Raw genomic sequence first — 55,974 nt, forward strand, 5'->3', positions numbered from 1 at the left:
CATCGTCTTCCACTTTTGTTACTTTCAGGTCAAGCTCGTCGTCAACTTTTACGACATCCGATGCTTTCTCTACATGAAGACTTGATAATTCACTGATTGGAATGATTCCGGACTGTTTGACATTGACAATTTCGACATCTACATGCTTGTCCTCTACCTTTGTCACAATCCCTTTTACTACATCTCCAACCTCTGGCACTTGAACATCAATTTGATTCATTTCCTCTGTCATTTGAATAACCTCCTTGGTCCAAACCTACACAGCTTAATTAATACGGTTTGAAAGCTGAACATGTGAATGTCCGCTTTTCAGCCGAATATGTATTAAAGAATCATCCAAAAAAGATTTTGAATGATCAATAAAAAGTTTTATTAGTATTAACTTCTAATAAATGGACTGGTTTGTCAAGCAATAACATCTTGTCTTTCGAAAAAAATTATAAAGCGCTCCGCCCGAAGTTAACGTGATTTCTGTTCGACGATCTCCAGAATTTTTCCTGCGACTTCGGCAATGCTGAGTGACGTCGTATCGATTTCAATCGCGTCTTCCGCTTTGCGCAGCGGGGAAACTTCCCTCTCTGAATCGAGTTTGTCGCGTCTGGCAATTTCTTCAATGAGCGTCTCGTAATTCACGTCATAGCCTTTTTTCTTATTCTCTTCATATCGGCGCTTCGCTCTTTCCTCTACGGACGCGAGCAGAAAAATTTTCACTTCGGCATCAGGCAACACGTGAGTACCGATATCACGGCCGTCCATGACGACACCGCCTTTTTCTCCGAGCTGCTGCTGTCTTTTGACCATTTCTTCTCTGACGCCTTTATGCTTGGCGGCGATTGATACTTGGTTGCTGACTTCGTCTTTTCGGATTTCTTCTGTCACATCTTCTCCGTTTACCAGAACGATTTGTCCTTCCGGAGCGGATACAAGCTCAATTTCCGTATGCTTCAGCAGCTCTGTAAGCGCGGCTTCATCGGTTAAATCGGCATTCTGCTTGAGCGCCGTATATGTAATGGCACGATACATCGCTCCTGTATCAATGTACACATATGATTTTTTCTCAGCCACTATTTTAGCAACGGTGCTTTTTCCGGCAGCGGCCGGCCCGTCGATCGCAATTGATAATTTCTTGTCCATAATCTCTCTCCTTGCTCTTTACTCCTCTATGGATTGTATCATGAACTGCCGGAAAAGGGGCGAAAAAATTGAGCTGATTTACCGCTTTACCGTTTCAATCCATTCTTTTTTCTCCATTTTATCAACTCCCTCATATTTCACAGCTTTCGAAATATAAGGTTCAATAGGCTGATAATGAAGCAAAAACTGCACCGCGCCCAAAATGATAAGCTGAATGCAGACCAATTTGACCAGCAGACGTTCAAACGTTTTCATACACGCGCACCTCCATTAGGATTAGTATGGAAAAGTGCGCTGCTGTTTATTCCGACAGACTGTTTCTTCTCTGCTGCAGCTGTGCGCGCATACAATATTGGAGTAAAAGCTGCTGTGAAGCGGGAGCGATTTCTGCAAATTCAAGCGTCATTTTTTGTTTATCCGCCTTTTCATCATAAAAAATCCGCTGGATAACAGCCTCGGCCGTAATATCCGCCGTATTTCCCTTGCCGGGAAGAGAAAATGAGACATACAGCTTTTCACCTGGTTCCGCGGAAATATGCTCAGGCATCACAACAGCGATTCCGCCGGCGCTGATATTAGAGGAAACCGTTTGGAAAGCGGTTTTTTTCGCTTCCATTTTGACGGATACATCCAATACTGCGTCTGCACGGACGTATCGGCGTCTTTGAATCCGCTTCATTTCCTCCTGAGGGGGGATGTCCAATCCGATCATCGGGATGGGGTCTTTTTTCTTTCCTTTGATTATGCTTTTAAATTGATACGGCACTTGGCCATTCCCCATAAATTCCGCTGTTATTTCCAATCCTTTATGCAAAAAGACCGTCCGTCCCGAATCCAGATCGACGGGATATGAGATGTGCAGTTCGCCGTTTTCAACGCTTACTGCTTTGCTCCTCGCTTTTTTGGGCTCATTGTTCTCTATGTATTCAATCCAAATATAATCTCCGACAGCTATCATGGGCCTTCACTCTTTCATTATTTATGCTTTTATTAAAGCATGTAACGAAAAAAAGGAAAAGACTTTTAGTCCTTTCCTCCTTTATTTTTATAGGTCTTTATATATAGGTTCTGCACTTTTTAACTTTTCTATTTTTTCCTCTTTTCCGTCGTCCGCATTAATGAACATTTGATACGTGTCTTTCCCGATCGTTCCGAGCATTTCATAGCAAAGCACTTCCTGACCGAGTTCATTCGTGATCAGCGCCTGCCGGGTCTCCCGCACTTCAACATTTTTATTCAGCTTCGCTTTCGCTTCATCAGCTGACAAAGCGGGAGCCGGAATCGTTCTCGTGCGGTGCGCCGCCAGGTAATCACGCGCGGAAAAACCGACGACTTCACCATCATCCAGCGCCACTTTCATTCGGATGGCTTCCGGATAAATGCGGACATTTTTCTCCACGGGGATAAAAGAAAAGACGCCGATGTTATTATATTGCGCGCTTTCATCAATTTCGAGGCCTTTTGTTTCATATCCATTTTTCTTTAAAAACGCGACGGCCCGGTTAGATGCTTCATTGAGGCTGATCTTTTGTTTCTTCACGGCCCGTTTTTGAATCAAATAGACCGGATGTCCGCCTTTTTGGGTAATATCCATATAGATAAAAGACTTGTTGTCGGCGTCTTTCATGCGGATGCTGTATACGTCCCGATTCGTCTTCCTGCCGCTTTTGACCACTTTAATTGAATAATTATGATCAGGCGCAAACCGTTGTGCGATTTTGACCGCTTCTTTTTCCGTAATTTGTTTTCCTTTCAGATGCGTAAAACCTTTTCGTTCTGTATTTGCTCCCGTAAATGTGGGGCTGATGCTGTCTTCAGAAAAAGCGCCTACATTTTTTTCGACTGTTTTAAAGCTGTCGACGATCGTATTATCGCTTTGTTTTTTGTCAGAAGCGAGCGCCATCTCAACATCCATCCACCGTAAATTTTTGCTCATGACGAGATGCTGAACGCTGCGGAGCTGGTTTTGAATGTTCTCCGCCTGTTTGTACAGGCTGTTCAGCGTTGTATATTCTTTCTTATCAAGCGGTTTTTGGTCTAAATCCCGGACGGATGTTTTATAGCTGAAATCTCCTATGTTGGATAAAAACTCCTCCGTCTTATTAAAAGGCATGAGAGTCAGCGGCAGCTGGCTCACATTGTTATGAGCTTCAGATGTTATTCTCCATACATCAATGAGCGCCGGAGACAGAGATTTTTTACTGTTCATCGCAAGCGTCGTCCCGATTTTGTCGTGAAGCTGATCTACATGGTACGTCAATTCATGAAAAGCCCTCTGATAATTATTTTCCGCATGCAGAAGGACCGCATCTTTTTCCTGATGCTCTTTATATCCCCAGTATCCGGTTGCGGCGATCGCGACACCGAGAACAGCGATAATGATTCCTCTAATCATGTTAACACCTCATTTTGCGTACTTTTACTCACAGAAAATGTGTTTTCCGATTCTTTTTATCTGCGGACGTCCCCAAATCCATTTGCTTGTCGCCGTATCAGGATTGAAATAATAAATTGCGTTTTCAGAAGGATCCCAGCCGTTGATCGCATCAAGAACCGCTTCTTTTGCTCTTTCATTCGGCTGCATATATATTTGGCCGTCGGCAACGGCGGTAAACGCGAGCGGTTCGAAAATGACGCCGGCCACCGTATTCGGAAATAACGGGCTTTTAATACGGTTTAAAATAACCGCGGCGATGGCAACCTGCCCTTCAAACGGCTCACCGCGCGCTTCCCCGTACACAGCCTGTGCCAGAAGATTGATGTCGTTGTTTGAGAAACCGCCAGGCATATTGGCCGCTGTCGTATTTTGCTTTTGATTTGACTGACCGCCTTTATTGTTTTGTGGCTTTTGAGCAGGCTTATTCGTTCCCGCCGGCTTCTGCGTTCCAGCTCTCGGTTTTGTTTGGTTTTCCAATGGGACGTTGCCATAATGAGTGAACGTATTCCCTTTTTGGATCTGCTCCATTACATATTCACGGTAATATTTTGATTTAGAAATCAGCACCTGTTTGGTTTTCGCGCCGACGAGGCCGTCAACCGGTTTCATGCCGAATTTCTCCTGAAAATTTCTCACGGCCCAGTATGTGGTCCAGCCGTAAACACCATCGATTTTCCCGTTATAAAATCCGTTATATTGAAGACGGGCCTGCAATTCTATAACATCATCACCCGTCGCGCCTCTTTGAATCACTTGATTTGAAAACGCATGAACCGTTTCATGATGATCGAAGAAAGCAGCGGCGAAAGAAAATAGAATGAGACATGCCATAAAGGCTCCTTTGCACTTCATCTCTTCAAGCCTCCTACTGCAAAATTTAAAGTGTACCCGTATTGTCTGTCACGAGGTTATTTTTATGCACGTTTCCTTCTTATCCCCTGTCAAGGCATAAAAAAGAAACCGCACGCGACGCGCGGTTTCTTCACACTTGGATCATATTGACGGAGCGTGCTTTTTTTGCCTTTCGCAGCCCGAACCACCATAAAAACAGCATAAACGGCAGCATATAATATACCCAATGATTGAGGGCGGTAAGAATAAAATCGTAAGAACCGTGCAGACATGAAGGCACGGCCAGCGAAATCACAAGCCATTTGACACGGGCTTTTTTCTGCGAAAAGCGGGCTTTTCCGAGATAAAATCCCATAATCACTCCGATCAGCGCATGGCAGGAGACCGGCAGAAGCGCCCTGATGAAAGCATGCTCAACACCGTGGCCGAATAAATACAGAATATTTTCAAGCGTGGCAAATCCTAAAGACACACTGGCCCCGTAAACGATTCCGTCATAATGCTCATCAAAATGAGCATGCGGATACACACTGATCATCAGAACGAACCATTTCACCGATTCTTCCAGAAATCCCGAAGACAAAAACGAAACGAAAAAGCTTCCTCCCCCCACATGCTCTTTTTCAAGAACATATTGGATAAACATGGTCGGAAACACAAGGACAACCCCGAGAAAAAAAGACCTCAGCACCATATGTACGGGTTCATTGTCATACTGATCTTTTAAATAAAAATAGCTTAACAGCGCAATGCCGGGAGCAATTCCTGCAGAGATGATTGCAAACATCAGGCAACCTCTTTCCTTTATATTCCTATATCTATCGTACCATGTTGTTCACATTTTTACATCTTTCAATTTTTTTAAAAAAGAGCATATGAATGATCATATGCTCTCTGCACCCAGCCGTTTTGATATTTCATTTGCGATCAAGCCGCCGTGAAAACGGCCGTTCTCGATAAAAATTTCGTTGGCGTTATTTCCAGCCGCAATGACTCCGGCGATAAAAACACCGTCAACATTTGTTTCCATCGTTTCTTCCCGGAAAAACGGCCGGCCTGATTCCGCATCAATCCGCACACCGATTTTTTCGAGGAAACCGTGATCGGGATGGTATCCCGTCATGGCAAATACGAAATCGTTTTTCAGCCGGACCGTCTCATTTCGGCTGGAGCGGAAAATGATTTCATCTTCCGTCACTTCTTCAAGACAAGCGCCGAATTCCATCCGGATTGTGCCGTTTCTGACGAGGGCCTCAAACTCAGGCAGAATCCACGGCTTGATGCTCGGGGAGTACTCATGTCCTCTGTAGAGCACCGTGACGCGCGCACCGGACTTCACCAGTTCCAAAGCCGCGTCCACACTTGAGTTTTTCCCGCCGATCACAGCAACATCTTTATCAAAATAAGGATGGCCTTCTTTAAAGTAATGAAATACCTTAGGAAGCCCTTCACCCGGTATGTTCATATAATTCGGATGATCATAATATCCTGTCGCAATGATACAAAACGGAGTGAGGTAGCGGTCTTTTGATGTTTCTACAAGAAAACGGCCGTCTTCCTGTTTCGTTACGCGTTCCACCGTTTCAAAGGCGTTTACGCGCAGCTCTTTTCTTCTGACAACCTCTCTGTAGTAAGAGAGAGCCTGTATTCGGACCGGTTTTCTGTTTTCCGTAATAAAGGCGACATCGCCGATCTCCAATTTTTCACTTGAACTGAAAAAAGTTTGGTGGGTCGGATAGTTATAAATGCTGTTTACGACATTCCCTTTTTCGATTACAAGCGCGTTCACGCCAATTTGCTTCAGATGTATAGCCGCCGATAATCCGCAAGGACCTCCGCCTATTATAATTGCTTTTTCTTCTGTCATGTCCTTCAACTCCTGCGATTGGCATTTCCATCATAAGTTTCCACTCATATAAAAAATCTCCTATATTATCATAGGAGATTTTTTTTGTTTATGCAAACGATTGGTTTATATCCAGCCTCTGAAACGCGAAGCCTCCGCCATTTTCCGCACGCCGACCATGTAAGCCGCAAGCCTCATGTCAATCCGGCGGTTTTGGGACATTTCATAAATATTATTAAACGATTTTATCATCATATTTTCCAGTTTTTCCTCGACTTCTTCTTCACTCCAGTAGAAGCCTTGGTTGTTTTGAACCCATTCAAAATAAGAAACCGTTACACCGCCGGCGCTCGCCAGAACATCGGGAACCAGCAGCGTTCCTTTGTCTGTCAGGATTTTCGTTCCTTCCAGTGTCGTCGGTCCGTTTGCCGCTTCTACAACGATTTTCGCTTTGATGCGGTCAGCATTTTCTTCTGTAATTTGGTTTTCGATCGCCGCCGGGACAAGTATATCACAGTCCAGCTCAAGCAGCTCCTGATTCGTAATGGTGTCATTGAAAAGCTTCGTCACCGTTCCGAAGCTGTCTCTGCGGTCAAGCAGATAATCAATATCAAGACCGTCCGGATCGTAAAGGCCTCCGTACGCGTCAGAAATTCCGACAACTTTCGCGCCGGCGTCATGCATAAACTTGGCCAGATAGCTGCCCGCATTTCCGAAACCTTGTACGACGACGCGCGCGTTCTGAATATCGAGACCTTTTTTCTTGGCCGCTTCTTTTATGCAGATGGTGACGCCTTTTGCCGTCGCTGATTCCCTGCCGTGGGACCCGCCGAGTACAAGCGGTTTTCCCGTAATAAAGCCGGGTGAGTTAAATTCATCAATTCTTGAATATTCATCCATCATCCAAGCCATAATCTGCGAGTTTGTAAATACGTCAGGTGCCGGGACGTCTTTAGTCGGTCCGACAATCTGACTGATTGCTCTGACATATCCCCTGCTCAGCCTTTCAAGCTCTCTGAATGACATATTTCTCGGATCACAAACAATTCCGCCTTTACCACCGCCATAAGGAAGATCAATAATTCCGCATTTTAAACTCATCCAGATGGAAAGTGCTTTCACCTCTTTTTCAGTTACATTCGGGTGAAAACGAATGCCGCCTTTTGTCGGACCTACGGAGTCATTGTGCTGCGCACGATAGCCTGTAAATATTTTCACAGACCCGTCATCCATCCGAACAGGAATTTTAACCGTTAATAATCTGAGCGGCTCTTTCAGCAGTTCATACACTTCTTCTGGATACCCCAATTTTTCCAGAGCTTTATGTATTACGGTTTGGGTTGATTTTAATACATCATGTTTGTCTTCTTCATTATGACCGGTGAATCGATCGGCTGCCATTTGAGTTAACCTCCTAAAATCTTCTGTTTCTCTCATGCTCCCTTTCAGTGACTAGTATACACCTTCAATATCTCCGTGCATAGAAGAAAGACAATGATTTTTCCATTATTTCGCTTAAAAAAAGACGGCCGCTGAAAACAGCTGCCGTTTCAAATCTTTTTTATGAAAAATGTTTCTGGATGGTCTCCACAGCATTGCCGTCCATGATGAGTTTTCCGTACTCATGGAGCCTGTAAATCGTAATCGTCGCCGGGTGTCCGTATTCAGCCAGCACCGCGATGACGCCTTCGGCGGAACGGGAGCCGAGGTCTTCAAGGCTTACATAGTATTGGTTCTCATAGTGGTAGACGGTGCCGCCGGTAATCCCGATTCGGTGAAGGCTTCCGGCAAGCTGAATGATATCTTCAAACGAATGGAACTGATAAATAATATCCGGGCTTTCGTCAAGTTTGACCTGCATCTCGATATAATCATCGTCATATTCGTCATCTTCTGCGTCCGCGTCATGATTTTTCGTTACAATCACAACCATGCCTTGTGCCTGAAGAGAATATACTTCCACCGCGATCGGACCATTCGCTTCAAAGCCGAGCTCTGTATTTGCTTCATTCATCATATCTTTAAATAACTGGTGGACTTTAAACGAGTCCTTCCAGAGGTCTTCTTTTGTCAGTCCCCGATCAGTCAGATCGTCGAGGGTTAAAAAGATTTTAATCTTATTATAGTTCAGACGCTCAAGCCGCATAATGTTCCCTCCTGCCTCTTCTTGCACACAAATCATATAACACAGTATATGAATAAATGAATCATAGGTTCTTAATTTGTTATCAGTTTACACCGTGTACAGCGGGAAGACAAGCAGAATGCCGTTTTTTATCACCGCGGCCGGGTTTGTTTCAGGAAGACGGCTCATCCGGTCCGCACAGCGTAATCATATGCGTCTCCGGTTTCGCCCCGAGCCTCAGCGGAACTTTTGTCGTCCCGTAGCCGTTGCTGATCAGGTAATGCGCTTTTTTTACCGTTCCCGTCCCGCCCAATTCGTACGGCCCGAACCGTCCGAAACGGATTTGGCCGCCATGCGTATGGCCGCTGAACACAGCGTCAATTCCGTCTGACTCCCTCATCTGCTCATGGATGTCGGGGTTATGGCAAAGCAGGAGGTTTACTTTGTCAGCATCCGTATATCTGATTGCAGAATCATAATCATCCATCATCATCCTGATATCATCCACGCCGCAGATCGTAACGGTTTCCCCTTTATAAGTAAACTGAACCGATTCATTTCTCAGCGGGATCACTTTGTATGCCCGTAAAAGAGAGAGCAGTTTTTGCTGGCTGACCTCGTAATCGTTATTCCCCCACACATACATGACAGGCGCAAGAGCCGTCAGACGTTTGATGTTTTCTTCAATTCTGGCGTAAGGAACTCCGCCCTCCGCCAAATCACCGCCGAGCAAAACGGCATCCGGCTTATAACCTGCCGCTTCGCGGAGAAGCTTTTCATTAATTAAACGGCGGTGCACGTCAGATATAAAAAAGATGGTGAGCGGCTTCATCCCCTTCATTTTATCAAGCGTAAATGTATGTGTTTTCAGATGGCTGCCGTTTGCCGTTTTGTACATAACGGCCGCCATAACCGCAGCCGCTCCCGCCAATGAGCCGAGAATTCCCGCTGTAAGCTTCATAAACGCACTCTCCATTCTGTCATTGTCTTATATTAGACGGACAAACAAAAAAAGACGTTTCTATCCTTTCCGGAAAACGCCTCATTTTATTTGCTTTCAAAATAAAGATTGATATCATACCGATGTTTCATCAAGTGAAAAACAGATTCTCTCGCCCTCCATTTTTCAGGCTGGGGCCATAAATCCGTGCTTTTTTGGATAATTTCACATCTCAGTTTATGAAATTCACCCTCAGCTTTTTCTTCCTTTTTTTTAAAATAATAAGAAGTGCAATACGCAAAAGCGGAAGCCATAATCCAGCACAAGTAAACCGTATGGCCTAATATTTCCTGCAGAATCAGCTGCGGAGAGGCTTGGGGGGCATTAAAGCTTTTAAACATCAGCAGTATGCACATCAGGGAAAAACAAACGAGGGACGCCCACTGCCATCTTCGGCATTGTGCGGCATAATTTTCGTATTTTAATTTCCGTTTCACCAGCGCCTGAAGCATCTGTTTCGTCGGTCCGTCAGCAAATCGGTCTAATTGCTTCCATAAAGAATCCATGCGCTTCACACCTTGTCCGTTTTCATTGGTACACTATATGAAAAACGCGGTGAAAACATGCATTTATTTTAATCAGACAGCGGAATGTTCAGAACCTGGCCGGTGTACACGTCGTTTCCGTTTAATCCGTTGTAGCTGCGGATTTTTTCTTCGCCCGCCCGGCTTTTATAGTATTTCATTGAAATACGGTAAAGCGTTTCTTTCGGCTGTACAGTATGCTGTACGGTCCGCACTTTTTTTGGGACAGTCCCGGCTTGATCACTCGCCTCAGCCGGAGCCGCTTTTTCACGGACAGCCGGCGGAGACTGCTGTTTTGTCTCCGCGTATTCGGTGTCTGTCGGCTTTACTTGTTTTTCTGAGGGCGTTTCCGTTTTTTTAGGTGTTTTTTCACTTGGTTTTTCACTTGGTTTTTCTTTCGTTTTTTCAGGTGCAGCCGCTTCTTTCTTATCTTTGTCGTCAGACTTTTTTTTCGGTTGTTCTAAAAGAGCGGTTTCTGACGTTTTTTTCTGAGCGCCTTTCGGAATAACGGCAGGCGCGCTTTCACTGTGGTCTATGAAGACATCTTCATAGTCCTTCGGGTCAAATCTGCTGCTGTTCGTCATATAAAGAAGACCGAAAAAGACACCGATTGTTACGATAATGAACAGGACGGTCAGAAAAGTGAACAGCGGCGTTTTTGTTTTGGTTTTTTCCTTCACCTGCTCTTCCTTTTTTTTACGCTCCTCTTTTACAGATTGTCTTGTCGGGAGGCTGTCTTCAAGATATTCAATTTGTTCATCCGCGGCCGCGGCAACCTGCTGCTCGGCACGCAGCTGAGCTTTTCTTCTTTCAACTCTTGACATTTCCGTCATGCAAACCCCTCCTAACATATTGAAAACGGATCTGACAGGCAAATACCGCATCAATAATAAAATGCGCTGTAACCGGAACGAATAAATTGCCGGTCCATTCATAGATAAGCCCCAGCAAAAGACTGATACCCGCAACCATCATAAACAGAAGCCACTTCGCCAAGTATCTGAAATGAAGCACGGTAAAAATGAAGCTGGCGGCCCATAAGCCGATATGTGTCTGCAGAACGCCTCTGAACAAAATCTCTTCGCTGAACGAAATGAGGAGCGTCAAAAACAAAATGTGCAGCACCGGCCTGTTCTTAAAAAGCAATACATTAATGCCGCCGTCATCATATAAATGCGAAGGACACCATTTCATCACCGCCAGATCGGCAAAAATGACAAGGACGGCAAGAGTTACACCGTACCATATGATATTATCGTCACGTATATGCCACAGCTTTAAAAAATCGTGAATGTCGGTAAAAAAGAAAAAGCCGATAACAGCTGAAACCGCCAATATGAGCAATTGGGTGGCATACAGCTGCATCACAATCTCCCGGTCTGAGAGCTGCCGGATCAATTCGCTTTGCCGTCTCAGCTGAACTCACCCGCAGACTCTGATCCGAAAATCCGGCCTAATTCCAGCTTCCAATCTTCAAACCGTTCCATATTTTTACGTTCTCCTTTTTGCTCGTACGGAGCCAGATCAAGTCCGCAGCTGCTGCAGCATTGTCCGGTTTGACCATCAGGCTCATACGGTTCATCAAAATAAGACAGCAGCGCTTCTCTTATACATTCTTTCCGCTCTAATAACGCCGAAAAACGATTCATTTTACGCAGCTTCTTTTCCACGCGGTATGTCAGTTCTTCCTGCAGCTGGTCTTTTGTGGTTTTTCCTTGCAGAAACAGATGGACGGCCGTTCGCGCCTGTGTTTCCTGGACGCCCTTATTGATCAGAACGTCCCGAAGCTTTCGTTCATCACTCGTACCGGCATCCCGTATGACGGCCAGAATGCCTTCCAGGTCATAATCAGACAGGCTTTCTGTCTGAATAATCTGCTGCTGAAGCTCGGTATCGCCGGGCGCCCTCAGCAAAATACTGACACTCGGGCTGCCGTCGCGTCCCGCTCTGCCGATTTCCTGCATAAAGGCCTCGGCCGTTTGGGGAGGATAAAAGTGAATGACAAAGCGGATATCTGACTTATCCACACCCATGCCGAACGCATTGGTGCAGCAGATGCAATCAAGCTGGTTATGGATAAATTGCTGCTGGATTAAAATCCTGTCGCCTGTATCCATTCCGCCGTGATAATAATCCGTCCGCTTTCCCGTTTTTTCGTTCAGCTCAGCCGCAAGCTCTTCCGCCCATTTTCTGGTCGGACAATATATGATACCCGGGCCTTCAAGCTTTTCGGCAAGCTCCGTGAGCCTGCTTATTTTTTCGGTATTATCAGCCAAATGTTCTGCCGCCAGGAGAATGTTCGGCCGGTTGACTGAATAAAGATGACGCACCGCATGCTCAAGTCCGAGCACATCCGTCACGTCTCTGAGCGTTTCTTTTGTCGCTGTTGCGGTCAGCGCCAATACAGGCGGCTTTCCGAGTGCCTGCCTGAAAGGCCCGAGCTTCGAGTAATCAGGCCTGAAATCATGTCCCCATTCTGATATGCAATGAGCCTCATCAATAACAAATAAACTGACCGGGACATTTTTCAAACGGTTCAGCACATAAGGTGAAGAAAGGGCTTCAGGAGACATATAGAGAAATTTATACCGGCTGATGTTGCTGAGGATAAAATGCCGCTCTGCGGAATTCAGCATGCTGTTTAATGCAGCAACCCGCTTTTCTCCTTTCGCTTTCAGCTGCTGCACCTGATCTTCCATTAATGAAAGGAGCGGCGAAATAATCAGCACCAGCCCGTCCATCATGTAACCCGGGAGCTGATAGCATAATGATTTTCCCCCGCCGGTCGGAAGCATGGCGATCGTATCTTTTTTTTGGAGCACGCTAGTCATAATCTCTTCCTGCCCTTTTTTAAAGGAATGCAAACCAAAATACCTGGATAAAGCTTTATGCAGCTCAGTCATGCTGATTCACCGTCTTTGCCAGCGCCAGCCTGATCTGAAAATAGCTGAAGCGCATCTGCATTCCTTCGCGAATCCGTTTAATTTTATTCGTTTGATGCTGTTTTGCAAATGCCGTTATCATACGCTGTTCCTCTTCAGAAAGATACTGTTCTGTAAAAAATGCAGGCTGATGCAATGATATTTCTACGATATGATCTTCGATTGTGGCGGTTTTTAAATTTCTGACCGCGGCGATCCGTTCAATCGGAAACCCTTTTTCCAACAGCTCAAAGGTTTTTCTGGCAGACTGTGTCAGCGCGCTTTCCGCCTGCAGATCGGACAACAGCTCGCGCAGAGCGGGATATGCACATTGCGGAAGCGATTGAATAACATAATGTACCGCTCCCCAAAACTGGACGGACACATACCATTCATCTTCGTTCAGCTGGAGAGCCAGCTGCTTATTCGTTTTGCCGATTCTGTTGAATGAAGTTAAAGAATAGACAAAAATAAGCGCCTGCCGTTCACTTACGCCTTGCAGAAGGTGAAACAGCGTCTCATGCATTTGGACGGAGAGCTCTTTAGCGTCTATGTTTTTCCGCATGAACCGTTTGACCCATCTCAGCGTCTGCACATCGTTGGTAACCGGGATATATTGATTACATTGATGCTCTTTGTTTGACAGGACTTGAATGAGCAGGGAAAGCCGCCTCCACAGGGTAACAGCAGGCGTTTGATAATTCGCGCCGTGGCAGTGCTTCGGCCAAGGCCGCTCGGCAAACGCCCGTTCAAGCTTTTGAACGCCGCGCGCAGTCACTTTCCACGTTCCCTCTTCTTTTCCGGCTGTAATGTATGAGTTCTCGGTGAGTTTATGCAAAGAAGCCGCAATATCGCCGCGTTCACAATGTGAAGCCATGCCGAAATATTTAGCGATCTGAAATAAGCCGGCATCCTGAATGGTTTGAGACGACTTTTTTCCTTTTAATAAATGAAACACAGCACTCGGAGTCCGTTCGCCGTCTATTTTGTCCAGACAGTCGAGAACCACGGTATCAAAGTAGTTTATCGCCAATCTAAACACACCTACATTTCTTCTGTGACAAGTTTCGTTTTTTGGTTCTTTTTATTTTAACAGATTTTCATATAAATTTGACGTTTAAAGTCATCTTTTAGGGGGAAGTGCTAAAGAGAATCCCTTATGTGATAAGCATTCTCAATCATTTTTCTGTTGAAATTTGACACTAACATCATTACAATAAGTAAGAGGAATAGGTGTTATATTTAAAAATATATAAGGTAAACCATTTGTTCCAACACGAACAATCTGGGAGGTTTTATTCATGGCAAAGTACACAATTGTAGATAAAGATACGTGTATTGCATGCGGCGCCTGCGGAGCTGCGGCACCAGACATTTATGATTATGATGATGAAGGCATTGCGTTCGTTACGCTTGACGAAAATAAAGGCGTCGTCGAAGTTCCGGAAGTTCTGGAAGAAGATATGATTGACGCATTTGAAGGATGCCCTACTGATTCAATCAAAGTTGCGGATGAACCATTCGAAGGCGACCCGCTGAAATACGAATAAAAAAGCCCTCCCCGTGAGAGGAGCTTTTTCGTCCTGAATAAGACTCCGGCTGTTATCGGCCGGAGTCTTATTTTTTTTGCGTGATCAAACAATCAAAAAAGCGCCCGGTCTGTGTTTTACAGAGCGGGCGCTTTGGAGTGGTTATTGTGTCTGAATGCTGCGTTTTTGTTCAATCCAAGGTTTCAGCTTCGTAAAGATGAACGTAAAGACGATGGTGATGATAACGCCTTTTACAATGTTAAACGGCAGGATTCCTGCCACAACCGCCGTTTTTAACTGGCTGTTTGACAGTGCCGGTGAATGTAAAAACCAAGTATACGCGGGCAGGATAAGAATATAGTTCAAAATGCTCATCAATACGGTCATCGCCGCGGTTCCGGCCAGCAGGCTCACTGCAAGCCCTTTTGTCGAATTGAGCTTTTTAAACATAAACGCCGTCGGCAGAATAAACAGCGTTCCCGCGATAAAATTGGCTGCCTGCCCGACAGGCACGCCGGCCATGCTTCCTTGAATGATATACTGCAGAATATTTTTAATCGCTTCAACCGCAATTCCCGCCGCAGGCCCGTAAACCAAAATGGCGATAATTGCAGGAACGTCACTGAAATCAATTTTCAAATAATCCGGCAGACCCGGAAACGGGAAATTTAACAGCATAAGCACAAAAGCAATACTGCTAAGCATACTGATGACAACTAATTTTTTTACTTTCACAATGCTCTCTCCTTTTCGATCAAATCTCTCGAAAAGAGGAAAGGTTCTTTTGCGCCCCAATAAAAAAACCGCTTTTGTTAAAAAGCGGGAGCTTACTAAGGCTTGGCAAAGAAACGTTTGATATAAGCATCAAAACGTCTGCTGAACCTCCATCTTCTCCCATCCAGACTATACTGTCGGCTCCGGAATTTCACCGGATCCTGCCGCCGAAGCAGCTCGCGGGCTTAGAGCATGATGCTCATCACCGCCGGTAGGGAATTTCACCCTGCCCCGAAGATTGATCTTATGAATTTATTCACATTATATATGATCAAGTTGCAATTGTATAGAGAACTGCTCAAATTTAAATAAAATATTGGGGAAGCCCAATTTAAGCTGATTCAGCGGTTTCCTTTTCTCCTTTACTGCGTCAATACACATTGACACTCTATTGAGAATATGATAAATTATCAGATATTTAGTCAGCTAAACTAGGAGGAAATCTAACAATGTTTCGAGTTTTGGTCTCAGATAAGATGAGCAATGACGGCTTAAAGCCGCTGATGGAATCAGACTTTATAGAAATTGTTCAAAAAAACGTCGCGGATGCAGAAGATGAATTACATACCTTTGATGCCCTGTTAGTCCGCAGTGCCACGAAAGTAACCGAAGAATTGTTTAAAAAAATGACCTCTTTAAAAATCGTCGGCAGAGCCGGTGTCGGCGTAGACAACATCGACATCGATGAGGCCACAAAACATGGGGTTATCGTGATAAACGCGCCGAATGGAAACACCATTTCAACGGCAGAGCATACATTCGCGATGATTTCTTCATTAATGAGACACATTCCGCAAGCCAATATCTCAGTAAAATCAAGAGAATGGAACCGGACGGCTTTTGTCGGGGCGGAGCTCTACGGAAAGACTTTAGGCATTGTCGGTCTGGGCCGGATCGGAAGCGAGATTGCCCAGCGCGCCAGAGCGTTCGGTATGACGGTTCATGTATTCGATCCTTTCTTAACCGAAGAGAGAGCCGGCAAAATCGGCGTAAACAGCCGGACATTCGAAGAAGTGCTTGAAAGCGCGGATATCATTACCGTCCACACGCCTTTAACAAAGGAAACAAAAGGTCTGCTTAACAGAGAAACCATTGCCAAAACGAAAAAAGGCGTCCGTCTTATCAACTGCGCAAGAGGCGGCATTATTGATGAAGCGGCGCTTTTGGAAGCGCTGGAAAGCGGCCATGTCGCAGGCGCTGCCCTTGACGTATTTGAAGTGGAACCGCCAGTTGAATCAAAGCTTCCCGACCATCCGCTGGTGATCGCCACACCTCACTTAGGCGCTTCAACGAAAGAAGCACAGCTGAATGTCGCGGCACAGGTTTCTGAAGAAGTGCTGCAGTTTGCAAAAGGTCTGCCTGTCATGTCAGCGATCAACCTGCCTGCGATGACGAAAGATGAATTCAAAAAAATCCAGCCTTATCACCAAATTGCCGATAAAATCGGAAGTCTCGTGTCACAATGTATGAAGGAACCCGTCAAAGATGTTGCGATTCAATATGAAGGCACCATCGCCAAACTTGAAACATCATTTATTACAAAAAGCCTGCTGTCCGGTTTCTTAAAACCGCGTGTAGACTCAACGGTCAATGAAGTGAACGCCGGCGGTGTAGCAAAAGAACGCGGAATCAGCTTCAGCGAGAAGATTTCCTCCAATGAATCAGGATATGATAACTGCATCAGCGTAAAAGTAACCGGAGACCGGAGCACATTTACGTTAACGGCTACGTATATCCCTCACTTCGGTGAACGAATCGTTGAACTGAACGGCTTTAATATTGACTTAAATCCTGCCGGCCACCTCGTTTATATCCAGCACCAGGATACGACCGGTGTAATCGGACGCGTAGGACGCATCCTCGGCGATAACGATATCAATATCGCTACCATGCAGGTAGGCCGTAAAGAAAAAGGCGGAGAAGCCATTATGATGCTTTCTTTTGATAAACATTTAGATGATAAAGTCGTCAATGAGCTGACTTCAATTCAGGATATTGTTTCCGTTAAACTGATTGACCTTCCGTAACCAACAAAAAACCCAAAACATTCATATGTTTTGGGTTTTTTTACGTTTAATGGCTTGGAAGCGGATTAGGCGCGGCAGGCACAGCGATAGGTTTTGTCACATCATAATTACCGATTTTCTTTGTATGCGCATGTGTGAACAGCACCTCAGAATAACCGAATTCCTTCGCAGTTAACAGAAGCCCTTCGATCATTAAAATCCCTTCCAGCGAATCTTCAACCTTATGTTTTTCGGACAATTGAATCCGCAGCTGCTCGCCGTCTTCCCTTTCCGATACCGATGCAATCGCATCGGCTTCTATAATGCTCGCGGTCTGTGAGCCTCCGTCTGTTGTCTTCATCCCGTCAATAGCCTGATATACTGAATAATAGGTTTGTTCAGACGGGATGAGGTACTCTTGTCCCAGACTGTCGCTGTAAGAAAAATACGCCCGGTTTGTCTGTTTATGTACGGACATCTCAGCGGAAATGCCGTAAGATTTATAAAAATCCTGTCCGGCTCCGTTTTGAACCTTTTTCAATTTAATCCGCTCGTAAGGACTCCATGTCAAAGTCTCTTTCAGCATCTTTTTCAATAAGTCAGCATCGGCAACTGATTCGATAGAAAGCCGTCCGTTTACCTGCACAAGCAAATCCTTCTTATCCGCCGTTACCTGCACACCTTCCAAAAGGTTCGGCACAGACAGGAAGGATTCGGGCACTTCTAGGTTTTCTGCTTCGGATAAAGCCTCTGATACCGATTCATCCGGCTTCTTTTTTTCAAAACTGACCGGTATGACGGCGGATGTATCTGAATCGGCAAACGCCAAAGTAATGTAATTGTTTTTGTTTTCGTTAGAAACGACAAACGTCTTCTGATCCGGCGGCTTGACAGAAGCTGACTGACTGGCTTTTTCAGTCTGGCGGCTGTCAGCGGTAAGATCACCGAAAGATTTGTTTGTCATCAGGTGAGGAGATATAATCAGAGCGATGCACAATGCGCAGACGCCGGCTGCGGCGGGGCCGATCCAGCTTCGGGCCGGTTTTTTCCTGTACGGTTTACCCGTTTCAATATTCCGGTAAATGGCCTCGGGTGAACGATGATCTCTAACCGCCGGAAGTTGTCTTAACAACTCCTCTACTCTTTCTTCGTTCCAATATGACTTCATCATCCATTAGCTCCTCCCTCAAAAGCTCCATCTGTTTCCGAAGTATTTTGAGCCCTCTGTGTTGGGTCGTTTTGACTTTGCTTTCCGAGAAGCGGAGAGCGGCGGCTGTTTCCTGAATGGAATATCCCTGAATAAATCTCAAGATAATAACAGCTCTTTGATCAATAGTGCAATGATCAAGCGCGGTATATATTTCCCGGACGTTTTCATGCTGTACGGCGAGTTCGTCCGGAAGCAAATGCTGATCTCTGACATCTTGTGTATCCCAATCAAACGTACCCATAATACGCTGTCTGATCGTCTGCTGCTTGCGGAACCAGTCAATCGCCACATGGCGTGCGATGGATAACAGCCATGTTTTTTCACTGCTTCTTCCTTCAAATGTATGATAGGAATTCAAGACGCGGATATACACTTCCTGCGTCAAATCTTCAGCCTGCGACTTATCTTTTACCATATAAAATAAAAATTGATATAAATCTTGATGGTATGCATCATATAATATCTGAAAGGTTTCTTCCATGGGAAACCCCTCCGTTCACTTTTTTGTCGTAAAAATGCGTTGAAAAGTTACATTACAACTATATTACGAGAAACTGGAATTTGGAAGGGAATTTATATTAACATATTCTTAAATTTTTAAAGGAGAAACAAATAAAAAACACCCGCAGAACATGCGGGTGTTTCGTATGGAACAAGATTGTTCGTCAATTTCAGACGTCATCCTGCACTTTTGTCGGAATATAAAATGTAAACGTCGTCCCTTTGTCGATGCTGCTGTGAACCGCAATTGAGCCGCCGTGGGCTTCCACGATATTTTTTACGATGGCGAGCCCGAGTCCGGTTCCCGCCCTGCCTCTTGTTCTTGCTTTGTCCGCTTTATAAAAACGTTCAAAAATAAAAGGCAGGTCCTCTTCCGGTATACCAGAGCCGGAATCTTTGATATCGATCTTCAGTCCGTCTTTTACGGTCTGAGCCGCGATATGAACGCTTCCGCCTGACTCCGTATGGCGCAGCGCATTATCTATAAGGTTGGTAAACACCTGTTCCATTTTGTCTTCATCAAAGACACACTCCGGCTGAGACACTGAGATGTCCTCTGTGAGCGAAACGCCTTTTTCCTTCGCTACCCCGGAAAATTTGCGGGAGATCTTCTCCAGAAATTCATGCAGGTTTACCGTTTCATAGTGCAGGCCCGTATGTCCGGATTCCATTCTGGCCAAATCCAGCAAATCATTAACGAGCCGGCCCATGCGAAGAGATTCATCATAAATGATCTGTGCGATTTCTTTTTTCTCCTCTTCGGTGCTTGCAATGTCGTCCACTATTGCTTCGCTGTATCCCTGCAGCATAGAAATCGGGGTTCTGAGCTCATGACTGACATTGGCAATGAAGTCTTCACGCAATTTATCCAGCCTGCGCTCTTCGGTCATATCACGGAGCACGGCCACGGCGCCGCGGACGTGTGATTCCGCATAAAGAGGCGACATCAATAAAACCCATGACCTTCCTTGAAGCGTCATTTCAATCATTTGCTCTTTTTCCGTGTTCACTGCATTTTGAAATAGCTCTTTTGCTTCAGGGGGAAGGTTGTCTCCTTCTTTAATGTTCATGTTCTGCTCATAATACCATGCCTGCAGAAAACGTTCGGCCGGCGGGTTGGTCACCAAAATGGTGCCGTCGATATTAATGGTGATGACCCCGTCTGCCATACTGCTTAAAATATTGGACAGCTGTTCTTTTTCCTGATTCAGCGCGTTAATATGGAAATTGAGCTGCCGTCCCATCTGATTAAAGGCAATGGCCAGTTCCCCGATTTCATCTTGGGTCAGAATCGGAATTTTTGTATCAAACTTTCCTTTCGCCAAGTCTTGGGCGCCTTCCCGCATTTTCCGAAGGGGATATGTCACCCTGCTGGATAAAAAGAACGCGAAAAACGTTGTCAAGACGATGGCAATGCCCGCCGCAAGAAAAATATAGCGTGTCGTATGTTTCGTCGTATCTTTGACGGCAAGCAGCGATTGGGATAAAAAGACCATGCCTTTTTTGCCGTCTTTTTCATACGGCACTCCGACGATCAGCCGTTCGTTATCCGAACCGGCATTGTTGGGGACCGCGCGTTTGCTTACTTTTTTGCGGTCTGTCAGCGCCTTGTGCAGATCCCGGTCATGTTTGATCTGCTCTAATGTAATAGAGGATAAATGATTATCGTCATTGGGCGAATACCAGACATGCTTATCATCCTGAATGATCGCGATGCTCGTTAAATTGTCCGCCAGTTCCCACGTGATGGATCTGGCAAGCGGCTGGTCTTCATGATTTTCTATTATGACCGCAATTTTGTCGGCAAGCTGCGTTAAATCTTTTTCCGCTTCTTCAACGTGGTAATTTTCTATAAATTCCAGAAGCAGCACCGTTAATATAAATAAAACAATTAACACGAGTGAAAGAATGGTAAACCAAAGCTTACCTACTACGCTTTTCCAAAACTTCATTCAGCGCCTACCTCAAATTTGTATCCGACTCCCCATACGGTAACGATTTTTTTCGCCGCTCCCGGGGACACTTTATTTAATTTTTCACGGAGCCGTTTGACATGGGTGTCCACCGTTCTGAGGTCTCCGAAAAATTCATACTGCCACACTTCTTTTAAAAGCTTTTCCCTGTCGTACACTTTGTCCGGTGTTTTCGCCAGAAAGTACAGCAGTTCATATTCCTTCGGCGTCAGGCTCACCTCCGTGCCGTCCGCAGTCACCCTGTGAGCATCGTGATCAATGGATAGATGCGAAAAGACGAGCACATTTTTTGTCGGGGTATTTGCTGTCAGATAAGATGTTTGGGAAGCCCTTCTTAAAAGCGCCTTTACCCGAAGCACCACTTCTCTCGGGCTGAAAGGCTTGACGATATAATCGTCCGTACCCGCTTCAAACCCCTGGACGCGGTTGGCTTCTTCCCCTTTTGCCGTCAGCATGATAATCGGCGTCGCTTTTTTTTCTCTGAGCTGCCGGCATACTTCGATTCCGTCCGTTCCCGGCATCATTAAATCCAAGAGCACCAGATCATAATCTGATGCCAGCCCCATTTTAATGGCCTCGTCGCCGTTTTCCGCTTCTTCAATCACATAGTTTTCCCGTTCAAGGTACATTCTTAAAAGGCGTCGAATTCTGGCTTCATCATCTACTACTAATATTTTAGTTTCATTTGTTTGATCCATCGTTTTCCCCCTGCTTTCCTTCTGTTACTTTCATTTTAACAAACTGTGCGGCAGCTTGAGAACTGTATCGGCTTTTTACATCTATGCGTACGAATGAAGTCCGGCAAGCACGAGATTCACAAAAATTAAGTTAAACATAATAATGGCGAAGCCGATGACGGCAAGCCACGCGGACTTTTCGCCGTGCCAGCCTCTTGACAGCCGCAAATGCAAATACGCTGCGTAAAATAAAAAGGTGATCAGCGCCCATACTTCCTTCGGGTCCCAGCCCCAAAAACGCGTCCATGCAAGCTGCGCCCAAATCATCGCAAACACAAGCGCGCCGAGTGTAAATACCGGAAAACCGATGGAAACAGCGCGGTAGCCGACTTCATCGACCAAGTCCAGATTCACATTTTTGACGAGCGGGCTGATAAGAGCGCTGATTCTCTTTCTGAATATCAGCCTGAGCGCACCGTATAAAACGAGACCTGCGCCAAACGACCAGATCACCGTATTGACCTTTCTGCCTGAAAAAATGGCCGGAAGCTCAATAAGCGGCTTCATTGCGCCTTCCGTAAGCAGTTCTCCCTCATGCGGGCCGACAAGCGCAGGCATATCATATATCATGACGCTTTTAGCTTCTTTTTTATCCACCCAATTAAATTCAGCTTTGTAGTCCGCCAGCCGGAATGCCGACGTGACGGCGATAAATGCCACGGTCGTCACGAGTATAAACATGATGACTTCAAGCCAGAACGTTTTTTTGCCCGGTCTGGATTGGTCGACATGCTTTAACAGGAAAATGACGCCGGCTACAAAACTGATCGCAAGAATCGCCTGCCCGAGCGCCGCCGTCGTGACGTGAATGTACAGCCAATTGCTCTGCAGTGACGGAATAAGCGGCGTAATGTCTGTCGGAAACATGCTTGCATATGCGATAAGCAAAAGCGCGATAGACAATGTGAACATGCCTAATGAAGGCAGTCTGTAAATAAAGTAAATAATAATAAAAGCGAGAACAAGCATCATGCCGAATGACGTCGTAAATTCAAACATATTGCTGACAGGCGCATGTCCGCTTGCCGACCATCTCGCAATGAAGTAGCCGAGATGACAAAGAAATCCGAAAATGGTTAACGTGATTCCGATAGCCGACCAGCGGCCCTTACCGTCCTTAGCACCTTTTGTTCCCCGGATGGCGCCGCCGAAAACCGGGACGGCAATTAAATAAATCAAAAAGGCAGCATAAAGAAAATTTGCGCTCAGCTCCGCCATGACACCACTCCTTTTTCACTAGGCCTGATTTTTGGCCAATTCTTTTTGATCGGCTGGCTCTTGAATCCCGGTCCCGCTAAGAACAAATTCGATATCTTTTTTCAGACCGAACCAGTTTTTGTTCGTATGTCCCGCCACAAGCACTTCATGATCACCTGTTTTGATCCAGATCCTTCTGTGCTGCCAGTACATTCCTTGAATGACGCCGATCATAAAGATCGCGCCGCCGACGGCAAGCACCCATAAGGTTAAATCTTTTCTGACGGTGAGTCCTGTAATGTTTTTCGTTTCCACATGGTCGAATTTTAATTTGTACTTGTTACTTTCGGAACCTTCAACAGTCTGCTGAATCGCAACAAAACTTTTCTCCCCTTTCGGCTTGTCAGGAGCCGTGATTTTAAAGACAAAAGCCGGATTGTTAGGAACCTTCGTTTTCGTGCTCGGTTCTCCGTCCTTGTTAAAATAAAAATCAGGAAGATAACTGGCGATCTGCACTTTGTAACCGTTACCAAGATCATAGTCCGTGTCGGGATCAAGAAGATTGATCTTCAGTTTGCCAAATGACTGTTTTGTTTTTTGGTCGATCAGCTGAAATACCATCTGATCGAGCTGGTTTTCTTTATAGTCCACCTGATACACAGAATAGGAGTCAAAACGCAGCGGTTCATTGACGCGGATATTGTTTTCTTTGACTCTTTTAAGCTTCGGCTTTTCACCGAATACAATGTCGCCTTCCCTCTTGTACAAAACCGCGTCCGTTGTGAAGGATTTGGCGACTTTGCCGTTTCCGGCTCTGTCAATGGCGTCGGCGAATACTTTTTTCTCAGTGTCTTTGTTATATGTCTGCATCGTGAACCGGTTGTTTTTTAAGTAATATTTGCCGTCAGTACCGGGGATCTGGGCGGTTTCGCCTTCACGGACCCAGAGCGTTTCATCGACATACATACCGGGTACAAATCTCAGCATGGCTCCGATCAGAAAAATGATCAGGCCGATATGATTGACGTAGGGCCCCCACCTTGAAAAACGGCCTTTTTCCGCCAGAATGCTTCCCTCTTGTTCTCGCACTCTATAATGCTTTTTTTTCAATCGTGTTCTGAGGCCATCAGCCGCATCCCCGCTCAGCTCGGTTTCTGTCCGACTGTATAGACGCTGCCTCTTCAAAAAGACCGGATTCCGCCGAACTCCTTGATTTTTCAGCGCCCTGTACAAAGGAATCACCCGGTCCAGGCTGCAGATGACCAGTGATATGCCAATAGATGCGATCAGGAGCATATACCACCATGAGCCGTACAGGTGATGAAATCCCAACAGATAATACATTTGGCCGATTATGCCGTACTGCTGTTCATAATATGTATCCGGCTGGGCGCCCGGCGGCAGATAAGCTTCCTGCGGAAAAACCGTGCCGAAAGCAGACGCCGCCAGAGTAATGACGATCAGCCATATTCCGACTTTTACGGAAGAAAAGAAGTTCCATACCTTATCTACGATTGTTTTATTATATGTTTGCGAACGCCTTGCGCTGCCGTCGTACCGCATATCGGCAAGCGGCGATTTTTGATCATCAAGCGGCTTCCCGCACGACTCGCACAAAACCGTCCCGGCTGGATTCACGTGCCCGCATTCACATTTGACCTTTTTCATGAAGACGCCTCCGGCTTAATTAAATTCATATAGTCATGAACCATGCGTTCTGTCATCGTGCCGGTCACCACTTTCACGACTTTTCCGTCGGGATTGATCAAAAATGTCGTCGGAATAGGTGATACGCCGTACGCGTCCAGCACTTGCCGGTCAGTATCGAGCGCAACCGGGAAATTGACGCCGTATGTTTTCATAAAATTATGTACTGCAATTTTTGATTCGCCGACATTTACCGCAACCACCTCGACACCGAGGTCTTTAAAATGCTTGTATTGATTCTCCATGTAGGGAAATTCCTGCTTGCACGGCTCACACCACGTTCCCCAGAAATTCAGAAAAACACCTTTTCCTTTTAACTGACTCAGTTCTATGAGTCTGCCCTCTGTATCTTTCAGCGCGAAATTCGGGGCTTTGGACCCCTCAGATATACGCTCACCGTTTGTGTATACGGCATTATAGATGGTATATCCGAGCGCGCAGAGTAAGATGAGAAGGATGCCGGTCCGAATGAATAAACGCCGCCGTTTTTTGTTCATTGTACACTGCTCCCCTCCCCTGCCTGCAAATCCATTCAATTATATCATCAACACGTTTTGTAATTTTTGAAGGTTATGTGAAAATTAGAAAGCGTTTTTACCGTGTTCAGCTAAAGCCCGCAGCCTTTTCACCTCATGCGGCGACAATTCTCTTGCGTCTCCTGTGCGCAGGCCTCTTAAATCTAAAAATGCGTATTCTTCACGTTTTAGTTTCAGCACGTCATGACCGATCGCCTCGAACATGCGGCGGACCTGTCTGTTCCGGCCTTCATGAATCGTCAGCTGAATGATGCTCGTCTGCTTTCTTTTGTCCAGGGAAAGCATTTTCGCTCTGGCCGGCGCCGTCTTGCCTTCTTCAAGCTGAATGCCGCGCTCAAGCTTTCTCAGAAGTTCCTTGGAAGGAATCCCCTTCACTTTGGCGACGTACGTCTTATCAATTTCGTATTTCGGATGCATGAGTTTGTTGGCAAACTCGCCGTCATTTGTCAGCAATAAAAGTCCGCTCGTATCATAATCAAGCCTGCCGATCGGATAAATGCGCTGCGGCACTTCTTTGAAAAAGTCGGTCACCACTTTCCGCCCTTTGTCGTCATCAGCTGCTGAGATCACTCCTCTCGGTTTATAAAGCAGAAAGTACACGGGTTCTTCCCGCTCCACCTTTAATCCGTTTACTTCAATCTGATCAGAACCGGTCACTTTTACGCCGAGCTCTGTTATTACTTTTCCATTCACCTTTACTTTTCCTTCTTTTATCAGCTCTTCCGCCTTTCTGCGTGATGCCACGCCGGCATGAGCAATAACTTTTTGCAGTCTTTCCATGTCGTTCACCTCAAGTATAATCTTACTTTTTTCCCCTTGAACAAACAAGCTTTTTCAAGGAGAGTTATTCTGATATATAAAAAGCGCCTGATTTCAGGCGCTTCCAAATAATAACGTAACTATGATGATTGATGCAACCACCCCGATCAAATCAGCAAGAAGACCAACCTTTAAAGCATCCCCCATTTTTTTGATGCCTACCGCCCCGAAATACACCGTCAGGACATACAGCGTCGTGTCAGTCGATCCCTGCATGACCGAGGCCAGTCTGCCGATAAATGAATCAGGCCCGTACACGGCGATCAGATCAGTCGTCATGCCGAGCGCCGCCGTCCCCGAAATCGGGCGGATCAGAGCAAGCGGCACGACTTCTGCGGGAATGCCGAGCGTTGTAAAGAAAGGCTTGCACAGCCCCATGACAAAATCCAGCGCACCCGAGGCCCGGAATACGGTAATCGCCACCAGCATCCCGACCAAATACGGAATGATGGAAAACGCAATCTCAATTCCTTCTTTTCCGCCTTCAACGAACGATTCATACGTCGGCACTTTTTTGATCGTGCCGTATATCAATATACCGGCGATAATAATCGGAATCATGGCTAAAGACAGCCAATTCACCATTTCCATTCGCTTACCTCCCTTTTCTTTTGCGGCGGTACCAGAAGTAGCGGTCAATGAAAATCGCGCCGATTCCCGAAATTAAAGTCGCTAAGATGGTCGGCCCGACGATATCGGTCGGTGATTTCGCCGAGTAAGCCATGCGCACGGCAATGACGGTTGTCGGTATCAATGTAATACTCGAAGTATTTACCGCCAAAAAGGTAATCATGGAACGGCTGGCCTCAGACTTACCTCCATTCAGCTTTTTCATCTGCTCCATGGCTTTAATGCCGAGCGGTGTCGCCGCATTTCCCAGTCCGAAAAAGTTTGCCATGAGATTTGATAAGATGTATCCCATCGCCGGATGATCAGGGGGAATATCGGGAAACAGCTTAGAAATAAACGGGCGGCACATTCTGCTGAATATATCCAAAAGGCCGGACTGCTCGGCTATTTTCATCAGGCCGAGCCAGAACACGAGAACGCTCATTAATCCGAACGAGATCGTAACCGCTTCTTTCGCTCCTTTAAAAACGGCTTCATTCACATCCTGCAAGGTACCGTTAAACATCGCAAAGACAAGTCCGATTACCGTCAGACATACCCAGATTAAATTGACCATGACGAACCGCCCGCCGCGCTCATAAACAGGCTCGTAAACGTCTCAATGAAATGCTTTTTCGGTTTTTTATGGCGCTCATTTTCATAATAGACGGGGATCTTGGCGATCACTTTCCCATCATGCATAACAGTCATCCGGCCGACGACATCAGGAATGAGAGAGGCGTCCTTTTTCCAGGCTTTTTTCGGTTTTATTAAGGTTGTACTGATTTTTACATCGTCGATTTCATCTTTTTTTAACAAATATTTGACATCCCGGGCAATAAAAGCGCGCTTTCCGTAAAACGTCTTTTTCAGCTTCGGAATGCCGCCTTTTTTGGCGATGACATAGGTTTTATAGTGATCAAAGACATAATTAAACATATTCATATGATCATCCCAATCATCCGGATCATTTATGGTGACCGCGATGAGATCCGTACCGTCTTTTGAGGCCGTCGAGACGAGCGTCCGTTTCGCGATTTTTGTGTAACCCGTTTTTCCGCCTGTGCTGTAACGGTAGAGCCCGGTCAGAAGCTTGTTTTTATTTTTCCATACCCGGTCCATCGTTTCCGCCTTATACACTTTTGTGCCTGAAACGGTCCGGTATTCCTTGATTTTCATCGCGTATTTAGTCAAAAGCGCCATGTCAAACGCCGTTGAATATAAATTTTCATGGTCGTCCAGCCCGTGCGGATTTTGAAATTTTGTATTTTCCATCCCGATTTGCTCGGCTTTTTTGTTCATCAAAAATACAAAACCGTCAAGGCTTCCGCCGACATATTCCGCTATTGCCGCAGCGGCGTCATTTCCTGATCTCAGCATAAGCCCGTATACGAGATCTTTCAGCTTTACTTTTTGTCCCGGCTGAAGATAAATGGCTGAGCCTTCCGTTTTTACGGCATTCGGGGAAACCGTCACGGTCTCTTCCATCTTCCCTGATTCAATCGCCAGCACCGCCGTCATGATTTTCGTAATGCTTGCAATCCGCCGCTTATGATGTTCATCCTTGGCGAATAACACCCTGCCAGATGCTCCGTCGATTATAATCGCGCTTTTTGCGCTGACATGTATTTGGGCATGTGCCGTATTGCCGTCTGTAATGGAAAAAAGAATAACAAAAGTCAAAAGAAATACGGCAGCTTTTTTGAGAAAGCGCATGAATGCTCACGTCCTTGTTGTGGGTTTGTACAAGTTTATGCGCATGTCCATGACTTATGAATACCAATTGCATCACTTTCACATAAAAAACTCTCCCAAAAGGAAGAGTTTTTATCTGACTGGTGCCATATTTGAGCCTGATGCTTCATATTGCGCCAATTCTTCCCGCATGCGCAGAAATTCACTGCTCAGCGAAAGCAGAAGGCTCCGCAGCGAATCCGGCACTTGCTGGTAGAATTCAATCGCGCTTTGGCCTGTATAAGCGGCGCGGCTGTTTTCGTACCATGTATCCTTTTTCGGCATGAAAAACTCTTCCACGCACTGATGATATACTTTATACAGCGTTTTTTCCGCTCTCGCCTCATGAAACGGCTCCTGCATTAAAAGCCGGCGGCAGGCTTCCTGGGCGCCTTCGCAAAAGACGGTCATCCTCCTCAGCACACTGAGCACGTCGCGGCAGTATGCCTCATCCGCCTCTCCTTGAGCCCGCATCTCCGGCAAAGTTGTATGATTTAAATAGCTGCTGACCATCGTGACAACCTCGGCTAAAAATTCACCAGTTTCTTCAGTATGGGCCCTCACAATCGAATTTCCCATTTCCGTCCGTTTCCTTCCTCTCTTGTACGTCGTCATTTGCGTCATTCATCAATGGCCTTTCCCTACTATCGTATGATGAAAAACGATTATTATTTAATATCCTCAAAAGTTTGGTTGAAGTTTTCAAAGAATAAATCGGCTTCCTCCTGGAGAACGTCTTCCTCCGCATTTTCAGGAAGCGGCGGGAGCTCCTCCAATGTTTTTAAGCCGAATTGTTCAAGAAATACCGGTGTCGTGCCGTATAAAATCGCCCGGCCGGGACCGTCGGCGCGGCCCACCTCACACAGCAGCGCTTTTGACACGAGGCTGTGCAGAATCCGCTCAGACTTCACGCCCCGGATATCTTCAATTTCCGCCCGTGTGATCGGCTGCTTGTACGAAACGATCGCCAGCACTTCCAAAGAAGCCTGTGACAGCCCTTTTGACGGCACTTCGATTAGTTTTTTCAAATAAGGCACGAATTCTTTTTTCGTTCCAAGCATATACGTATCCGCATATTCGGTAAGCTCGATGCCTCTGTCGTCTTCCTTGTACTGAGCGGCCACTTCTTCCATGATTCCGGCCAGTTCCGCTTCTTCTATTTCAAGCACCGTCACCAATTGCTTTTTGGTCAGCCCTTCATCCCCCGCCGCATACAGCAGGGCTTCCACAATCGCTTTCCAATTCACGATATCAAGCGCCATGAATGGATTCACTCCCCATAATGTATATATCCGAAAAGTTTTCTTCCTGTTCAATGATAATCTGCTGATTTTTCATCAGTTCCAGGACTGCTAAAAACGTCACGACGAGATGGTCCTTTTGCCGAGAAGGAAAAAGCTCCGTGAAGTTTATTCTTCTCCCCGCCGTTTTTAAGCTTTTTACGATTTCGTTCATTCTGTCTTCAATCGGTATTTCCTGCCTTGTAATGGTCGTTTCTTTCGGCCGCGTGATTTTTTTACGCTGAAGCACCTTTTGAAACGCGCCGATCATGTCATAAACGGTCACCGACAGTTTCTGCTCCGTCTGTTTGATTTCTTTTGCATACTCACTTAAATCACTCGGCGGCTTTGTAAATGACTTTTGTCTTTCTTCTTCCCGCTCTTTTAAATCCTTCGCAGCGGTTTTATACTTTCTATACTCAATCAGCTTTTCAATCAGCTCGTCCCGAGGGTCTTCTTCTTCAAGCATTTCGTCTTCAAACAGCTCTTCCTCTTGTTTCGGAAGCAGCATTCTGCTTTTAATGCTGAGAAGCGTCGCCGCCATGACCAGATATTCACTGGCGACATCAAGTTCAAGCTCTTGCATTGTATGTACATATAATAAATATTGTTCAGTAATGGTTGCCACGGGTATGTCGTATATGTCGATTTCAAGACGGTTAATCAGATGAAGCAGCAGGTCCAATGGGCCTTCAAACGTATCAATTTTCACTTGATATTCTACCATTATCTCACCATTTTCAATATCACTCTCATTGCCGGAAAAACTGGCTACCCTTTAGTATAATCCACCGAAATGCTCTCGTCCAATACTTTTATACACACCCTCCGTTATTTAGAAAATACTGAAAAAGAAGATATACGCCTATACCTTTAAAGGCGGATGCACATATGATAGCCGTGTAAACTTGAAACAAAGGGAGGCTGATTTCACATGAGCGGAGCTTGTTTCGGCGGAGGTTTTGCATTAATTGTCGTTCTGTTTATTTTGCTCGTTGTCGTAGGAGCATCTTACATCTGCTAGTTCCTCAGGCTTCAGACACCAAGCCGCTCTTTTTTCCTTTTCATAGCGCTGTGGTAAACTGGTTTTAGCATAAAAGGAGGAAGCGGCTTGTATCCTAAAGCTTATATCGGCTTTTTGGCCGAATTTCACGCATCAAGAGATTATTTTGAGTGTCATGAACTGTTAGAGGAATATTGGAAAGAAAACCCGGCTGAAAAGCGGAGCGTTCATTGGGTCGGCCTGATTCAGCTTGCCGTCGCTCTGTATCACCAGCGCAGGGGAAATGAAGCCGGGGCGAAACGGCTGATTGCCAACAGCTTACGTATTCTCCGGTCTGAAAAGCAGGCGGTCTGTTCTCTCGGTCTCAGCCATCCGAAGCTGATTGAGCTGATAGAAACGCTGTCAGACGATATAGAAGCGGGCGTGCCTTACAGAAGTGTTATGCTGCCGATTACAGATGAAGCCCTGAAAGAAGCATGTCTTGCCGAATGCCGCCGAAAGGGCTATACATGGGGGCAAGACGGCGTATCAGATACCTTTCTTATTCATAAACACCGCCTGCGGGACAGGACGGATGTCATTAAGGAACGCGAACGGGAAATTGAGAGAAGAAAAAAAAGCAGAGGCTGACGGTCAGCCCTGCTTTTTCTATATCAAAACAGCTCCCGAAACCGTGAAGATTCCGGGAGCATTTGTCAGTTATTATATGAGATATCCTGATCTTTTTGATGTTGACAGCGTTCAAAAAAGCTTTGCGTTAATTCATTCGGAACGAGTGCCTCCGTTTTGAACAGACGTTTTAAGGCGTCCATCATTTGCTTTCCGATTCCTTGATGGCGGTGAGAAGGATTCACGCTGATATGCCGGATTTCAACTTCTGAGTCCTTTTTTTCGACTCCGATCGCTCCGACGATATCTTCATCCTCTTTCCAAAGAAAGAGCTGGCGGCCAGTATCCGTTTCATAGTCCTTTATTGTCTGCTGAAGCTGCTTGAGATCTTTTTCATTCGGCATAAATGACAGAAGACCCATCGCAATCTTTTCAAACGATTTTTTATAACGAATTAACATAAAAACCCCTCTATATCCAAAATGTCCATTCATGTCCTATCAAACGGATACATAAAGGCGATCCGTTTCCTCACATTATATCATTTTCGCCGCTGTTTTAAACGCTTTTCAACAAATTATTCAAATGAACGGTTTAAATTTGCCATTTCAATGGCAGATACTGCGCAATCCGCTCCCTTATTTCCGGCTTTTGTTCCGGCTCGTTCGATGGCCTGCTCAATGGTTTCAGTCGTCACGATGCCGAAGATAACCGGGACGCCCGTCGCCGTTCCCGCCTGGGCAATGCCTTTTGCCGCTTCATTGCAGACATAGTCATAATGCGTTGTCGCTCCTCTGATAACCGTGCCGAGCGTAATGACGGCATCGTATTTTTTCGTTTCCGCCATTTTCTTTGCCGCAAACGGGATTTCAAACGCTCCCGGCACCCAAGCGACGTCAATGTCGTTTGATTCTACACCGTGGCGAAGCAACGTGTCTTCCGCTCCGCTTAACAGCTTGCTCGTTATAAATTCATTAAATCTGCCGACGACGATTCCGATTTTAAGTCCTGTTCCTACTAGGTTTCCTTGTATGATATTCATATGTTATCCATCCTTTTTTGTGAGATTTGTTTTTAGAAATGAAGCAGATGTCCAAGTTTTTTCATTTTGGTCTGTAAATATTGCTTGTTATGCTCACTCGCGTCCATTTGAAGCGGTACCCGTTCTGAAATGCTGAGACCGTATCCTTCGAGGCCGGCGATTTTCCGGGGGTTATTGGTTAAAAGTTTCATATGCTGAACCCCTAAGTCGCGGAGAATCTGGGCGCCGATGCCGTAGTTGCGCAGATCAGGCAGAAAGCCGAGCGCTTCGTTCGCTTCAACCGTGTCATACCCTTGTTCCTGCAATCGGTACGCCTTCAGCTTATTGATTAAACCGATTCCTCTGCCTTCCTGGCGCAAATACAATAGAACGCCGCGGCCTTCTTCAGCAATTTGCGCAAGCGCGGCATGAAGCTGAGGTCCGCAATCACAGCGATGGGATGCAAACACATCGCCCGTCAGGCATTCTGAGTGCACTCTGACAAGAACGGGTTCGCTGTTAAACGGGACATCTCCCATGACAAAGGCGAGATGTTCTTTTCCGTCAACCTCGTTTGTATATCCGTAAACTCTAAACGTGCCGAAGTCAGTCGGCAGCGTAATATGAACTTCTCTGTTCACAAGTGTCGTAATGTTGTAACGGTACTCTATTAAGTCTTTTATCGTAATCATTTTCAGCTGGTGGCGTTCGGCGATTTCGGCTAACTCCGGCACTCTGGCCATTGTACCGTCTTCATTCATAATTTCACAAATGACGCCCGCTCCCTGAGATCCGCAGGCTTTTGCAAGGTCAACGGCTGCTTCCGTATGGCCGGCCCGCTTCAGGACGCCTCCTTTTTTTGCAATTAAGGGGAAAATGTGGCCCGGACGCTGAAAATCGTCAGACACAGATTCTTCGTTCAACAGCGCCTGAATGGTAAAGGATCGTTCCTGCGCGCTGATGCCCGTTTTTGTCAGCCTGTGGTCAATACTGACCGTAAACGCTGTCTCATGTGAGTCCGTATTATGATCGACCATCGGGTGAAGATCCAGCCGGCCGGCGATGTCTTCAGACAGCGGCGTGCAGATCAGGCCTCTCCCATGGGTCGCCATAAAATTAACCACTTCAGGCGTGGCATGCTCAGCCAGCGCTACGAAATCTCCTTCGTTTTCTCTGTCTTCATCATCGACAACAATGATGACTTCACCTTTTTTCAGCGCCTCTAACGCCTCTTCTATCGGATGAAACATATCGATCTTCCTTTCTAAAAGCCGTTCTCGCTTAAAAAGGCTTCCGTGATAGTTTGATTGCTTTTCGTTTGTTCTGTTTTGTGCAAAAAGCGGTATAAGTATTTGCCGATCATGTCACACTCAATATTTACGATCGACCCGACTGTTTTCGTCTGAAAAATCGTTTCTGAGATGGTATGCGGAATGATGGATACCGTCACGCTTTCGTCTGATAAACCGAAAATCGTCAGGCTCACGCCGTCTACCGTAATTGAACCTTTCAATACGAGCGTTTTTGTCAATTCCGGCGAAAGTTTTAAATCGTAATAGACCGCGTTGCTTTTTTTCTCGATCCGCGTAATTTCCGCCGTTCCGTCCACGTGCCCTGATACAAAGTGGCCGCCGAACCGTCCGTTGGCGGACATCGCTCTTTCCAGGTTTACTTTACTGCCTTTTGACAAGCCGTTCAGCGAAGTGGCTTTCACTGTTTCCGGCATGACATCAACCGTAAATTGATTGTCAGAAAATCCGGTTACGGTCAGGCAGATGCCGTTTACCGCAATGCTGTCGCCAAGCTTCACGTCACTTGTCACTTTTGAAGCGGCGATGGTTAATGCCATGGAAAGGCCTGTCTTTTTGATTGCTTGGATCGTGCCTGTTTCTTCAACGATTCCTGTAAACATCTTCACCATCCTTTCCATCTTTAGGTATGGCCGTCAGTTTTATATCCGGCCCGATTTGGGTGATTTGTGTGAATTGTAAATGGGGGACATCTTTCATTGATTGAAAACCTTCACCGGAGATCAAGCTGGGAGCAAGCGTTCCTCCGATTAATTTAGGGGCGAAATAGAAATGAAGCTCTTGGAAACAGCCTTCCTTGACAAAACTTCCGTGTACGGATGCTCCGCCTTCCACATAAACGGACATTATGCCGTTTTCAGCGAGAATACCGAGCACCTCAGGGACGTGAATGCGGTCTGTTTCCAGCGGAATAACTTTTATTCCGAGTGCGGTCAGCCGGTCTGTCTTTTGCACGTCTGCACCTTTGGCCGTAAATATCCATGTCGGCGCAGCGCCGTCAGTGAGCACATTTGCCGTTTCAGGAATGGTCAGCTTTGTATCGAGAATCACTCTGACCGGCTGCTTCACCGCATCAGGAAGCCTGCAGGTCAGGCTCGGATTATCGGCTTTGACTGTGCCTGCTCCGACAAGAATGCTTTGATGCGATTTCCTGTATTGCTGGGCATCAAGCCTTGCCGCCTCTGATGTAATCCATTTGCTGTCACCGGTTTCAGTCGCTGTTTTCCCGTCAAGGCTCGCGGCCGCTTTCAAGGTGACATACGGAAGTCCGGTCCGCATGAAGTGAAGAAACATTTTATTCAGCTCTTCTGCCTGCTGCCTGAGAAGTCCGGTTTTCACTTCGATGCCCGCTGCTTCCAGCATTCCGATGCCTTTTCCGGCTACAAGCGGATTCGGATCTTTCACAGCGATAAACACCCTTTTTATCCCCGACTTTATTATCAGTTCGGCGCATGGCGGTGTTTTTCCGTAATGGCTGCAAGGCTCCAGCGTCACATACAAATCGGCGCCTTTTGCGTGTCTGCCGGCCATATGAATCGCGTGAACCTCGGCATGCGCTTCTCCGTATTGCAAATGGGCGCCCATTCCGACGATCTGTCCGTTTTTGACGACGACAGCGCCGACAAGAGGATTGGACTGTGTCTGTCCTTCACCGCGTCTGGCAAGTTCTATTGCCGTATTCATATAATATTCTTCCATCGTTATCCCTCCCTTCTTCCACGCAATTTGGCGTCAAAAAAGCCCCGAATGTTTACACAGTTCGGGGCTTTGCCAGTTTTAATCCATAGGAAATAAGACTATACAGTAAGTTTATTTTTTGCATAGCTTCTCTCATCCTTCTCCCATCCAGACTTTCACTGTCGGCTTCAGCTTTTCACTGAATCCACCGTATACAGATGCATACGGGTCACGGGCTGTAAAGCGCAAAACGCCTTATTACCGCCGGTCGGGATTTTCACCCAGCCCCGAAGGATACAATCAATATTTTTTTGTCCTTATCCGCTATTATAACATCCTTTGCGGCAGGCGCAATGAATTTGCACCTAATTATTCAGAAAAATAAAAAGCGCCCTTTTCCCATAAAAGGCGCCTTTATTTATTCGTTCACTTTGACGACCTTCAATAAGCCGTCAATCCGGTTTGATTTGCTGAAATACGCTTTAATCTTATCTCCCTTTTTCACATCGGAGAGATCCTGCTTCAGCTTGTCGCCGTTAAAAATGATTTTTGTGCCGTTTTCTGCCGTACCGTGGTACTCAGTTCCTTCGATTTTCGTAATTTTATATGTTTTGACTGTATATTCTTCTTTTTCCTGGGACAGGGTTTGTCCGATTGCAGTCGGCACGTCTTTCAGTTCAATATCGTTTATGACCATATAACCGCCCGCTAATAACAGCAGCAGTACAAGTAAAATGGCTGCTTTTGTTTTAATTCTTCCCATTTTTCTACCTCCAGCCCGTATCAATCTATTCATTACTATGTCATATTCCTTTTTTTCATGAATAGAAAAACGTTCTTCCCTGCGTGAGTTATTCATATAACGTTTCATAAAGGGAAGATGTTTCATGTATCTGTAAAACTTTCTATCTATTAAATAGATATACGAATTTATGTTCTGTTTTTGAGGGTGGAAAGATAAATTTATATAAAAAAGCAGTTTTCCTCATGAAGAAAACTGCCTGTACGGTTTATTTCGTCTTGCGAATTTCGTTAAACGGGAAGAAGACGAATTTTGATGTGCCCGCGATTTGTTTTTTCGTAAAGAGACCGAGGCCGTTGCGGCTGTCCATAGATTCTCTACGGTTATCACCCATGACGAAATATTTGTCGTCCGGCACTTTCACCGGCCCGAAGTCTTCTGTCAGCCGGTCATAGCCTTCTTGCTTCGCCTTGTGCTTGTTTGCCGCTAAATACGGTTCGGACACTTTTTTGCCGTTGATGTACAGCTGATCGTTTTTCATTTGCACCGTGTCGCCGGGAAGTCCGATAATCCGTTTGACATAGTGCTCATTTTCTCCGTTCAGCACGACGATCTGGCCGCGTTTGAAGTCGCTTATGTATTTGACCGTCATATTGACAAAGATTCTCTCGCGGTCATGCAGCGTCGGATCCATTGATCTTCCATCAACGAGATAAGGGGCAAATAAAAAGTTTCGGATGAGCAGTGCCAGAACGACAGCGATGATAATGGCTTTCGCCCAATCAAGTACGGCGCTTTTTTTAGAAGTTTTTTCTTTTTCTGATTTCAAGTGATTTCCTCCCATTAGCCATGGTCGTTTTTATTTTACCATGAATCCCTGCACAGAGGGCAAATAAGCCCCGCACCTCATCCATTTTTTTCATTTTATAAGCCGGATCTGCTGATTTTACGGTATTTCACGAAGCTTCCGATCCGCCAAATGCACAAATACACAAAAGCAAGTTCCATCGTTAAAACGGCGAATTCCGCCGCGTCAATGTTTTTGAAATATTGGCTGAGCACGATACGGATCGCAATAATCGCGATAATGACATATTTAAAGTTTTTATTCCGCTTGGAGTAGACAAAGCCGTCTTCCCGGATTTCATAGGCGGTTTGCGACAGCATGATGACGCCGAATACCGCGCCTAACAGTCCGGCGATGGCGAGCTCCCAAAGAGCGGGAAAATGAAACGGCTTTCCCGGGATATTCATGAGCTGGCTGATGCTGAATGTAAAAATGACGGCGATAATCAATAGCGGGAGAATGATGCCGAAGCCGCCGCCTTTAATCGGCCTGTTTCCCTTTTTCACCCTGAACCAAATCATAAGTGCGAGAATGAGAATGACAAATAAAACGGTTGCCAATTGAACCAACGTTTCTACCTCTTTTCATTGTTGTAATCGGTCTTTTTCACTATACCAGAATGATCGCTGATGTTCATATATGTATTTTTTCATGATTTACACATGAGAATTTTCATATACATAAAAAAACCCGCCTGAAAAAGGCGGGTTTTCCGTCATTATCCTTCTACACGGATTTCTTTCATTTTGTCTCCGTTAGACATGTTTTTCGCATGCTCTAAACCGCTTGTCACTTTTCCGAATACAGTATGAACGCCGTTTAAATGCGGCTGCGGCTCATGTACGATGAAGAATTGGCTTGAACCCGTGTCTTTACCGGCATGCGCCATTGATAAAGAACCGGCTTCGTGCTTATGCGGATTGCCTTCTGTTTCACATTTGATCGTTTTTCCGCTTCCGCCCATGCCTGTCCCAGTCGGATCTCCGCCTTGGCTGACAAAGCCCGGAATCACGCGGTGGAAAATAACGCCGTCATAAAAGCCCGTATTCGCCAGGTTTTCAAAGTTAGCGACTGTATTAGGCGCTTCATTCGGATAAAGTTCAAATTCAATTCTGCTGCCGTTTTCCATTTCGATGTAACCAGTTTTCATTCTCATTCCTACTTCCGTATTGTTTTTTGTCAAAGCCTTCTTCAATATGAATTTCAATTGTAAGCCGGCTTTCTTTTTGATATTCTTTTGAAGGAAGAGGCCTCTGCTCTTCTTTTCGCGGCTATTATACCACACCTTCAGCCGGAAAACGAATCTCCCCGCTTCCGCAGAAAGAAAATGAAACCAGAACAGCTTCACAGCCGTCTATGTATCGGAACTGCTTCACGCAGGCCCTCACAAACCGCTTCAAAACGGCATTTGTGAAAAGAAGGAGGTTAACCGCTTTGAAAAAAATGTGGATTGGATTGCTGGCGGCGGCCGTTGTATTGTGCACAATACCGAAAATCAGCCTGGCCGATGCCGCAGTCGGAGATGTCATCGTCACACTGGGGGCGGATCTGTCAAACGAAAACCGTCAGAAAGTGCTTGACGAATTAAATGTCCCTGATAACGCGACAAAAGTGACGGTTACGAATAAAGAAGAACATGAATATCTGGGAAAATATATATCGAATGCCCAAATCGGCACAAGAGCCATCTCTTCATCATCCATCACGGTGGCAAAGAAAGGGTCCGGGCTTGACGTTAAGACCCATAATATCGATTCCATCACGGATGAAATGTACTTAAACGCCCTGATGACAGCAGGAGTGAAAGATGCGAAAGTATACGTGACGGCGCCGTTTGAGGTATCAGGCACCGCAGCATTAACGGGAATCATCAAGGCATATGAAGTTTCATCAGACAAAGCGATTTCAGAAGATGTAAAACAGGTCGCCAACCAAGAGCTTGTCACCACTTCAAATCTCGGGGATAAAATCGGGGATAAAAACGCCTCCGCGCTCATCGCAAACATTAAAGATGATTTCGCGAAAAACGGTGTGCCCGATACAAAAGAAGGAATCGAGAAAAAGGTCGATGATGCGGCTTCAAACCTCAACATTACACTGACTGACGCTCAAAAAGACCAGCTCGTTTCATTGTTTAATAAAATGAAAAATGCCAAGATTGATTGGGGCCAAGTCGGCAGCCAGCTTGACAAGGCAAAAGACAAAATCACGAAGTTCATTCAATCCGATGAAGGCAAAAGCTTTGTTCAAAAAGTCATTGATTTCTTCGCTTCGATTTGGAATGCGATCGTGTCTGTATTTACAGGAGACAGCGGATCAAGTTCTAACAGCTGAATGCAAAAAGAGACCGGACGCCATTGTTCCGGTCTCTTTTTTATTTATTGTTTGACCCCCGTCTTAAACGGCAGATCCAGTTTTACAATGTCTTCATAAGTTTCCCTTCTAATGACAAGATACGCTTCGCCGTCTTCCACAAAAACGACGGCGGGACGCGGAATGCGGTTGTAGTTGTTAGCCATGCTGTATCCGTATGCTCCCGTGCAGAAAACGGCGAGAAGATCGCCTTCTTTCACTTCCGGAAGATCTATATCCCAAATGAGCATATCACCGCTTTCACAGCACTTGCCCGCGATGGATACCGTTTTATCGTGGTGTTCTCCGATTCTGTTTGCCGATACAGCTTCATATTTCGCCTGATACAGCGCAGGACGGATATTATCGCTCATGCCCCCGTCAACCGCTGCATATTTACGGGTGCCGGGCACTTCTTTTTGCGAACCGATGGTATAAAGCGTCGTTCCGGCGTCTCCGACGAGCGAGCGTCCCGGTTCAATCCAGATCTCCGGAATGTCAAAAGCGTGCAGCGCTGCGTTTTCTTTTACCGCTTCGATAATTTTTTCCACATAAACGGCAGGATGAAGGGGTTCATCCTCCTCCGTGTAGCGGATGCCAAAGCCGCCCCCTAAATTCAGCACTTCAGAGACAAAGCCGAATGATTCTCTCCATTCATTCAGTTTTGTGAAGATTTTTTCTGCGGCCAGCACAAAGCCCGCCGTATCAAAAATTTGCGATCCGATGTGGCAGTGAACGCCGAGAAGGCGGATATGGTCTGACTGTAATACTTGTTCAATCGCCTTTTCTATTTGCCCGTTATGCAGATCAAAACCGAATTTGGAATCTTCCTGTCCCGTCGTAATATAATCATGCGTATGCGCCTCTACCCCCGGAGTGATCCGCAGAAGCACATCCATTGTGCGCCCTGATTTGCGGCACAGTCCCGCGAGTAAGGATATTTCATAAAAATTATCAACGACAATGCAGCCGATTTGATGATCGAGCGCCATTTTCAACTCTTCTTCGCTTTTGTTATTGCCGTGAAAATGAATCCTGTCAGCCGGAAAACCAGCCGCAACCGCCGTAAACAGCTCTCCGCCGGATACAACGTCCAATGAGAGCCCCTCCTGCTCAGCGAGCTGTATCATCGCAACGGAAGAAAACGCCTTGCTCGCGTACGCGACCTGCGCCTTTAAATCCGCGTCAATGAATGCCTGTTTAAAGCTTTTAGCGCGCTCACGTATTAAAGCCACATCGTAAACATAAAGAGGCGTGCCGTAATGCTCCGCTAAATACAGCGCGTCCACACCTCCGATTTCCAAATGACCTAGTTTGTTTTGTCTGCTTGTGCCATGTAAGAACAATGCTCATTCCCTCTTTCTGATCCGCATATGGGTGAAAAGGACAGCTTCTTTTGAGCTGTCCTTATACAAGTCCCGTATAAGTTAAGACATACAATATCATAATCTTCTGTCGGTTTCAATGCGATTATGAACCGCTTGGCTGTCTTTGACGGTCTTTCGGGTGAACAATGCTCGGTCTGACTTTCGCTCCCGGCACTGTCGTCCGGACGAGCACCTGCCACAGCGCCTTGCCGTTAAACGGTAAAAACGGCCATAAATACGGCGTGTGAAACGAGCGGATATTCGCCATTATGATCAGCAGCAATGTAAAACCTATCACAAAGCCTTTCACTTGGAAAATGGCTACGAGAACCATTAAGATGAGGCGTATCATTTTATTGGCGAGGCTGAGCTCATAGCTCGGCGTGGTAAATGATCCGATGGCGGCGATCGATACGTACAGAATCACTTCTGCTGAAAACAGCCCCACCGCTATAGCGATTTGACCGATCAGCACCGCCGCAATCAGACCCATGGCGGTGGATAAAGCGGTCGGCGTATGGATCGCGGCCATCCTGAGAAACTCAATCCCCAAATCGGCCAAAAAGATTTGCAGAATGATCGGGATGTGCGTATTTTTATTTAAACCGATAAAATCCAATCTTTCGGGCAGAAGAGATGGTTCGAGAACAAAGAGGAACCAAATCGGAAGCAGAACGGTTGAAGCGATAATACCGAAAAACCTGATCCATCTTAAAAATGTGCCCACTGAAGGCGCCTGCCTGTATTCTTCCGCATGCTGAACATGGTGAAATATTGTTGTCGGCGTTATGATCACGCTCGGTGACGTATCGACGACGATGATGACGTGCCCTTCCAAAATGTGATTGGCGGCCACATCCGGCCGCTCCGTGTATCTGACCATCGGAAACGGATTGTAGCCTTGTTTGACGATGAATTCCTCCACCGTTTTATCAGCCATCGTCAGTCCGTCAATGTCAATCGCATTCACTTCGTTTTCGACGATGCTGACAAGGTCCGGGTCAGCGATGTCCTCTATATACACAATCGCAAGATCGGTCTTAGAGCGCTCGCCGACTTTCGTAATTTTGACGCGGAGCCTTTCGTCCCTGATTCGTCTTCTGATCAATGCTGTATTAATGACGATATTTTCGATAAAACCGTCTCTTGCCCCGCGGACGACCTTTTCCGTATCCGGTTCTTCAGGCGTGCGTCCGGGATAACTTCTGACGTCAACGATATAGGCGAAGCCCGCGTCTTCAACGATAACCGCCACAAGTCCGGAAAGAACTTGATCCGTTGCTTCGTCGAGCGTTTTGACTTTTTGAACCTGCTGATTGACAAGTCTGTTTTCAACAACGTCAATCGCTTCATCCGCATTCTCGTCATAATTATTGACGTCGACGAGCTGTTCCATTAAATGAATGATAAACAAAGTATCGGTTAATCCGTTGACAAAGTAAATCTGGACTTCCCGGTCTAATACTCGAACTTTGCGGACGCCGACATCATAGCTCGTTCCCATACCGACGCGGTCTTTAAAAAATTGTTCATTTTTTCTAGGATCCCGGTACACCTTGATCATGTTTTCCGGTTTTTCCGGCATGGCTTTCGCTCCTTTCTAAAATGAATTCGACCGCCTTCATCGTGATCGGCGAGCCTTTTGATATGTCATCTTTTCTTCCCATCTTACCTATGTCGCCGATGCCCACAATGAGGGGAACGTCCAATTTATCCAGACAATACACCGTATCTCCGTTCATTCTGTGCTCGTCCATTTCTCTCATTCCGGTTTTATCGACGCCAAACTCCGTCACTTCTCCATCACGGTCAATGGAGACATCGACTTTCGTCCATTCTGCCTGATGGGTCTTAGAAGCGACCGCAATCACCCCCAGCACTTCAATGTCCTGATGTGAGGCGACATATTTCAGCGCCGTTTCGCCCGGCCCTTCCCCTTGCAGGCCTGAATCGTCAAACATGACAAACACCGGGTCATTCGGCGCGGCTTTAATCAGCTGAACAAGTTCGGGGCCGCTTCTCGTTGACGGATTGCCCTTTGATTGGGAAATACACCGTCCGCCTGCTTTTTCCGCGGCGTATTCAATTGTTTTGGCGGCGTATACGTCCCCGTCTGTCACAAGAATGACCTTCCGTTTCGTCATCAGGCATTATCCTTTCGGTTTAAAAATAACGGCTACAAGAAATGCGAATAAAATCGCTGAAGATATACCGGCGGAAGTAAGTTCAAAAATCCCCATGGCGATCCCGATAAATCCATGCTCGTGAGCTTGATGCATGGCGCCGTGCAATAAGCTGTGACCGAAGCTGACGATGGGAACCGTCGCGCCCGCGCCTGCGAATTCGATAAATTTGTCATAAATTCCGAACCCATCTAACAAGGCGCCGATGACGACAAAAGTTGTCATCACATGGGCGGGTGTCAGTTTAAAAATGTCAAGCAGCAGCTGACCGATAATGCATATGATTCCCCCGCAAACAAAAGCCAACAGATATTCCATTTATGATGCACCTCCCGCCCGCTCAAATACCACACCGTGCGCGATGGTCGGAATGGTTTCCTTCTGCTGGATCATTGTCGGACTTAAAAGCGCTCCTGTCGCGACAACGAGTACTCTGTTTAGAGTCCCCGCTTTTAATTGGTTAAAAATATGTGTGTACGTAACAAGCGCAGAGCAGGCGCAGCCGCTTCCGCCCGCAAACACCTGCTGGTCCGGCGTATAGATGAGAAGACCGCAGTCATCGTGTTTCGTTCCCACGGGATAGCCTTCTTCTTTGAGCAAATCTTTCACGATCGGCGAGCCGACGCCTGAAAGGTCTCCCGTTAAAATCAGATCATAATCATCCGCCGTGCGGTTTAAGTCCTGCAGGTGCTGTTTGATTGTGTCGGCGGCAGCGGGCGCCATGGCGGATCCCATATCGAACGGATCTGTTATTCCGAGGTCGCTTACTTTTCCCACTGTTGCGCTTGTAATCTTGATATCAGAAGGGTTTTGACTGATGATGACCGCCCCGCCCCCCGTGACCGTTGAAGTGGCGGTATCCGGTTTTTGCCCGCCGTACTCCGTCGGATTGCGGAATTGCCGTTCTGCCGTCGCGTTATGGCTGCTCGTGGCTGCGATCGCCCGGTTCGCAAAACCGCCGTCAATGAGCGCGGATGCGACGGCAATCGTTTCCATTGAAGTCGAACAGGCGCCGAACAGACAGAGGAACGGAATTTTCAGATGTCTGGCGACGTAGTTGGCGGTCACATTTTGATTTAAAAGATCCCCCGCGAGTAACAAATCAATATCGCTCTTTTTCAAATTCTGTTTTTGCAAAGCGGAGTTGATGGCATCTTCCATTAACTGACGTTCCGCCATTTCCCAGTTTTTCTGATTGCAGTGCATTTCATCGTATGTCTTATCAAACAGCGAACCGAGCGGGCCGTCTTTTTCTTTCGGTCCGGCTGCCGTCCCCGCCGCATTTACAAATAACGGGTTTTCAAATACCCAGGTTTGCTTTCCGGTCAATTTCATTTTTTCTCCTCCTACGAAAACAGTTTTTCACAAGCAAACCGTATCAGGCCTACGATATAGGCTGCCACCACGCCGAATACAATGACGTTTCCCGCCAATTTAAACATGTTTGTCGCTACTCCGAGTACGAGTCCTTCACTTCTGTGTTCGAGAGCGGCGCTTGTCATACTGTTTGCAAAACCCGTCACCGGCACGGCTGAACCCGCTCCGGCAAACTGCCCGAGTCTGTCATAAATGCCGAATCCGGTCAAAAGGGCGGAAATTAAAATAAGAGTGGCGGCCGTCGGGTTGCCCGCTGTTTTTTCATTAAAATTAAAAAAGTGGATGTAAAAGTCTTGAAGAGCCTGCCCGATCAGACAGATCAAACCGCCGATCAGAAAGGCTTTGACGCAATTCCAAACATATGGCGGTTTCGGCTGATAGTCTTTCACTTTTGTTTTGTAATTTTCTTTTAAGTTTGTCATGTCGGTTCCTCCTTATGAATGATGGATAAAATACAGCCAATGAAATAAAGAGCCGGCTATTTTGCCGAACACAATGGCCATCAGCAATATGATGATTTTGCTGCCGAAGCCGATCCGTTTGGCAAGAATGGGAAGCACATTCAGCACTTCTGTAAGCGCGGCGGCCAGCATGCCGACAAACATGCCGGCCAAAAGCCCGACCGGAACGGCCAGCCATTCAGATAAAAAAAAATGATTCATATTTAAGGTTTCCCAGCCGCCGAACACAGCTCCTGAAATAACAGCTCCTTCGTAGGCCTGTACAAAGCGCATTGTTTTTGTCAGCTGCATAAGGCGGGGGACGATTCCCATAACGGTTAAAAAAGCCACAAAGCCCGCACCCACGGTCAGCCCTCCGCCAAGCCCGACAAATATAACGAAAAGAATGCTAACGATCATGCAGATCTTTCATCGTCTCTTCATTTTCGTGCATTGCGACATAATGATCGAGATCAAGCTGATAATTAAACATCTCGACTTCCAGCGGGCTTGGCTCTTCATTCAGGCGTTTTTTGAAGATGTGATTAAAAAAGACGATCATACCGAGACCGAGGCCGATGCTGTACGGAATCTGAAGCAGATACGGATATTCATTCCGTTCGCCCGTTATGATTTCATATAAGGCGATATGAACTTCTCTCATACTGACATCTTCATGAAAATTCATAATGGCAAGACATGAACCGATAAAAAGCAGGAGCCAGACACCGACGAACAAAACGGCTGACAGCTGCTTTTTCTGGTAATGGATTTCCACTATCGTTTCAGCGCCGCCGACGGTCTGTACATCAAGAGCGGGAAAAGCGGTATGAATGGTTTTCAGCACTTTTATGATGTCCAGCACGACGATATTTTTGTCTTTTTTCGTGACCTTATACAGCGGCAGTGCCGACAGTTTTTTTTTCAGCTTTTGCTGTCCCGCGATCTGCGCGGCGTCGCCGATTGTGATGATATCTCCGGTATGAGCCTTCACGCGGTGGCGAAGTCTGAGAAATATTCGTCTTTCCATCTTGCATCACCATCTTTCGGGTGGTTATATATGTAGTATGCGGTTCACTTTTGTTCTCATTCATCAGCGGCAAAAGACCATAAATTACCACCGATGCACAAATAAAAAAAGCCGGCCCGTAAAAGGTCAGCTTTCCGTATGATCCATCTGCACTTTAATCTGCTTTAATATTTTTTTCTCCAGCCTCGATACCTGGACTTGGGAAATCCCGAGCCGTTCGGCTACTTCCGACTGTGTCTGATCTTTATAATATCTCAGATAGACAATGAGTTTTTCCCGTTCTTCCAAATCACTGATCGCTTCCTTGAGGGCGATTTTGTCAAACCACTTCTCTTCTGAATGATCGGCGATCTGATCAAGCAGGGTGATCGGGTCTCCGTCATTTTCATACACGGTCTCATGAATGGATGAAGGCGCCCGCACCGCTTCCTGCGCAAGCACCACATCCTCCGCATCAATTTCTAAATGGTCCGCGATTTCCTGGACGGTCGGCACTCTTCCGTATGTTTTTGACAGTTCATCTTTCGCCCGGCGTATTTTATTGCCGAGCTCTTTTAAAGATCTTGAAACTTTGACGGTTCCGTCATCGCGGATGAAGCGCTGGATTTCTCCGATAATCATCGGCACGGCATAAGTTGAAAAACGGACATCATAGGACAAATCGAATTTATCAACGGATTTTAACAATCCGATACAGCCGATCTGAAACAGATCGTCCGGCTCATAGCCTCTGTTTAAGAACCTTTGAACGACGGACCACACAAGACGCATGTTTTTTTCTATGAGGAGGTCTCTTGCCTGCTGGTCGCCCTCTTGGCTCTTTTTGATTAATTCTTTGACTTCATGGTCCTTGAGCTGCGCGTTTTTGCTGTTTTTCTTAACCTCCACATCCATAACAAATCTCCTTAATTACAAAGCGCTTTGCTTTTTGATAGGTGTTTTGTTAAGCGTATCGTCGTTCCCATCTCCGGCGAGGAATCAATCGTGACATCATCCATGAAGTTTTCCATAATGGTAAAGCCCATTCCGGAGCGTTCAAGCTCGGGTTTTGTCGTAAATAGCGGCTGGCGCGCTTCCTCAAGATCCGTGATCCCGAGGCCTTCGTCACGTATGGTCAGATAGACGACATGATCCTCCAGCGTAACGGAGATGTACACCTTTCCGTCGCAGTTTTCTTCATAGCCGTGGATGATCGCGTTTGTTACCGCTTCTGATACGACGGTCTTGATTTCCGTCAGCTCATCCATCGTCGGGTCGAGCTGTGCGATAAAAGAAGCAACTGTTACGCGCGCAAACGATTCGTTCTGACTGAGGGCTGAAAATTCAAGATGCATCTCGTTTTTCATGATGCCACCCCCAACGTTAAAAGCGCTTTTTGTTCTGATTGTTCGAACCTGATGATTTTAAACAGGCCGGACATGTCAAACAGACGTCTCACCGCGGGTGAAATCGCGCACACGACCATTTCTCCGCCGAGCTGTTTAATTTGTTTATAACGCCCTAAAATCACGCCGAGGCCGGAGCTGTCCATGAAGGTAAGATCTTCAAGGTTCAGCACAATGTGACGGATGCCGTCAGCCTCCAGCGATTCAGTAACCTTTTGTTTTAATGATTCTGCCGTATGATGGTCGAGTTCACCTGTTAATCGAATACAAAGCACGGATTCTTTGACATGAAAGTCAATTCCAAGGCTCATGCTCATTCCTCCTTGATATGATCGGATAATGAGTGTTTCGATTTTCGGGAAAGCAATTCCTTCACTATGACAAAACTAGTGCCCGTTCGCCACGATTATTTAAATTTAGTCCAATCTCCCATCGTCCGCTTCAGAAAAGTGAGAAAACCCGCTTTTTCCATGTCGTCTTTTGCCGTGACCGGGCTTTCAACGAGCACCTTTCCGTCTTTTTTCAGAACGAGGCTGCCGAGCACCTCTCCTTTTTTAACCGGAGCCGTTACATTGCCGTTGATTTTCACTTCTTTTTTTACTTTGTCCATGTTCTCTCCCTTTTTGGCCAGAAGAGAAATCGGCTCAGATGTGGTCAGCTTGATCAGTTTCTGTTTTCCTTTTTTCACTTTTACCGTTCCGACGATTTGATCCCGTTTGTACAGCGGGTGTGTTTTGAACTGGCTGAAGGCGTAATCAAGCATTTTGGTCACTTGGGCATTTCTTTCTTTCGGAGTGCTGGCTCCGAAAACAACAGCAATGACCCTCATATTTCCTTTTTTAGCGGTGGCGGTTAAACAATACTTCGCTTCGCCTGTAAAGCCCGTCTTCACGCCGTCTACACCCGGATAAAATTTGATCAGCCGGTTTGTATTGACGAGCCAGAACTTTTTGTCTGTATTTTCTCTTAAATAATCCTCATACGTTCCCGTAAATTGAGTGATTTTATCATACTTTAATAATTCCTTCGCCATTTTCGCCATGTCATAAGCAGAGCTGTAATGGTCTTTTTCAGGCAGTCCCGTCGGGTTTTTGAAGGAGGTATCTTTCAATCCCAATTCTTTTGCTTTTTTGTTCATCCGGTTGACGAAATCCTCTTCTGAACCGGCAATATACTCCGCCATTGCGACGGATGCGTCATTTCCGGAAGCTATCGCAATTCCTTTGAGCATTTCTTTTACCGTCATTTCTTCTCCGGGTTCAAGGAAAATCTGTGATCCGCCCATGGACGCGGCATGTTCACTCGTCCTGACTTTATCGCTCATCTTTATTTTCCCTTTGTCAAGCGCTTCCATGATTAAAAGCATGGTCATAATTTTCGTCATGCTTGCCGGCGCCAGACGCTCCCGGCTGTTCTTGTTATAAAGAATGCTTCCCGTATCGCGTTCAATCAGCACGGCGCTTTTGGCTTCATGAGCGAGCTCCGATGTATGTTTTCCGTCCGGCTTTGCAAAAGCGGACGGTGCTGATGCCGTTAATAAAATGCCAATCAACAAAGTGGATATAAGACGTTTCATCTCCAAAGCCCTCCATTTCATAATCCTTTTTATTTTTTCCAAATCCGGTGGTTTTATACGCCTCATCTGGAAAATGTTTCGTGTTGAGGGCACAAAAAAACAGCTGCTTCCGAAGAAACAGCTGACTTATGCTGACTTATTTTTGAGATCGTGCGACTACGGCTTTTACAAGCTTCAAAAAGCCGCCTTTTACTTTTTCCGTCATTTCCATTACTTCTTCATGGGATAACGGCTGGTCAAGAATACCTGCCGCCGCGTTGGAAATGCATGAGATGCCGAGCACGCGCATCCCCGCGTGGTTGGCGACGATGACTTCCGGCACGGTCGACATGCCTACAGCGTCAGAACCCATCGTTCTTAAAAACCGAACCTCAGCTGGCGTTTCGTAAGACGGCCCCGTAACAGCTGTATACACCCCTTTTTGAACAGGAATGCCCAGCTCATCGGCCGTTTTTTCAGCCAAGCCTGACAGCTCTTTGTCATAGGCTTCTGACATGTCCGGGAATCTCGGTCCGAATTCAGCTTCGTTCGGCCCGATTAACGGGTTGGTGCCCGTAAAGTTGATGTGGTCTGTAATAATCATCAGATCGCCGGCCCGGAATTCAGTGTTGATACCGCCGGCTGCGTTCGTCACGACAAGGGATTCAACGCCGAGCGCCTTCATTACGCGGACGGGAAATGTGACCTGATCCATTGAGTAGCCTTCATAGTAATGAAAGCGGCCCTGCATCGCGATGACCTGCACACCTTCAAGCGTTCCCATCACAAGCTGGCCGGCATGGCCTTCTACCGTTGAGACCGGAAAATCAGGGATCGTTTCATATGTAAGCTTGACAGCTCCTTCAATTTCATCGGCCAATACGCCGAGCCCTGACCCTAAAATCAGACCGATCTTTGGTGTTTCTTTCACGTGTTCTTTAATAAATGCAGCAGCACGTTCGATCTTTTGTTTCAAAAAAAGTCCCCCCTACTGTAATCTTGATAAAAAGCTTTTTCCGTATTCCGGCTTTTCCGTTTTGAAATTATCCGCAATGGTTGCGCCGATATCGGCAAATGTATCCGCAAGCGGCAGCTGTTCAGTGTGTTTGTGCTTTTTGCTGTACACAAGAAGCGGCACATACTCCCGCGTGTGATCCGTGCCGTGATGGACAGGATCATTGCCGTGATCCGCAGTGATGATAAGCAGATCGTCTTCTTTCATTTTCTCAAACACTTCCGGAAGCCTTGCGTCGAATTCCTCGAGCGCTTTTCCGTACCCTTCCGGATCGCGGCGGTGTCCGTACAGCGCGTCAAAATCAACGAGGTTGGCAAAGCTCAGGCCCGTGAACTCTTCACCGAGCGTTTCAATCACTTTGTCCATGCCGTCCATATTAGATACCGTCCGGCGGGAAGATGTAATGCCTTCTCCGTCATAAATATCAGAAATTTTGCCGATGGAAATGACGTCTAATCCGCTGTCTTTCATTCCGTTCATTACGGTGCGGCCGAACGGTTTGAGCGCATAATCATGACGGTTCGGCGTGCGTTTGAAGCTGCCCGGTTCTCCGACGAACGGTCTTGCGATAATCCGGCCGACCATGTACTTCGGATCAAGCGTCAGTTCTCTGGCCGTTTCACAGATGCTGTACAGTTCGTCAAGCGGAACGACATCTTCGTGAGCTGCAATCTGCAGCACGGAATCTGCTGATGTATAAACGATCAGCGCACCCGTTTCCATATGTTCTTTTCCGAGCTCGTCCAGAATCGCCGTGCCTGAAGCCGGCTTATTTCCGATGATTTTCCGTCCTGAACGCCGCTCAAGTTCCTGAAGAAGTTCATCCGGAAATCCTTCCGGGAACACTTTAAACGGTTTTTCAATGTAGAGGCCCATAATCTCCCAGTGCCCCGTCATCGTATCTTTCCCGTTTGACGCCTCCTGCATTTTTCCGTAATACGCAAGAGGGTGCTCCGTTTTTTCCACGCCCTTAATGTCTCCGATCAGTCCGAGACCGAGCTGCGCCATATGGGGCATATGTAAGCCGTTCATGTGCTCTGCGATGTGTCCGAGCGTATTTGCGCCTATATCATTAAAATCGGCGGCGTCCGGCGCTTCACCGATTCCGACAGAATCCATTACGATCAAAAATACCCGGTTATATTTGTATTCAGACATCATAAAAGCCTCCTTTTCTTCCATCTGTCCATTGTAGCTTACAGAGGTCAGACAACTCAAGTATAAACCGTTTACATTCCTGTTGACAATGCCGATTCAAATAATTAGAACCTTCTCTGTATTCCGCCAATCCGGCAAAAAAGCCGCGGCCCCTCTGGCAGCGGCTCCTAAGCGCGCGGATGATACTGTTTGTACACGTCCTTCAGCCTTGTTTTCGTCACATGCGTATAAATTTGCGTCGTGGAAATATCGGCATGTCCGAGCATCTCCTGCACGGCGCGCAGATCCGCGCCGTTTTCGAGCAGGTGCGTTGCAAAAGAGTGCCGAAGCGTGTGCGGTGTCAGCTCTTTTTTAATCCCCGCTTCAAGTGCGATTTTTTTCAGGTTTTTCCAAAAACCTTGACGGCTGATCTGCCTGCCGTGATGATTCAGAAAAAGCGCTTCGGTTACATTTTTCTTTAATAATTTCCCTCTGGCTTTTTCAATGTATGCTTCTATCGCATGAGAAGCGGCTTCACCAATCGGCACAATCCGCTCTTTCCGCCCTTTTCCGAAGCAGCGGACAAATCCCATCGTCAAATGGACGTCGGATAATTTCAGCTCGATCATCTCGCTGACCCTGATGCCGGTTGCGTACAGCAGTTCAAGCATGGCTTTATCCCTGAGGCCGAACGGACTGTCAAGCTTAGGCGTGTCCAATAACCGCTCAACTTCGTGAAGCGCCAATACTTTCGGAAGCGTCCGCTCTGTTTTTTGTGTTTCAATATGTACCGAAGGATCTTTATCCGCGGCTTTTTCCCTTAGCAGAAATTGATGAAAAGACCGGATCGACGCCAAATGCCTCGCAGACGTCTTGCCGGATTTCCCGGAGTCCTTTATATGCTTTAAATATTGAATAATATGAAGACGGGTCACATCATTCCATGAAGTGATCTGAAGGCTTTCAGTTAAGAAGAGAGAATAACTTTTCAGATCACGCTCATAGGACATCATCGTATTTTGGGACAGCCCTCTTTCAACCCTCACATAATGGATGAAATCCTTAATTTGATCCTTCACTCTTGATCTACTCCCCGTTTTGGTAAAAAAAGATCAATCGGCCGAACCAGCCGTCTTTCTCCTCATGTTCCGTTTTGGCCACTTTGACGGCGGAGCCTTCCGGTTTATCGTACCGATGATAGTTTTCATACTCTGAATTCACCCATATCATAGCATAATAGAACAGCGCGGTAAAACCTGTGAACAGAATAAACACTTTGATCGTATCCGCGGCTGTTTTTAAGAATCTGCCCATCTTTCGATCGACCCTTTCTTTTGGCGGCTGTTAGTACACCTTATGCCAATTTCAAAGGCTTTTATACATAAAAACAGCAAAAAACCCTTTCCTGGCAGAAAAGGTTCGTAGGCTTTTACTCTGTTTCATCCCCGCGGCAGCGGTGGCAGATTCCGTGAAAAGTCAATCTATGATCTTTAATTTTAAATTTCCAATCACGTTCAATCACTTCTTCAACGTCTTCAAGCAGATCTTCTTCAATTTCATCGACGGCTCCGCACTCCATGCACACCAAATGGTGATGAAAGTGAGCCGCGCCTTCTTTGCGAAGGTCGTAGCGGGATACGCCGTCCCCGAAGTTAATTTTATCAACGACTTTTAATTCTGTTAATAATTCTAATGTACGGTATACTGTAGCGAGACCAATTTCAGGAGATTTCTCTTTTACGAGGAGGTATACATCTTCTGCGCTTAAATGGTCTTCTTCGTTTTCAAGCAGCACTCTTACCGTTGCTTCCCGCTGTGGCGTAAGCTTGTAGCTTGACGAGTGCAGCTGCTTTTTAATTCGATCAATACGGTTTTCCATGTCTTTCCCTCCTACGCCGCATTCCATGACTCATTATAACAAAATACGCGCAGAGTTCCAACTATAATTATTATAAACTGATAAATAAAAGTATTATTTTGTGATAATCATTCTAAAATATGCGTGATGACAGCTTTTCCATAAACAGCGGAGACACGTACGCCTCGAGCAGCGAAGCGATGACCGAGAAGAAAACGATGAGAATCAGCACGAAGGCGTAGCGTCCGAACCATTGGATCGGCGCGTCATGAAGGCTGCGTTTGACAAACAGCTGCCGGATCAGTTTCAGTGAAAAAGCGATGGAGCATGTCCCCATGATAAGATACGCCGGAATGAGAACGACGTTTTGCGGCAGAACCGAAATAAATGACAGGAAAAACCCGTTCATCCCCATTTGATTCACTAAAAAACCGACCGTGAAGCCGACGACGATTCCTTTTAAAAACACCATAATGAAAATAACCGGAAGACCGATCACGGAAATACCGAGGATCCACATCAGCCCCAAATATTTTACATCATGAAAGACGGCCTGCCAAAACATTTCTGAAGCGCCGGCATGTTTTCCGTCAGACAGCTGTCCGAAAAACTTGCTTAAATAGTAATACAAATCTTCTTTCTGCGTGATGGTCATGCTGTTGACGATGATCGCCCCGAAAATGACCCCCATCAAAAACAAGACGAACACAAATATATAAAGTGACAGATGATCCTTTACATGGCGAAAAAACAGTTCTTTGTACGATTGTTTTCTCATACCGCTTTCCTCCCGCTAATCTATTGACTTGATTTAGTAGATTGTATGAAAGAAAAGAGAAAACATGACAGAGAAATCATAGAAAGGCGCGAGATTCGGGCATAAAAAAAGAACCCCCGTCATCACTCCGGTGATCATAGGGGTTCCTTTTTTTATGCTTTATTCTTTCAAGCCTGTCTTTTTTGGTCTTCGTCACTCTTTCATGGGTGCTGAAAGACGGCGCCGTCCCCCTTGACAGGACTGCGTCACGCATTCCGTTTCTTTTGAGATGCTCCCGCATTTTTTTCGTTTTGCTCTTCGCCATGTGCCAATCGCTCCTTTTTCCCTTTTCTTTATCATAACAAAAAAATCCAGATGTGTTCATGAATACGGCTCATGTTTCGACCGGTAAGCGCGCAGAGACGTTTTGGCAGATGAATAGCTCCCCATTGCGGCGTATCCGTAAAAAAACCCCATAAAAATCCCCGCATACACGTGTTCATGATGACCGAAAACGATAGACACTATATTTCCGGCAGCAAGGGCAATCGTGGGAACGAATATGCCCGGAACCCGGCAGAACACTTTGATCAGCTGTGTGACGCATAAGACGACCGGCACGCCGATCACAGCATCCCAAATATTTGTATGGATCAGCGGAAAATAATCCACATCGACACCTCTTTATTCCGTCTTTTGCTATCTGTTAGCCTGCCTAAGAATTCCGCTTCCTATTCATGATAAAAAAACAGCACCGGCACACATCCGGTACTGTAAGAGTTGTTTATTTCCCTGCCGCGGCCCGTTCTACGGCTGCTGATACGGCTTGATGCACGTCGGCATCCAAAGGCTGAGGCACGAGATCGCCGTGTTTTGTGCAAGAGGCGATGGCTTCTGCGGCCGCCACAAGCATTTCATGGTCGATTTTCTTGCTTTTGGCGTTCAGCGCGCCGCGGAAAATCCCCGGGAAGCCGAGAACATTATTGACCGAACGGCCGTCAGCTGCATAAGCGGCTCCGGCTTGTAATGCCTCTTCCGGTTCAATCTCCGGCTTCGGATTAGATAAAGCCAGAATGACGTGTCCTTTTCTGACATCCTCTTTTTTAATGAGACCCGGAACTCCTGTGGTGCTGATCACAATGTCACACGTGTCCATTAATTCTTTGATGCTTCCAAGCGGCTGACCTCCGTACTGAGCGAGGCGGTTCATTGCGTCTTCTGACTTGTCCGTTCCGCAGACCGCTTTGACTCCGTATGCCATAAACATGCGGCAGATGGCGACGCCTGCCGCGCCGAGACCGATCTGACCGACCTTCGCTTCTTTTAAATCAAGACCGGCGCTTTTACAAGCGGAAATGGCAGCGGCGAGCGTGACGACCGCCGTGCCGTGCTGGTCATCGTGCATAACCGGAATGTCCAGTTCTTCTTTCAGGCGGTCTTCAATGTCAAAGCAGTGGGGCGAACCGATATCTTCAAGCAGAATTCCGCTGAACCCCGGAGAAATATGTTTTACCGTGCGAATGATTTCTTCCGGATCAGAGGTATCGAGCAAAATCGGAATTCCGCTGATACCCGCCAGCTGGTCAAAAAGCGCGGCTTTCCCTTCCATTACGGGCATTCCGGCGACAGAGCCGATATTGCCGAGGCCGAGAATCGCCGTTCCGTCGGTGACAATGGCGACAGAATTGCTGATTGTCGTATAGATGGACGCTTTTTCAGGCTCGTTTTCAATCAGTCTGCACACATCGGCGACACCCGGCGTATAAACACGCCCAAGCTCAGCCAATGTCCGAATCGGCATTTTGCTTTTCATCTGAATTTTGCCGCCTTCATGAGCAGAGAGCACTTCATCTGAGACTGTATGAAGACGGATGCCTTCACCGAGAACTTCAATGGCTTGAATGATTTCCTGCAGCTGCTCTTCATTTTCGGCCTGCACCGTAATGTTGCGCATTGTGTAGTTCGGGCCGACTTTAACGGTTTCAACTTCCCCGATATCTCCGCCCATCACTCCGATGGCGGTTGCCACTTTTCCGAGATTTCCGGGAACAGTCGGCGTTTCAATCATTAACGTCCGAATCATATGCTTTGTAATCATGAAATGAACCTCCTAACCCAATTTTTGAGATTGCAAGGATTTTTCTTTCGTGTACCAAATGAATTTCCCCGTGTATCCGTACAATATTGCCAGTCCGATAGATACAAAACTGAGCCACATGAACGGCAGATAAGAAAATGTGGATACGCCGAGAATGCCGGCCATATAGATGCCGTTATCAGACCACGGCACCATCCCTGAAGTAAGCGTTCCGCCCACCTCTGCGTTCCGGGATAAAACTCTTCTGTCAAGTTTCAGTTTATCATAACTGTTCTCCATGATTTTCGGCGTCAGGATCAATGACACGTACATCGCACAGCCGAAAATGTTTCCTAAAAGGGCGACGATCAATGTCGAAAGCGTCACATTTCCCGGTGTGGTCAGCTTTTTCTCAAAAGTTGAGACAATCACTTTTAATACGCCGAGCTTCTCAAGAATTCCTCCAAAACCGAGACCGAACAGGATAACGACTAACGTATCCAGCATACCGGTAATGCCTCCGCGGTTTAACAGGCCGTTTAAAAATTCGACGTCCGTTTTAATAGAAAAACCATTATAAGCAGTCGCTATGGCACTGGCAAAATTCATTCCCTGAAAGACGGAAGCCCAGATTGCGCCAAGCAAAGCACCGATGATAATAACGGGCATAGACGGCTTTTTCAAAATCAGAAGGACAACGACGACAACAGCCGGAATGAGCATCCATATATGAATATCAAACGTTTTCTGCAATGAAGATTTTAAAAATTCCACTTTGTCG

The 55,974-nt window shown here is 46.3% G+C and carries 67 protein-coding genes and 2 riboswitches (2 of these 69 running past the window's edge); of the genes, 5 read left to right on the plus strand and 62 right to left on the minus strand.

Annotation, left to right across the window (positions count from 1 at the left end; all coding sequences use genetic code 11):
• The 16 genes from rpsA to NYE68_RS12495 all read right to left on the minus strand — a co-directional run.
• Window positions 1-232 carry the start of a 30S ribosomal protein S1 gene (gene rpsA / locus NYE68_RS12420; RefSeq protein WP_003153426.1) on the minus strand. The gene continues 917 nt to the left of window position 1, outside the view, so 232 of the gene's 1,149 nt are visible here — the first part of the coding sequence; the start codon lies at window positions 230-232; its stop codon lies off the left edge, out of view.
• 227 nt (window positions 233-459) lie between these two features.
• Window positions 460-1,134: a (d)CMP kinase gene (gene cmk / locus NYE68_RS12425; protein ID WP_209387392.1), complete on the minus strand. Its 675-nt coding sequence runs from the start codon at window positions 1,132-1,134 to the stop codon at window positions 460-462.
• Window positions 1,135-1,212: 78 nt separating this feature from the next.
• Window positions 1,213-1,389: a YpfB family protein gene (locus NYE68_RS12430; protein ID WP_003153420.1), complete on the minus strand. Its 177-nt coding sequence runs from the start codon at window positions 1,387-1,389 to the stop codon at window positions 1,213-1,215.
• A gap of 46 nt (window positions 1,390-1,435) precedes the next feature.
• Entirely contained in the window at window positions 1,436-2,092 is a 657-nt protein-coding gene (locus NYE68_RS12435) for a flagellar brake domain-containing protein (protein WP_022553026.1), read from the minus strand.
• A gap of 87 nt (window positions 2,093-2,179) precedes the next feature.
• The gene (ypeB, locus tag NYE68_RS12440; RefSeq protein WP_007409448.1) at window positions 2,180-3,529 is read right to left on the minus strand and encodes a germination protein YpeB; all 1,350 of its coding nucleotides are present in this window, start codon (window positions 3,527-3,529) and stop codon (window positions 2,180-2,182) included.
• Between the two features lie 24 nt (window positions 3,530-3,553).
• Entirely contained in the window at window positions 3,554-4,423 is an 870-nt protein-coding gene (gene sleB / locus NYE68_RS12445) for a spore cortex-lytic enzyme (RefSeq protein WP_064115478.1), read from the minus strand.
• A gap of 130 nt (window positions 4,424-4,553) precedes the next feature.
• Window positions 4,554-5,210 (minus strand): glutamic-type intramembrane protease PrsW, encoded by a 657-nt coding sequence (gene prsW, locus NYE68_RS12450; RefSeq protein ID WP_003153415.1) that lies wholly within the window; start codon window positions 5,208-5,210, stop codon window positions 4,554-4,556.
• Window positions 5,211-5,306: 96 nt separating this feature from the next.
• Complete coding sequence (locus NYE68_RS12455) at window positions 5,307-6,290, minus strand: YpdA family putative bacillithiol disulfide reductase (RefSeq protein ID WP_015417732.1); 984 nt, start codon at window positions 6,288-6,290, stop codon at window positions 5,307-5,309.
• Window positions 6,291-6,395: 105 nt separating this feature from the next.
• On the minus strand, window positions 6,396-7,670 hold the full coding sequence (gene gudB / locus NYE68_RS12460) for an NAD-specific glutamate dehydrogenase (RefSeq protein WP_003153413.1): 1,275 nt from the start codon (window positions 7,668-7,670) through the stop codon (window positions 6,396-6,398).
• Window positions 7,671-7,830: 160 nt separating this feature from the next.
• Window positions 7,831-8,415: a genetic competence negative regulator gene (locus tag NYE68_RS12465; RefSeq protein WP_003153412.1), complete on the minus strand. Its 585-nt coding sequence runs from the start codon at window positions 8,413-8,415 to the stop codon at window positions 7,831-7,833.
• 151 nt (window positions 8,416-8,566) lie between these two features.
• Entirely contained in the window at window positions 8,567-9,355 is a 789-nt protein-coding gene (locus NYE68_RS12470) for a metallophosphoesterase (RefSeq protein WP_254003270.1), read from the minus strand.
• An 86-nt stretch (window positions 9,356-9,441) separates the two neighbouring features.
• On the minus strand, window positions 9,442-9,900 hold the full coding sequence (locus NYE68_RS12475; protein ID WP_007409443.1) for a YpbF family protein: 459 nt from the start codon (window positions 9,898-9,900) through the stop codon (window positions 9,442-9,444).
• A gap of 68 nt (window positions 9,901-9,968) precedes the next feature.
• The gene (locus tag NYE68_RS12480; protein ID WP_039254669.1) at window positions 9,969-10,751 is read right to left on the minus strand and encodes a LysM peptidoglycan-binding domain-containing protein; all 783 of its coding nucleotides are present in this window, start codon (window positions 10,749-10,751) and stop codon (window positions 9,969-9,971) included.
• Complete coding sequence (locus tag NYE68_RS12485) at window positions 10,729-11,316, minus strand: CPBP family intramembrane glutamic endopeptidase (RefSeq protein WP_007409441.1); 588 nt, start codon at window positions 11,314-11,316, stop codon at window positions 10,729-10,731. The genes NYE68_RS12480 and NYE68_RS12485 overlap by 23 nt, the downstream gene beginning before the upstream one ends.
• 14 nt (window positions 11,317-11,330) lie before the next feature.
• Window positions 11,331-12,821 carry an ATP-dependent DNA helicase RecQ gene (locus NYE68_RS12490; RefSeq protein WP_039254663.1) on the minus strand — a complete coding sequence of 497 codons (1,491 nt, stop codon included), beginning with the start codon at window positions 12,819-12,821 and terminating at the stop codon, window positions 11,331-11,333.
• On the minus strand, window positions 12,814-13,872 hold the full coding sequence (locus NYE68_RS12495; protein ID WP_015417736.1) for a helix-turn-helix domain-containing protein: 1,059 nt from the start codon (window positions 13,870-13,872) through the stop codon (window positions 12,814-12,816). The genes NYE68_RS12490 and NYE68_RS12495 overlap by 8 nt, the downstream gene beginning before the upstream one ends.
• Before the next feature lie 268 nt (window positions 13,873-14,140).
• Between NYE68_RS12495 and NYE68_RS12500 the strand changes: the two genes are divergently transcribed.
• Window positions 14,141-14,389, plus strand: a complete 249-nt coding sequence (locus tag NYE68_RS12500) for a ferredoxin (protein WP_003153403.1) — start codon at window positions 14,141-14,143, stop codon at window positions 14,387-14,389.
• 141 nt (window positions 14,390-14,530) lie between these two features.
• Here the strand turns inward: NYE68_RS12500 and NYE68_RS12505 are convergent, their stop codons facing one another.
• Window positions 14,531-15,103, minus strand: a complete 573-nt coding sequence (locus tag NYE68_RS12505; protein ID WP_015417737.1) for an ECF transporter S component — start codon at window positions 15,101-15,103, stop codon at window positions 14,531-14,533.
• A gap of 147 nt (window positions 15,104-15,250) precedes the next feature.
• Window positions 15,251-15,385, minus strand: a riboswitch (FMN riboswitch).
• Between the two features lie 206 nt (window positions 15,386-15,591).
• Between NYE68_RS12505 and serA the strand changes: the two genes are divergently transcribed.
• A complete protein-coding gene (gene serA, locus NYE68_RS12510; protein WP_007409437.1) occupies window positions 15,592-17,169 on the plus strand; it encodes a phosphoglycerate dehydrogenase in 1,578 nt (525 codons plus the stop codon).
• Between the two features lie 46 nt (window positions 17,170-17,215).
• Here the strand turns inward: serA and NYE68_RS12515 are convergent, their stop codons facing one another.
• From NYE68_RS12515 to NYE68_RS12580, 14 genes are all read right to left on the minus strand, one after another.
• On the minus strand, window positions 17,216-18,280 hold the full coding sequence (locus tag NYE68_RS12515) for a sugar dehydratase (protein WP_324636963.1): 1,065 nt from the start codon (window positions 18,278-18,280) through the stop codon (window positions 17,216-17,218).
• Entirely contained in the window at window positions 18,255-18,839 is a 585-nt protein-coding gene (gene sigX / locus NYE68_RS12520; RefSeq protein ID WP_003153399.1) for an RNA polymerase sigma factor SigX, read from the minus strand. Before sigX ends, NYE68_RS12515 begins: the two co-directional genes overlap by 26 nt.
• A gap of 190 nt (window positions 18,840-19,029) precedes the next feature.
• Entirely contained in the window at window positions 19,030-20,811 is a 1,782-nt protein-coding gene (locus NYE68_RS12525) for an ATP-binding protein (RefSeq protein WP_007409435.1), read from the minus strand.
• Window positions 20,808-21,530: a DNA-binding response regulator ResD gene (gene resD, locus NYE68_RS12530; protein ID WP_003153397.1), complete on the minus strand. Its 723-nt coding sequence runs from the start codon at window positions 21,528-21,530 to the stop codon at window positions 20,808-20,810. The genes NYE68_RS12525 and resD overlap by 4 nt, the downstream gene beginning before the upstream one ends.
• Window positions 21,531-21,611: 81 nt before the next feature.
• Window positions 21,612-22,787 carry a c-type cytochrome biogenesis protein CcsB gene (gene ccsB / locus NYE68_RS12535; RefSeq protein ID WP_007409434.1) on the minus strand — a complete coding sequence of 392 codons (1,176 nt, stop codon included), beginning with the start codon at window positions 22,785-22,787 and terminating at the stop codon, window positions 21,612-21,614.
• 18 nt (window positions 22,788-22,805) lie between these two features.
• Window positions 22,806-24,434 (minus strand): cytochrome c biogenesis protein ResB, encoded by a 1,629-nt coding sequence (locus NYE68_RS12540; RefSeq protein ID WP_015240118.1) that lies wholly within the window; start codon window positions 24,432-24,434, stop codon window positions 22,806-22,808.
• Window positions 24,431-24,970 (minus strand): thiol-disulfide oxidoreductase ResA, encoded by a 540-nt coding sequence (locus NYE68_RS12545; protein WP_003153391.1) that lies wholly within the window; start codon window positions 24,968-24,970, stop codon window positions 24,431-24,433. Before NYE68_RS12545 ends, NYE68_RS12540 begins: the two co-directional genes overlap by 4 nt.
• Before the next feature lie 84 nt (window positions 24,971-25,054).
• Entirely contained in the window at window positions 25,055-25,789 is a 735-nt protein-coding gene (rluB, locus tag NYE68_RS12550; protein ID WP_007612296.1) for a 23S rRNA pseudouridine(2605) synthase RluB, read from the minus strand.
• Between the two features lie 93 nt (window positions 25,790-25,882).
• Window positions 25,883-26,419 (minus strand): spore maturation protein, encoded by a 537-nt coding sequence (locus NYE68_RS12555; protein WP_033574735.1) that lies wholly within the window; start codon window positions 26,417-26,419, stop codon window positions 25,883-25,885.
• Between the two features lie 4 nt (window positions 26,420-26,423).
• Window positions 26,424-27,014, minus strand: coding sequence for a nucleoside recognition domain-containing protein (locus NYE68_RS12560; RefSeq protein ID WP_003153385.1), 591 nt, complete (start codon window positions 27,012-27,014; stop codon window positions 26,424-26,426).
• Complete coding sequence (locus NYE68_RS12565; RefSeq protein ID WP_031378974.1) at window positions 27,002-28,153, minus strand: D-alanyl-D-alanine carboxypeptidase family protein; 1,152 nt, start codon at window positions 28,151-28,153, stop codon at window positions 27,002-27,004. Before NYE68_RS12565 ends, NYE68_RS12560 begins: the two co-directional genes overlap by 13 nt.
• Window positions 28,154-28,264: 111 nt before the next feature.
• Entirely contained in the window at window positions 28,265-28,750 is a 486-nt protein-coding gene (locus NYE68_RS12570) for a DUF3907 family protein (RefSeq protein ID WP_033574737.1), read from the minus strand.
• An 89-nt stretch (window positions 28,751-28,839) separates the two neighbouring features.
• A complete protein-coding gene (gene scpB / locus NYE68_RS12575) occupies window positions 28,840-29,433 on the minus strand; it encodes an SMC-Scp complex subunit ScpB (RefSeq protein WP_007409428.1) in 594 nt (197 codons plus the stop codon).
• The gene (locus tag NYE68_RS12580; protein ID WP_060674357.1) at window positions 29,423-30,178 is read right to left on the minus strand and encodes a segregation/condensation protein A; all 756 of its coding nucleotides are present in this window, start codon (window positions 30,176-30,178) and stop codon (window positions 29,423-29,425) included. The genes scpB and NYE68_RS12580 overlap by 11 nt, the downstream gene beginning before the upstream one ends.
• A 207-nt stretch (window positions 30,179-30,385) precedes the next feature.
• On the opposite strand from NYE68_RS12580, the gene NYE68_RS12585 reads away from it, so the two are divergent.
• Window positions 30,386-30,475, plus strand: a complete 90-nt coding sequence (locus tag NYE68_RS12585; RefSeq protein ID WP_003153376.1) for a YjcZ family sporulation protein — start codon at window positions 30,386-30,388, stop codon at window positions 30,473-30,475.
• A gap of 87 nt (window positions 30,476-30,562) precedes the next feature.
• Window positions 30,563-31,084, plus strand: coding sequence for a DUF309 domain-containing protein (locus tag NYE68_RS12590; RefSeq protein WP_324636747.1), 522 nt, complete (start codon window positions 30,563-30,565; stop codon window positions 31,082-31,084).
• 65 nt (window positions 31,085-31,149) lie between these two features.
• Here NYE68_RS12590 and ribT read toward each other — a convergent pair whose 3' ends face one another.
• From ribT to NYE68_RS12635, 9 genes are all read right to left on the minus strand, one after another.
• Entirely contained in the window at window positions 31,150-31,524 is a 375-nt protein-coding gene (gene ribT / locus NYE68_RS12595; protein ID WP_003153373.1) for a GNAT family N-acetyltransferase RibT, read from the minus strand.
• A 116-nt stretch (window positions 31,525-31,640) separates the two neighbouring features.
• Window positions 31,641-32,105 (minus strand): 6,7-dimethyl-8-ribityllumazine synthase, encoded by a 465-nt coding sequence (gene ribE, locus NYE68_RS12600; RefSeq protein WP_003153372.1) that lies wholly within the window; start codon window positions 32,103-32,105, stop codon window positions 31,641-31,643.
• A 32-nt stretch (window positions 32,106-32,137) separates the two neighbouring features.
• The gene (locus tag NYE68_RS12605) at window positions 32,138-33,334 is read right to left on the minus strand and encodes a bifunctional 3,4-dihydroxy-2-butanone-4-phosphate synthase/GTP cyclohydrolase II (RefSeq protein ID WP_324636745.1); all 1,197 of its coding nucleotides are present in this window, start codon (window positions 33,332-33,334) and stop codon (window positions 32,138-32,140) included.
• Window positions 33,335-33,348: 14 nt separating this feature from the next.
• Window positions 33,349-33,996: a riboflavin synthase gene (gene ribE / locus NYE68_RS12610; RefSeq protein WP_015417743.1), complete on the minus strand. Its 648-nt coding sequence runs from the start codon at window positions 33,994-33,996 to the stop codon at window positions 33,349-33,351.
• Complete coding sequence (gene ribD, locus NYE68_RS12615; protein ID WP_060674358.1) at window positions 33,977-35,092, minus strand: bifunctional diaminohydroxyphosphoribosylaminopyrimidine deaminase/5-amino-6-(5-phosphoribosylamino)uracil reductase RibD; 1,116 nt, start codon at window positions 35,090-35,092, stop codon at window positions 33,977-33,979. The genes ribE (NYE68_RS12610) and ribD overlap by 20 nt, the downstream gene beginning before the upstream one ends.
• Before the next feature lie 131 nt (window positions 35,093-35,223).
• Window positions 35,224-35,370: riboswitch (FMN riboswitch) on the minus strand.
• A 119-nt stretch (window positions 35,371-35,489) separates the two neighbouring features.
• Window positions 35,490-35,834 (minus strand): hypothetical protein, encoded by a 345-nt coding sequence (locus tag NYE68_RS12620; protein WP_007409423.1) that lies wholly within the window; start codon window positions 35,832-35,834, stop codon window positions 35,490-35,492.
• A gap of 247 nt (window positions 35,835-36,081) precedes the next feature.
• On the minus strand, window positions 36,082-36,657 hold the full coding sequence (gene lepB, locus NYE68_RS12625; protein WP_033574742.1) for a signal peptidase I: 576 nt from the start codon (window positions 36,655-36,657) through the stop codon (window positions 36,082-36,084).
• Window positions 36,658-36,737: 80 nt separating this feature from the next.
• Window positions 36,738-37,229: a CcdC protein domain-containing protein gene (locus NYE68_RS12630; protein WP_015417746.1), complete on the minus strand. Its 492-nt coding sequence runs from the start codon at window positions 37,227-37,229 to the stop codon at window positions 36,738-36,740.
• 149 nt (window positions 37,230-37,378) lie between these two features.
• The gene (locus NYE68_RS12635; protein ID WP_003153363.1) at window positions 37,379-37,810 is read right to left on the minus strand and encodes a peptidylprolyl isomerase; all 432 of its coding nucleotides are present in this window, start codon (window positions 37,808-37,810) and stop codon (window positions 37,379-37,381) included.
• Window positions 37,811-38,094: 284 nt separating this feature from the next.
• Here NYE68_RS12635 and NYE68_RS12640 point away from each other — a divergent pair, with 284 nt between their 5' ends.
• Entirely contained in the window at window positions 38,095-38,994 is a 900-nt protein-coding gene (locus NYE68_RS12640; RefSeq protein WP_014418285.1) for a DUF1002 domain-containing protein, read from the plus strand.
• Between the two features lie 44 nt (window positions 38,995-39,038).
• Here the strand turns inward: NYE68_RS12640 and lysA are convergent, their stop codons facing one another.
• The 22 genes from lysA to nhaC all read right to left on the minus strand — a co-directional run.
• Complete coding sequence (gene lysA, locus NYE68_RS12645; protein ID WP_060674361.1) at window positions 39,039-40,358, minus strand: diaminopimelate decarboxylase; 1,320 nt, start codon at window positions 40,356-40,358, stop codon at window positions 39,039-39,041.
• A gap of 124 nt (window positions 40,359-40,482) precedes the next feature.
• On the minus strand, window positions 40,483-41,964 hold the full coding sequence (locus NYE68_RS12650) for a spore germination protein (RefSeq protein ID WP_060674364.1): 1,482 nt from the start codon (window positions 41,962-41,964) through the stop codon (window positions 40,483-40,485).
• Window positions 41,918-42,526, minus strand: coding sequence for a stage V sporulation protein AE (locus NYE68_RS12655; protein ID WP_025284950.1), 609 nt, complete (start codon window positions 42,524-42,526; stop codon window positions 41,918-41,920). The genes NYE68_RS12650 and NYE68_RS12655 overlap by 47 nt, the downstream gene beginning before the upstream one ends.
• 3 nt (window positions 42,527-42,529) lie before the next feature.
• Window positions 42,530-42,880 carry a stage V sporulation protein AE gene (spoVAE, locus tag NYE68_RS12660; RefSeq protein ID WP_007409415.1) on the minus strand — a complete coding sequence of 117 codons (351 nt, stop codon included), beginning with the start codon at window positions 42,878-42,880 and terminating at the stop codon, window positions 42,530-42,532.
• Window positions 42,881-43,897, minus strand: a complete 1,017-nt coding sequence (spoVAD, locus tag NYE68_RS12665) for a stage V sporulation protein AD (RefSeq protein WP_015240132.1) — start codon at window positions 43,895-43,897, stop codon at window positions 42,881-42,883.
• Window positions 43,898-43,908: 11 nt separating this feature from the next.
• Complete coding sequence (gene spoVAC / locus NYE68_RS12670; protein ID WP_003153353.1) at window positions 43,909-44,361, minus strand: stage V sporulation protein AC; 453 nt, start codon at window positions 44,359-44,361, stop codon at window positions 43,909-43,911.
• 12 nt (window positions 44,362-44,373) lie between these two features.
• Window positions 44,374-44,799 carry a stage V sporulation protein AB gene (locus tag NYE68_RS12675; RefSeq protein WP_029326122.1) on the minus strand — a complete coding sequence of 142 codons (426 nt, stop codon included), beginning with the start codon at window positions 44,797-44,799 and terminating at the stop codon, window positions 44,374-44,376.
• Entirely contained in the window at window positions 44,789-45,409 is a 621-nt protein-coding gene (locus NYE68_RS12680) for a stage V sporulation protein AA (RefSeq protein ID WP_007409412.1), read from the minus strand. The genes NYE68_RS12675 and NYE68_RS12680 overlap by 11 nt, the downstream gene beginning before the upstream one ends.
• A gap of 126 nt (window positions 45,410-45,535) precedes the next feature.
• Entirely contained in the window at window positions 45,536-46,303 is a 768-nt protein-coding gene (gene sigF, locus NYE68_RS12685; protein WP_003153348.1) for an RNA polymerase sporulation sigma factor SigF, read from the minus strand.
• 11 nt (window positions 46,304-46,314) lie between these two features.
• Complete coding sequence (gene spoIIAB, locus NYE68_RS12690; protein WP_003153347.1) at window positions 46,315-46,755, minus strand: anti-sigma F factor; 441 nt, start codon at window positions 46,753-46,755, stop codon at window positions 46,315-46,317.
• Window positions 46,752-47,105, minus strand: coding sequence for an anti-sigma F factor antagonist (gene spoIIAA, locus NYE68_RS12695; protein WP_007409411.1), 354 nt, complete (start codon window positions 47,103-47,105; stop codon window positions 46,752-46,754). Before spoIIAA ends, spoIIAB begins: the two co-directional genes overlap by 4 nt.
• A 95-nt stretch (window positions 47,106-47,200) precedes the next feature.
• Complete coding sequence (locus NYE68_RS12700) at window positions 47,201-48,370, minus strand: D-alanyl-D-alanine carboxypeptidase family protein (RefSeq protein ID WP_225046397.1); 1,170 nt, start codon at window positions 48,368-48,370, stop codon at window positions 47,201-47,203.
• Window positions 48,371-48,506: 136 nt separating this feature from the next.
• Complete coding sequence (locus NYE68_RS12705; RefSeq protein ID WP_007409407.1) at window positions 48,507-49,325, minus strand: purine-nucleoside phosphorylase; 819 nt, start codon at window positions 49,323-49,325, stop codon at window positions 48,507-48,509.
• 12 nt (window positions 49,326-49,337) lie between these two features.
• Window positions 49,338-50,522, minus strand: coding sequence for a phosphopentomutase (gene deoB, locus NYE68_RS12710; protein WP_015417748.1), 1,185 nt, complete (start codon window positions 50,520-50,522; stop codon window positions 49,338-49,340).
• A gap of 167 nt (window positions 50,523-50,689) precedes the next feature.
• Complete coding sequence (gene xerD, locus NYE68_RS12715) at window positions 50,690-51,580, minus strand: site-specific tyrosine recombinase XerD (protein ID WP_007612347.1); 891 nt, start codon at window positions 51,578-51,580, stop codon at window positions 50,690-50,692.
• 7 nt (window positions 51,581-51,587) lie between these two features.
• Window positions 51,588-51,815: a YqzK family protein gene (locus NYE68_RS12720; RefSeq protein WP_003153331.1), complete on the minus strand. Its 228-nt coding sequence runs from the start codon at window positions 51,813-51,815 to the stop codon at window positions 51,588-51,590.
• Between the two features lie 115 nt (window positions 51,816-51,930).
• Window positions 51,931-52,380, minus strand: coding sequence for a ferric iron uptake transcriptional regulator (gene fur / locus NYE68_RS12725; protein WP_003153330.1), 450 nt, complete (start codon window positions 52,378-52,380; stop codon window positions 51,931-51,933).
• 112 nt (window positions 52,381-52,492) lie between these two features.
• Window positions 52,493-53,137: a stage II sporulation protein M gene (spoIIM, locus tag NYE68_RS12730; RefSeq protein WP_003153328.1), complete on the minus strand. Its 645-nt coding sequence runs from the start codon at window positions 53,135-53,137 to the stop codon at window positions 52,493-52,495.
• 76 nt (window positions 53,138-53,213) lie between these two features.
• On the minus strand, window positions 53,214-53,441 hold the full coding sequence (locus tag NYE68_RS12735; protein WP_012117898.1) for a hypothetical protein: 228 nt from the start codon (window positions 53,439-53,441) through the stop codon (window positions 53,214-53,216).
• Window positions 53,442-53,497: 56 nt separating this feature from the next.
• The gene (locus NYE68_RS12740; protein ID WP_039254632.1) at window positions 53,498-53,788 is read right to left on the minus strand and encodes a hypothetical protein; all 291 of its coding nucleotides are present in this window, start codon (window positions 53,786-53,788) and stop codon (window positions 53,498-53,500) included.
• Window positions 53,789-53,900: 112 nt separating this feature from the next.
• Window positions 53,901-55,214 carry an NAD-dependent malic enzyme gene (locus NYE68_RS12745; protein ID WP_063094867.1) on the minus strand — a complete coding sequence of 438 codons (1,314 nt, stop codon included), beginning with the start codon at window positions 55,212-55,214 and terminating at the stop codon, window positions 53,901-53,903.
• A 12-nt stretch (window positions 55,215-55,226) separates the two neighbouring features.
• Window positions 55,227-55,974 carry the 3' portion of a Na+/H+ antiporter NhaC gene (nhaC, locus tag NYE68_RS12750; RefSeq protein ID WP_007409401.1) on the minus strand. 659 nt of this gene lie beyond the right edge of the window, so 748 of the gene's 1,407 nt are visible here — the last part of the coding sequence; its start codon lies off the right edge, out of view; it ends in the stop codon at window positions 55,227-55,229.

Source organism: Bacillus sp. FSL R5-0447 (assembly GCF_038606125.1).
Lineage (GTDB): Bacteria > Bacillota > Bacilli > Bacillales > Bacillaceae > Bacillus > Bacillus velezensis.

Excerpts from the sequence above, each read along its gene's own strand:
- spoVAE (WP_007409415.1), bottom strand. The coding sequence starts at position 42,880 with ATGGAATATCTGTTGGCTTTTGTTTGCGGGGGAATCATATGCATTATC.
- NYE68_RS12435 (WP_022553026.1), bottom strand. The coding sequence starts at position 2,092 with ATGATAGCTGTCGGAGATTATATTTGGATTGAATACATAGAGAACAAT.
- spoVAD (WP_015240132.1), bottom strand. The coding sequence starts at position 43,897 with ATGAAATTGACCGGAAAGCAAACCTGGGTATTTGAAAACCCGTTATTT.
- NYE68_RS12720 (WP_003153331.1), bottom strand. The coding sequence starts at position 51,815 with ATGGGCAGATTCTTAAAAACAGCCGCGGATACGATCAAAGTGTTTATT.
- NYE68_RS12700 (WP_225046397.1), bottom strand. The coding sequence starts at position 48,370 with ATGAAACGTCTTATATCCACTTTGTTGATTGGCATTTTATTAACGGCA.
- NYE68_RS12430 (WP_003153420.1), bottom strand. The coding sequence starts at position 1,389 with ATGAAAACGTTTGAACGTCTGCTGGTCAAATTGGTCTGCATTCAGCTT.
- NYE68_RS12605 (WP_324636745.1), bottom strand. The coding sequence starts at position 33,334 with ATGTTTCATCCGATAGAAGAGGCGTTAGAGGCGCTGAAAAAAGGTGAA.
- gudB (WP_003153413.1), bottom strand. The coding sequence starts at position 7,670 with ATGGCAGCCGATCGATTCACCGGTCATAATGAAGAAGACAAACATGAT.
- sigX (WP_003153399.1), bottom strand. The coding sequence starts at position 18,839 with ATGGAAGAAACCTTTCAGATATTATATGATGCATACCATCAAGATTTA.
- spoVAC (WP_003153353.1), bottom strand. The coding sequence starts at position 44,361 with ATGACAAACTTAAAAGAAAATTACAAAACAAAAGTGAAAGACTATCAG.
- spoIIM (WP_003153328.1), bottom strand. The coding sequence starts at position 53,137 with ATGAGAAAACAATCGTACAAAGAACTGTTTTTTCGCCATGTAAAGGAT.
- resD (WP_003153397.1), bottom strand. The coding sequence starts at position 21,530 with ATGGATCAAACAAATGAAACTAAAATATTAGTAGTAGATGATGAAGCC.
- lepB (WP_033574742.1), bottom strand. The coding sequence starts at position 36,657 with ATGGGAGGAAATCACTTGAAATCAGAAAAAGAAAAAACTTCTAAAAAA.
- spoIIAB (WP_003153347.1), bottom strand. The coding sequence starts at position 46,755 with ATGAAAAACGAGATGCATCTTGAATTTTCAGCCCTCAGTCAGAACGAA.
- NYE68_RS12555 (WP_033574735.1), bottom strand. The coding sequence starts at position 26,419 with ATGGAAATGGTGAATTGGCTGTCTTTAGCCATGATTCCGATTATTATC.
- NYE68_RS12545 (WP_003153391.1), bottom strand. The coding sequence starts at position 24,970 with ATGAACAAAAAACGGCGGCGTTTATTCATTCGGACCGGCATCCTTCTC.
- NYE68_RS12650 (WP_060674364.1), bottom strand. The coding sequence starts at position 41,964 with ATGCCGGAAAAACCGGAAAACATGATCAAGGTGTACCGGGATCCTAGA.
- NYE68_RS12570 (WP_033574737.1), bottom strand. The coding sequence starts at position 28,750 with ATGGGAAATTCGATTGTGAGGGCCCATACTGAAGAAACTGGTGAATTT.
- spoIIAA (WP_007409411.1), bottom strand. The coding sequence starts at position 47,105 with ATGAGCCTTGGAATTGACTTTCATGTCAAAGAATCCGTGCTTTGTATT.
- sleB (WP_064115478.1), bottom strand. The coding sequence starts at position 4,423 with ATGAAGTGCAAAGGAGCCTTTATGGCATGTCTCATTCTATTTTCTTTC.
- ccsB (WP_007409434.1), bottom strand. The coding sequence starts at position 22,787 with ATGGCGGAGCTGAGCGCAAATTTTCTTTATGCTGCCTTTTTGATTTAT.
- NYE68_RS12675 (WP_029326122.1), bottom strand. The coding sequence starts at position 44,799 with ATGATCGTTAGCATTCTTTTCGTTATATTTGTCGGGCTTGGCGGAGGG.
- rluB (WP_007612296.1), bottom strand. The coding sequence starts at position 25,789 with ATGGAAAGACTGCAAAAAGTTATTGCTCATGCCGGCGTGGCATCACGC.
- NYE68_RS12455 (WP_015417732.1), bottom strand. The coding sequence starts at position 6,290 with ATGACAGAAGAAAAAGCAATTATAATAGGCGGAGGTCCTTGCGGATTA.
- NYE68_RS12565 (WP_031378974.1), bottom strand. The coding sequence starts at position 28,153 with ATGCGCTTTCTCAAAAAAGCTGCCGTATTTCTTTTGACTTTTGTTATT.
- NYE68_RS12490 (WP_039254663.1), bottom strand. The coding sequence starts at position 12,821 with ATGACTGAGCTGCATAAAGCTTTATCCAGGTATTTTGGTTTGCATTCC.
- NYE68_RS12465 (WP_003153412.1), bottom strand. The coding sequence starts at position 8,415 with ATGCGGCTTGAGCGTCTGAACTATAATAAGATTAAAATCTTTTTAACC.
- ribD (WP_060674358.1), bottom strand. The coding sequence starts at position 35,092 with ATGGAAGAATATTATATGAATACGGCAATAGAACTTGCCAGACGCGGT.
- ypeB (WP_007409448.1), bottom strand. The coding sequence starts at position 3,529 with ATGATTAGAGGAATCATTATCGCTGTTCTCGGTGTCGCGATCGCCGCA.
- serA (WP_007409437.1), top strand. The coding sequence starts at position 15,592 with ATGTTTCGAGTTTTGGTCTCAGATAAGATGAGCAATGACGGCTTAAAG.
- fur (WP_003153330.1), bottom strand. The coding sequence starts at position 52,380 with ATGGAAAACCGTATTGATCGAATTAAAAAGCAGCTGCACTCGTCAAGC.
- NYE68_RS12635 (WP_003153363.1), bottom strand. The coding sequence starts at position 37,810 with ATGAAAACTGGTTACATCGAAATGGAAAACGGCAGCAGAATTGAATTT.
- NYE68_RS12680 (WP_007409412.1), bottom strand. The coding sequence starts at position 45,409 with ATGGAAAGACGAATATTTCTCAGACTTCGCCACCGCGTGAAGGCTCAT.
- NYE68_RS12580 (WP_060674357.1), bottom strand. The coding sequence starts at position 30,178 with ATGGTAGAATATCAAGTGAAAATTGATACGTTTGAAGGCCCATTGGAC.
- NYE68_RS12500 (WP_003153403.1), top strand. The coding sequence starts at position 14,141 with ATGGCAAAGTACACAATTGTAGATAAAGATACGTGTATTGCATGCGGC.
- NYE68_RS12470 (WP_254003270.1), bottom strand. The coding sequence starts at position 9,355 with ATGAAGCTTACAGCGGGAATTCTCGGCTCATTGGCGGGAGCGGCTGCG.
- NYE68_RS12540 (WP_015240118.1), bottom strand. The coding sequence starts at position 24,434 with ATGAAAAAGGTCAAATGTGAATGCGGGCACGTGAATCCAGCCGGGACG.
- scpB (WP_007409428.1), bottom strand. The coding sequence starts at position 29,433 with ATGGCGCTTGATATCGTGAATTGGAAAGCGATTGTGGAAGCCCTGCTG.
- deoB (WP_015417748.1), bottom strand. The coding sequence starts at position 50,522 with ATGTCTGAATACAAATATAACCGGGTATTTTTGATCGTAATGGATTCT.
- NYE68_RS12735 (WP_012117898.1), bottom strand. The coding sequence starts at position 53,441 with ATGGCGAAGAGCAAAACGAAAAAAATGCGGGAGCATCTCAAAAGAAAC.
- cmk (WP_209387392.1), bottom strand. The coding sequence starts at position 1,134 with ATGGACAAGAAATTATCAATTGCGATCGACGGGCCGGCCGCTGCCGGA.
- prsW (WP_003153415.1), bottom strand. The coding sequence starts at position 5,210 with ATGTTTGCAATCATCTCTGCAGGAATTGCTCCCGGCATTGCGCTGTTA.
- ribE (WP_015417743.1), bottom strand. The coding sequence starts at position 33,996 with ATGTTTACAGGAATCGTTGAAGAAACAGGCACGATCCAAGCAATCAAA.
- ribT (WP_003153373.1), bottom strand. The coding sequence starts at position 31,524 with ATGTTAATTCGTTATAAAAAATCGTTTGAAAAGATTGCGATGGGTCTT.
- ribE (WP_003153372.1), bottom strand. The coding sequence starts at position 32,105 with ATGAATATCATACAAGGAAACCTAGTAGGAACAGGACTTAAAATCGGA.
- NYE68_RS12560 (WP_003153385.1), bottom strand. The coding sequence starts at position 27,014 with ATGGTCAATTTAATCTGGGTATGTCTGACGGTAATCGGACTTGTCTTT.
- NYE68_RS12475 (WP_007409443.1), bottom strand. The coding sequence starts at position 9,900 with ATGGATTCTTTATGGAAGCAATTAGACCGATTTGCTGACGGACCGACG.
- NYE68_RS12525 (WP_007409435.1), bottom strand. The coding sequence starts at position 20,811 with ATGAAGTTTTGGAAAAGCGTAGTAGGTAAGCTTTGGTTTACCATTCTT.
- NYE68_RS12745 (WP_063094867.1), bottom strand. The coding sequence starts at position 55,214 with ATGATTACAAAGCATATGATTCGGACGTTAATGATTGAAACGCCGACT.
- NYE68_RS12620 (WP_007409423.1), bottom strand. The coding sequence starts at position 35,834 with ATGGGAAGAATTAAAACAAAAGCAGCCATTTTACTTGTACTGCTGCTG.
- sigF (WP_003153348.1), bottom strand. The coding sequence starts at position 46,303 with ATGGATGTGGAGGTTAAGAAAAACAGCAAAAACGCGCAGCTCAAGGAC.
- NYE68_RS12480 (WP_039254669.1), bottom strand. The coding sequence starts at position 10,751 with ATGACGGAAATGTCAAGAGTTGAAAGAAGAAAAGCTCAGCTGCGTGCC.
- NYE68_RS12585 (WP_003153376.1), top strand. The coding sequence starts at position 30,386 with ATGAGCGGAGCTTGTTTCGGCGGAGGTTTTGCATTAATTGTCGTTCTG.